The 57,671-nt window shown below is 60.3% G+C and carries 48 protein-coding genes, 3 tRNA genes and 1 riboswitch (2 of these 52 running past the window's edge); of the genes, 18 read left to right on the top strand and 33 right to left on the bottom strand.

Going from position 1 to position 57,671, the window contains the following annotated elements:
* Positions 1-269, top strand: the 3' portion of a protein-coding gene (locus ACKJSM_RS02335; RefSeq protein ID WP_339487429.1) for a SprT family zinc-dependent metalloprotease. Its footprint begins 226 nt before the window's first position; 269 of the gene's 495 nt are visible here — the last part of the coding sequence; the start codon falls outside the window, past its left edge; it ends in the stop codon at positions 267-269.
* A gap of 58 nt (positions 270-327) precedes the next feature.
* Here the strand turns inward: ACKJSM_RS02335 and ACKJSM_RS02330 are convergent, their stop codons facing one another.
* The gene (locus tag ACKJSM_RS02330) at positions 328-1,509 is read right to left on the bottom strand and encodes a CaiB/BaiF CoA transferase family protein (protein WP_410236530.1); all 1,182 of its coding nucleotides are present in this window, start codon (positions 1,507-1,509) and stop codon (positions 328-330) included.
* Between the two features lie 145 nt (positions 1,510-1,654).
* Complete coding sequence (locus tag ACKJSM_RS02325) at positions 1,655-2,989, bottom strand: dicarboxylate/amino acid:cation symporter (RefSeq protein WP_236177901.1); 1,335 nt, start codon at positions 2,987-2,989, stop codon at positions 1,655-1,657.
* 353 nt (positions 2,990-3,342) lie between these two features.
* Between ACKJSM_RS02325 and ACKJSM_RS02320 the strand changes: the two genes are divergently transcribed.
* Together ACKJSM_RS02320 and ACKJSM_RS02315 are read left to right on the top strand one after the other, a co-directional pair.
* Entirely contained in the window at positions 3,343-4,341 is a 999-nt protein-coding gene (locus tag ACKJSM_RS02320; protein ID WP_236177900.1) for an AraC family transcriptional regulator, read from the top strand.
* A 159-nt stretch (positions 4,342-4,500) separates the two neighbouring features.
* Positions 4,501-5,562 carry a S8 family peptidase gene (locus ACKJSM_RS02315; RefSeq protein WP_410236529.1) on the top strand — a complete coding sequence of 354 codons (1,062 nt, stop codon included), beginning with the start codon at positions 4,501-4,503 and terminating at the stop codon, positions 5,560-5,562.
* A 105-nt stretch (positions 5,563-5,667) separates the two neighbouring features.
* Here ACKJSM_RS02315 and ACKJSM_RS02310 read toward each other — a convergent pair whose 3' ends face one another.
* From ACKJSM_RS02310 to ACKJSM_RS02300, 3 genes are all read right to left on the bottom strand, one after another.
* Positions 5,668-7,014 carry an ATP-binding protein gene (locus ACKJSM_RS02310; protein WP_410236528.1) on the bottom strand — a complete coding sequence of 449 codons (1,347 nt, stop codon included), beginning with the start codon at positions 7,012-7,014 and terminating at the stop codon, positions 5,668-5,670.
* The gene (locus ACKJSM_RS02305) at positions 7,011-7,688 is read right to left on the bottom strand and encodes a response regulator transcription factor (RefSeq protein WP_236177897.1); all 678 of its coding nucleotides are present in this window, start codon (positions 7,686-7,688) and stop codon (positions 7,011-7,013) included. Before ACKJSM_RS02305 ends, ACKJSM_RS02310 begins: the two co-directional genes overlap by 4 nt.
* Before the next feature lie 103 nt (positions 7,689-7,791).
* A complete protein-coding gene (locus ACKJSM_RS02300; protein WP_115078893.1) occupies positions 7,792-8,397 on the bottom strand; it encodes a hypothetical protein in 606 nt (201 codons plus the stop codon).
* 140 nt (positions 8,398-8,537) lie between these two features.
* On the opposite strand from ACKJSM_RS02300, the gene ACKJSM_RS02295 reads away from it, so the two are divergent.
* Together ACKJSM_RS02295 and ACKJSM_RS02290 are read left to right on the top strand one after the other, a co-directional pair.
* Positions 8,538-9,329 carry a dienelactone hydrolase family protein gene (locus ACKJSM_RS02295; protein ID WP_236177896.1) on the top strand — a complete coding sequence of 264 codons (792 nt, stop codon included), beginning with the start codon at positions 8,538-8,540 and terminating at the stop codon, positions 9,327-9,329.
* Between the two features lie 140 nt (positions 9,330-9,469).
* Positions 9,470-10,195, top strand: coding sequence for a 4'-phosphopantetheinyl transferase (locus ACKJSM_RS02290; protein WP_339487440.1), 726 nt, complete (start codon positions 9,470-9,472; stop codon positions 10,193-10,195).
* A 6-nt stretch (positions 10,196-10,201) separates the two neighbouring features.
* Here ACKJSM_RS02290 and ACKJSM_RS02285 read toward each other — a convergent pair whose 3' ends face one another.
* Positions 10,202-11,812 (bottom strand): ATP-binding protein, encoded by a 1,611-nt coding sequence (locus tag ACKJSM_RS02285; protein ID WP_410236527.1) that lies wholly within the window; start codon positions 11,810-11,812, stop codon positions 10,202-10,204.
* The gene (locus tag ACKJSM_RS02280) at positions 11,809-12,531 is read right to left on the bottom strand and encodes a response regulator (RefSeq protein ID WP_410236526.1); all 723 of its coding nucleotides are present in this window, start codon (positions 12,529-12,531) and stop codon (positions 11,809-11,811) included. Before ACKJSM_RS02280 ends, ACKJSM_RS02285 begins: the two co-directional genes overlap by 4 nt.
* Positions 12,532-13,266: 735 nt before the next feature.
* Between ACKJSM_RS02280 and ACKJSM_RS02275 the strand changes: the two genes are divergently transcribed.
* Entirely contained in the window at positions 13,267-16,161 is a 2,895-nt protein-coding gene (locus tag ACKJSM_RS02275) for a ribonucleoside-diphosphate reductase subunit alpha (protein WP_011335505.1), read from the top strand.
* A 525-nt stretch (positions 16,162-16,686) separates the two neighbouring features.
* On the opposite strand, the gene flgE is transcribed toward ACKJSM_RS02275, so the two are convergent.
* From flgE to ACKJSM_RS02245, 6 genes are all read right to left on the bottom strand, one after another.
* Positions 16,687-18,000 (bottom strand): flagellar hook protein FlgE, encoded by a 1,314-nt coding sequence (gene flgE, locus ACKJSM_RS02270; RefSeq protein ID WP_039772113.1) that lies wholly within the window; start codon positions 17,998-18,000, stop codon positions 16,687-16,689.
* Positions 18,001-18,030: 30 nt separating this feature from the next.
* The gene (gene flgD, locus ACKJSM_RS02265) at positions 18,031-18,759 is read right to left on the bottom strand and encodes a flagellar hook assembly protein FlgD (RefSeq protein WP_410236525.1); all 729 of its coding nucleotides are present in this window, start codon (positions 18,757-18,759) and stop codon (positions 18,031-18,033) included.
* Between the two features lie 15 nt (positions 18,760-18,774).
* Entirely contained in the window at positions 18,775-19,218 is a 444-nt protein-coding gene (gene flgC / locus ACKJSM_RS02260) for a flagellar basal body rod protein FlgC (protein ID WP_054593596.1), read from the bottom strand.
* Between the two features lie 3 nt (positions 19,219-19,221).
* On the bottom strand, positions 19,222-19,629 hold the full coding sequence (flgB, locus tag ACKJSM_RS02255; protein WP_007960328.1) for a flagellar basal body rod protein FlgB: 408 nt from the start codon (positions 19,627-19,629) through the stop codon (positions 19,222-19,224).
* Between the two features lie 239 nt (positions 19,630-19,868).
* Positions 19,869-20,696: a protein-glutamate O-methyltransferase CheR gene (gene cheR, locus ACKJSM_RS02250; protein ID WP_007960327.1), complete on the bottom strand. Its 828-nt coding sequence runs from the start codon at positions 20,694-20,696 to the stop codon at positions 19,869-19,871.
* A 47-nt stretch (positions 20,697-20,743) separates the two neighbouring features.
* The gene (locus tag ACKJSM_RS02245; protein ID WP_007960326.1) at positions 20,744-21,676 is read right to left on the bottom strand and encodes a chemotaxis protein CheV; all 933 of its coding nucleotides are present in this window, start codon (positions 21,674-21,676) and stop codon (positions 20,744-20,746) included.
* Positions 21,677-21,758: 82 nt separating this feature from the next.
* Here ACKJSM_RS02245 and flgA point away from each other — a divergent pair, with 82 nt between their 5' ends.
* From flgA to ACKJSM_RS02225, 4 genes are all read left to right on the top strand, one after another.
* Positions 21,759-22,520, top strand: coding sequence for a flagellar basal body P-ring formation chaperone FlgA (gene flgA, locus ACKJSM_RS02240; protein ID WP_236177891.1), 762 nt, complete (start codon positions 21,759-21,761; stop codon positions 22,518-22,520).
* A 206-nt stretch (positions 22,521-22,726) separates the two neighbouring features.
* The gene (flgM, locus tag ACKJSM_RS02235; RefSeq protein ID WP_339487455.1) at positions 22,727-23,053 is read left to right on the top strand and encodes a flagellar biosynthesis anti-sigma factor FlgM; all 327 of its coding nucleotides are present in this window, start codon (positions 22,727-22,729) and stop codon (positions 23,051-23,053) included.
* 48 nt (positions 23,054-23,101) lie between these two features.
* Positions 23,102-23,569, top strand: a complete 468-nt coding sequence (locus ACKJSM_RS02230; RefSeq protein WP_236177889.1) for a flagella synthesis protein FlgN — start codon at positions 23,102-23,104, stop codon at positions 23,567-23,569.
* Positions 23,570-23,664: 95 nt separating this feature from the next.
* Complete coding sequence (locus ACKJSM_RS02225; RefSeq protein ID WP_236177888.1) at positions 23,665-24,411, top strand: flagellar brake protein; 747 nt, start codon at positions 23,665-23,667, stop codon at positions 24,409-24,411.
* Between the two features lie 60 nt (positions 24,412-24,471).
* Here the strand turns inward: ACKJSM_RS02225 and ACKJSM_RS02220 are convergent, their stop codons facing one another.
* The 4 genes from ACKJSM_RS02220 to ACKJSM_RS02205 all read right to left on the bottom strand — a co-directional run bounded on the left by ACKJSM_RS02220 (position 24,472) and on the right by ACKJSM_RS02205 (position 29,659).
* Positions 24,472-25,836 (bottom strand): MFS transporter, encoded by a 1,365-nt coding sequence (locus tag ACKJSM_RS02220; protein WP_410236524.1) that lies wholly within the window; start codon positions 25,834-25,836, stop codon positions 24,472-24,474.
* Positions 25,837-25,904: 68 nt separating this feature from the next.
* Entirely contained in the window at positions 25,905-27,146 is a 1,242-nt protein-coding gene (locus ACKJSM_RS02215; RefSeq protein ID WP_236178105.1) for a glutamine synthetase family protein, read from the bottom strand.
* A 219-nt stretch (positions 27,147-27,365) separates the two neighbouring features.
* Positions 27,366-28,058: a sensor histidine kinase gene (locus ACKJSM_RS02210; RefSeq protein ID WP_236177886.1), complete on the bottom strand. Its 693-nt coding sequence runs from the start codon at positions 28,056-28,058 to the stop codon at positions 27,366-27,368.
* A complete protein-coding gene (locus tag ACKJSM_RS02205) occupies positions 28,055-29,659 on the bottom strand; it encodes a tetratricopeptide repeat-containing response regulator (RefSeq protein ID WP_085745116.1) in 1,605 nt (534 codons plus the stop codon). The genes ACKJSM_RS02210 and ACKJSM_RS02205 overlap by 4 nt, the downstream gene beginning before the upstream one ends.
* Before the next feature lie 215 nt (positions 29,660-29,874).
* Between ACKJSM_RS02205 and ACKJSM_RS02200 the strand changes: the two genes are divergently transcribed.
* Positions 29,875-31,245 (top strand): lysozyme inhibitor LprI family protein, encoded by a 1,371-nt coding sequence (locus ACKJSM_RS02200; protein ID WP_410236523.1) that lies wholly within the window; start codon positions 29,875-29,877, stop codon positions 31,243-31,245.
* A gap of 62 nt (positions 31,246-31,307) precedes the next feature.
* Here ACKJSM_RS02200 and ACKJSM_RS02195 read toward each other — a convergent pair.
* A tRNA-Arg gene (locus ACKJSM_RS02195) sits at positions 31,308-31,384 on the bottom strand.
* Between the two features lie 285 nt (positions 31,385-31,669).
* On the opposite strand from ACKJSM_RS02195, the gene ACKJSM_RS02190 reads away from it, so the two are divergent.
* Together ACKJSM_RS02190 and ACKJSM_RS02185 are read left to right on the top strand one after the other, a co-directional pair.
* Positions 31,670-31,897 carry a hypothetical protein gene (locus ACKJSM_RS02190; RefSeq protein WP_410236522.1) on the top strand — a complete coding sequence of 76 codons (228 nt, stop codon included), beginning with the start codon at positions 31,670-31,672 and terminating at the stop codon, positions 31,895-31,897.
* Between the two features lie 20 nt (positions 31,898-31,917).
* Positions 31,918-32,097 carry a PA3371 family protein gene (locus ACKJSM_RS02185; RefSeq protein WP_339487460.1) on the top strand — a complete coding sequence of 60 codons (180 nt, stop codon included), beginning with the start codon at positions 31,918-31,920 and terminating at the stop codon, positions 32,095-32,097.
* Here the strand turns inward: ACKJSM_RS02185 and phnN are convergent.
* Complete coding sequence (gene phnN, locus ACKJSM_RS02180) at positions 32,072-32,641, bottom strand: phosphonate metabolism protein/1,5-bisphosphokinase (PRPP-forming) PhnN (protein ID WP_339487462.1); 570 nt, start codon at positions 32,639-32,641, stop codon at positions 32,072-32,074. The genes ACKJSM_RS02185 and phnN overlap by 26 nt on opposite strands.
* A gap of 389 nt (positions 32,642-33,030) precedes the next feature.
* Between phnN and ACKJSM_RS02175 the strand changes: the two genes are divergently transcribed.
* Entirely contained in the window at positions 33,031-33,357 is a 327-nt protein-coding gene (locus tag ACKJSM_RS02175; protein WP_003178899.1) for an Arc family DNA-binding protein, read from the top strand.
* Between the two features lie 113 nt (positions 33,358-33,470).
* Here ACKJSM_RS02175 and mgtE read toward each other — a convergent pair whose 3' ends face one another.
* On the bottom strand, positions 33,471-34,913 hold the full coding sequence (gene mgtE, locus ACKJSM_RS02170; protein WP_134023773.1) for a magnesium transporter: 1,443 nt from the start codon (positions 34,911-34,913) through the stop codon (positions 33,471-33,473).
* A gap of 320 nt (positions 34,914-35,233) precedes the next feature.
* On the opposite strand from mgtE, the gene ACKJSM_RS02165 reads away from it, so the two are divergent.
* Positions 35,234-35,752, top strand: a complete 519-nt coding sequence (locus ACKJSM_RS02165; RefSeq protein ID WP_410236521.1) for a cell envelope protein SmpA — start codon at positions 35,234-35,236, stop codon at positions 35,750-35,752.
* Positions 35,753-35,771: 19 nt separating this feature from the next.
* On the opposite strand, the gene ACKJSM_RS02160 is transcribed toward ACKJSM_RS02165, so the two are convergent.
* The 6 genes from ACKJSM_RS02160 to ltaE form a co-directional block, all read right to left on the bottom strand.
* Positions 35,772-35,848: transfer RNA gene (locus tag ACKJSM_RS02160), tRNA-Arg, on the bottom strand.
* 107 nt (positions 35,849-35,955) lie between these two features.
* Positions 35,956-36,046 (bottom strand) — tRNA-Ser (locus tag ACKJSM_RS02155).
* Positions 36,047-36,108: 62 nt separating this feature from the next.
* Entirely contained in the window at positions 36,109-36,297 is a 189-nt protein-coding gene (gene csrA, locus ACKJSM_RS02150) for a carbon storage regulator CsrA (protein ID WP_002554426.1), read from the bottom strand.
* A gap of 186 nt (positions 36,298-36,483) precedes the next feature.
* The gene (locus ACKJSM_RS02145; protein WP_007951048.1) at positions 36,484-37,725 is read right to left on the bottom strand and encodes an aspartate kinase; all 1,242 of its coding nucleotides are present in this window, start codon (positions 37,723-37,725) and stop codon (positions 36,484-36,486) included.
* Between the two features lie 90 nt (positions 37,726-37,815).
* Positions 37,816-40,440, bottom strand: coding sequence for an alanine--tRNA ligase (gene alaS, locus ACKJSM_RS02140; RefSeq protein ID WP_339488991.1), 2,625 nt, complete (start codon positions 40,438-40,440; stop codon positions 37,816-37,818).
* 144 nt (positions 40,441-40,584) lie between these two features.
* Entirely contained in the window at positions 40,585-41,589 is a 1,005-nt protein-coding gene (gene ltaE, locus ACKJSM_RS02135) for a low-specificity L-threonine aldolase (protein ID WP_410236520.1), read from the bottom strand.
* Between ltaE and ACKJSM_RS02130 the strand changes: the two genes are divergently transcribed.
* Positions 41,588-41,827 (top strand): hypothetical protein, encoded by a 240-nt coding sequence (locus tag ACKJSM_RS02130; RefSeq protein WP_410236519.1) that lies wholly within the window; start codon positions 41,588-41,590, stop codon positions 41,825-41,827. The two genes, ltaE and ACKJSM_RS02130, sit on opposite strands and share 2 nt — an antisense overlap.
* Positions 41,787-41,958, top strand: a riboswitch (FMN riboswitch). It overlaps the preceding gene by 41 nt.
* A gap of 102 nt (positions 41,959-42,060) precedes the next feature.
* Positions 42,061-42,570, top strand: a complete 510-nt coding sequence (locus tag ACKJSM_RS02125; RefSeq protein WP_011335530.1) for a 6,7-dimethyl-8-ribityllumazine synthase — start codon at positions 42,061-42,063, stop codon at positions 42,568-42,570.
* Positions 42,571-42,615: 45 nt separating this feature from the next.
* Here ACKJSM_RS02125 and astE read toward each other — a convergent pair whose 3' ends face one another.
* From astE to ACKJSM_RS02090, 7 genes are all read right to left on the bottom strand, one after another.
* A complete protein-coding gene (gene astE, locus ACKJSM_RS02120; RefSeq protein ID WP_410236518.1) occupies positions 42,616-43,626 on the bottom strand; it encodes a succinylglutamate desuccinylase in 1,011 nt (336 codons plus the stop codon).
* 12 nt (positions 43,627-43,638) lie between these two features.
* A complete protein-coding gene (locus ACKJSM_RS02115) occupies positions 43,639-43,929 on the bottom strand; it encodes a hypothetical protein (RefSeq protein ID WP_011335531.1) in 291 nt (96 codons plus the stop codon).
* Positions 43,930-43,988: 59 nt separating this feature from the next.
* Positions 43,989-45,335 carry an N-succinylarginine dihydrolase gene (gene astB / locus ACKJSM_RS02110; RefSeq protein ID WP_064598800.1) on the bottom strand — a complete coding sequence of 449 codons (1,347 nt, stop codon included), beginning with the start codon at positions 45,333-45,335 and terminating at the stop codon, positions 43,989-43,991.
* A gap of 139 nt (positions 45,336-45,474) precedes the next feature.
* Positions 45,475-46,944, bottom strand: coding sequence for a succinylglutamate-semialdehyde dehydrogenase (gene astD, locus ACKJSM_RS02105; protein WP_236178103.1), 1,470 nt, complete (start codon positions 46,942-46,944; stop codon positions 45,475-45,477).
* Entirely contained in the window at positions 46,941-47,966 is a 1,026-nt protein-coding gene (gene astA / locus ACKJSM_RS02100) for an arginine N-succinyltransferase (protein ID WP_027612638.1), read from the bottom strand. The genes astD and astA overlap by 4 nt, the downstream gene beginning before the upstream one ends.
* 51 nt (positions 47,967-48,017) lie before the next feature.
* The gene (gene aruF, locus ACKJSM_RS02095) at positions 48,018-49,037 is read right to left on the bottom strand and encodes an arginine/ornithine succinyltransferase subunit alpha (protein WP_064598807.1); all 1,020 of its coding nucleotides are present in this window, start codon (positions 49,035-49,037) and stop codon (positions 48,018-48,020) included.
* A 131-nt stretch (positions 49,038-49,168) separates the two neighbouring features.
* On the bottom strand, positions 49,169-50,389 hold the full coding sequence (locus tag ACKJSM_RS02090; protein ID WP_410236517.1) for an aspartate aminotransferase family protein: 1,221 nt from the start codon (positions 50,387-50,389) through the stop codon (positions 49,169-49,171).
* A 558-nt stretch (positions 50,390-50,947) separates the two neighbouring features.
* Between ACKJSM_RS02090 and ACKJSM_RS02085 the strand changes: the two genes are divergently transcribed.
* Positions 50,948-57,671, top strand: partial view of a dermonecrotic toxin domain-containing protein gene (locus tag ACKJSM_RS02085; RefSeq protein ID WP_410236516.1) — the 5' portion only. The gene runs 722 nt beyond the window's last position; only the first 6,724 of its 7,446 coding nucleotides appear in the window; its start codon is at positions 50,948-50,950; its stop codon lies beyond the right edge, outside the window.

Here is a 57,671-nt window from a genome sequence, read left to right as displayed (position 1 = left end):
CCCATCAACTGTTCGGCGACCGCATCCAGCCCCACGGCGAGGAGTGGCAACTGATCATGCGTGGCGTCTACGAATTGCCGCCGGATCGCTGCCACACCTATGAAGTCAAACGTCGCAGCGTGACCCGCTACATCTATAAATGCCCGTGTGCGGATAGCGATTTTCCGTTTTCGGCGCAGCGCCATAGCCTGGTACGGCAAGGTCGGCGCTATTTGTGCCGCCGCTGTCGCAATACGCTGGTGTTCAGTGGCGAGATGCGGGTCGAGTAATTCCCCATCTCGTTCCCACGCTCTGCGTGGGAACGATCTTCTAACTGGGAACTGCGAGCTACGCGATGACTTTCGCGGCACGTAATTCGGCAATCCGCTCAGGGCTCAACCCCAACTCCGCCAACACCTGATCCGTATGCTGCCCCAGCGCCGCGCCAACATGCCGCGGCGCCGGCAATGCCTCGGAGAACTTCAGCGGGCACGCCATCTGCGCCTGCGCCGAGCCATCTCCACGCGGCACCGGCGTCACCAGTTCCCGCGCCTGCAATTGCGGATGCTGCACCGCCTCGCTCAGGTTCAACACCGGTTCGACACAGGCGTCGATCCCGGCGAACAACTCGCACAGTTCAGCAAAGTCATGCTTCTCGAACTCGACTTTCAAGGCTTCCTTGAGCGCCCGTTGCTGTTCGGGTCTGGGTGACAAGCCCTGCGCCGCCAGTTCCGGCCTTCCCAGCGCCGTACACAGTGGCTGCATGAAGGCCGGTTCCAGACTGCCCACCGACATCCAGCGTCCGTCGCGGGAGCGGTAGTAATCGTAGAAACTGCCGCCATTGAGCATCTGATCTTCCCAACCCGGCTCCTCGCCGCAGGCCAGATACCCGGCACCGGCCATGGCGTTCAGGCTGAACGCGCAGTCGGTCATGCTCACGTCCAGGTGTGTGCCCTGCCCGGTTTGCTGGCGGGAAATCACCGCTGCCAACAGGCCGATCACCCCGTGCAGCGAGCCGCCAGCAATGTCCGCCACCTGCATGCCCAGTGGCAACGGCCCATTGTCGGCGCGCCCGGTATAACTGGAGAGCCCGGCCAGCGCCAGATAGTTGATGTCGTGGCCGGCGCGGTCCTTGTAGGGCCCGGTCTGGCCGTAACCGGTGATCGACACATAAATCAGCTTCGGATTGATCGCCTTCAGCACCTCGTAACCCAGCCCCAGCCGCTCCATCACCCCGGGACGAAACTGCTCCAGCACGATGTCGTAGTCCGCCAGCAGCTGTTTGACCAGCTCCAGCGCCTCGGGCTGCTTGAGGTCCAGCGCCAGGCTGCGCTTGTTGCGGTTGAGATAAGCGTGACTGGCCGAGCCCCCGTGATCGTGAGGCGGCAACACCCGCACCAGGTCGAGGCGGGTCGGCGATTCGATGCGCAGCACTTCGGCGCCCATGTCCGCCAGCAACAGCGAGGCGAACGGCCCCGGCAGCAGGGTCGAGAAATCCAGAATTTTCAGTGAGGCCAGCGGTGCAGACATGGGCAATCTCCATCAACGATGCCTGCAGCCTAGGCAGCCATCGGCGATGGGGCAATTACCGGATGCATCAGTTGCGCTGACCGTTGCGCTCAAACAGCAGGCAAGAAAAAACCCGCCGAAGCGGGTTTTTCCATTCAAGCGATGCTTACTTCACACTGCTCGGGGTCGGGCCTTCGGCCACGCCCAGGTCGTCTTCTTCACGCTCGTCGGAGATACCGCGACCGCCCGAGGCCAGCTCGGATTGCAGCACGTCGGTGTCCAGCTCCTTGACCCACTTGGCCACGACGATGGTCGCTACAGCGTTGCCGACCAGGTTGGTCAGGGCACGGGCTTCGGACATGAAGCGGTCGATACCCAGGATCAGCGCCAGACCGGCCACCGGCAGGTGACCTACCGCCGACAGAGTGGCCGCCAGTACGATGAAGCCCGAACCGGTCACACCGGCTGCGCCTTTGGAGGACAGCAGCAGCACCAGCAGCAGGGTGATCTGATGGGTGATGTCCATGTGGGTGTCGGTCGCCTGAGCGATGAACACGGCCGCCATGGTCAGGTAGATCGAGGTACCGTCGAGGTTGAACGAGTAGCCGGTCGGGATGACCAGACCCACCACCGATTTCTTCGCGCCCAGACGCTCCATCTTGATCAGCATGCGTGGCAGCGCCGATTCGGAGGAGGACGTACCCAGTACGATCAACAGTTCTTCACGGATGTAGCGCACCAGCTTCAGCACGCTGAAACCATGAGCCCGGCAGATCGAGCCCAGAACCACCAGCACGAACAGGATGCAGGTGATGTAGAAGCAGATCATCAACTGGCCCAACTGCACCAGCGAGCCGACACCGTAGGCACCGATGGTGAAGGCCATGGCACCCAGCGCACCCAGCGGCGCCAGCTTCATGATCATGTTGATGATGTTGAACATGACGTGGGCGAAACGATCGATCAGGTCCAGCAGCGGACGACCGTACGAACCCAGGCGATGCAGCGCATAGCCGAAGATCACCGAGAACATCAACACTTGCAGGATGTCACCGGTGGCAAACGCGCCGACGATGGTGTTCGGGATCACGTTGAGGAGGAAGCCAACGATGCTCTGGTCTTTACTGGCCGTCACATAGGTGGCGATTTTCGAGGCGTCCAGGGTGGTCACGTCGATGTGCATGCCGGCGCCCGGTTGCACAACGTTGACCACGACCAGACCGATCAGCAGGGCAATGGTGGAAACGATTTCGAAGTACAGCAGCGCGTAGCCGCCGGTCTTGCCCACGGACTTCATGTTCTGCATGCCGGCGATGCCGCTGACAACGGTACAGAAGATGATCGGCGCAATGACCATTTTGATCAGTTTGATGAACCCGTCACCCAGTGGCTTGAGCGCCACACCGGTCTGTGGGTAGAAGTGACCGAGCAGGATGCCGATGGCGATGGCAACGATCACCTGGAAATACAGGGATTTGTACAGTGGCTGACGAGTCGTCATTGCAAAGTTCCTCAAGAGTCCCGCGTGGCAACATCCATCTGTTGAACGCGACACTTGAATTGCGAACCCTCCTGCACTGGAGGGATTTGTTGTGTCGAACGGCGCTTTTCCGGACCGGCTCGGCGCACGCTTCTGTCGCTCTTATCGCAAACGTCGTGCCACTTTGGTGCAAATCGCTGTAAGCCTTTTGATATCAGGGGATGCGTTTTTTTCTGTGTCACTGTTCGGTGACTCAAGTGTGGCGGATTTCCGCCAACTCCCGCGACCTCGTCCTACAATTTGGCGGAAATCCGCCTTGTTACCGGTCAGAGGCAGCCGCTACCATCGGTCGCCAGAGGAAGGATCTGCCGCCCATGCGCGAACGCACCATCGCCAGTCACTTTGCCCGCGCCGCCCTGGGTGGCGCACGGCGCTCGGGTTACGACTATTCGGACCTGCTGCAGCAACTGGGCATCAGCCCCGAACTGCTCGACGAGCCGCGCGCGCGGATCCCCCCGGAGCAATTCACCCAACTGATCCAGAACCTGTGGCTGGCGCTGGACGACGAATACCTGGGCTTCGGCAACGCGCCGAGCAAACCCGGCAGCTTCGCCATGATGTGCCATGCGATCATTCATTGCCGCAGCCTGGAGAAGGCTCTGCAACGCGGCTTGCTGTTTTACAGCCTATTCCCCGAAGCCCCGCGCCTGACCCTGACCCATGAAGACGAATGGGTGCGCCTGAGCCTCGACGATGCGCAATTGTGGGATCCGGATCACTTTCTCAGCGAAAGCCTGCTGGTGATCTGGCATCGCCTCGGCAGTTGGCTGATCGGCCAGCGGATCCGTCTTGAACAGGCCAGTTTCAGCTACCCGAAACCGGCGCACGGGGCGGAATACGATCTGCTGTTTTCCTGCCCGCTGGCATTTTCGGCAACGCACAGCAGCCTGCTGTTTCACAGCCGTTACCTGCACATGCCGCTGTTGCAGGACGAACGCACCCTCAAACATTTCCTCGAACGCTCCCCCGCCGACCTGCTATCCCGCCCGGACGACGGCAACAGCCTGAGCAGCCGGCTGCGGCGCTTGCTCAGCCAAGACAGCGCGCGCTGGCCGGACCTGGAAGCCGTGGCCGCGCACCTGCACATCAGCCCGCAAACCCTGCGCCGGCATTTGCGCGAGGAAGGCACCAGTTTTCAGGAATTGAAGGATCAGTTGCGACGGGACATTGCGATCTATCACCTGGGGCGGGCCGATCTGTCGTTGCAACAGATCGCCGAACAGCTCGGGTTTTCCGAGCCGTCGGCGTTTCACCGGGCGTTCAAGAAGTGGACGGGGCTGACGCCAGGGGCTTATCGGGCGCAAGAACTCTGAAAAAGGTCATTCGCCATAGAAGGAAACAAACTGGGCACTTTGCCTCCCTGCTGAACCTTCCTTTCTGCTGATAGGGTTCCCCTTCAAGACAATCACCCTCCGCAACCTTTGCATCTGGCAGGAAGCCTGATGCGCACGGAGCTTCATGAAGGAACGACCATGCTTCAATCACCCCTTGCAACCCTCACCACACTTGCCTTGCCATTCCTGTTAACGGGGTGCCTGGTAAATCCAGTACAGCCTTCCATTGATCCAACGCCGTACGAGACGCCTGAATATCGGGCTCAGAAAGCTCTGGCAATCGTCAATGCGTCGGCTCTCTATGCTCGTGGCGGCACCGGTCAGGATGTGGCTGTAGCCATTGTCGACTCGGGTTTAAACGACAATCTGCCGGAGTTTCAGGGCAGGCTGAGGGATCCGGGATTCGATTATGTCGAAAACCGGGTCGGCACCCTCGACCGAATTGGTCACGGCACCCAGATGGCCGGCATTCTGGCGGCCAACAAGGACGACAAAGGCATGCACGGTATTGCCTTCGGCGCTCAGTTGATCCCCTATCGCTTCGGTGACGACAACGAACCATTTTTCTTTGATAGCGAGATAGCCCAATCCTGGCAAGCTGGTTTCGACAAGGGCGCGCGAATCTTCAACAACTCCTGGGCCAACGCCATCCCGGCGACCGAGATCAATGAGGCGCGCTACAACCAGGTCATGCCGGAATCATTGGCCACAGCGCGGAATATGGTTCAGGAAGGGGCAGTCTTCGTGTTCCCGACCGGAAACGAGTTGAAACGGGAACCCTTGGCCGAGCCTGGTTTGCCGCTCGCCCTGCCTGAACTTGAAAAAGGCTGGATCGCGGTGGTTGCCCTCAAGAGCGACGGCAGCACCATCAATGCAAAATCCAACTACTGCGGCGTGGCGGCAGCCTGGTGCATCGCTGTACCGGGCGGTGACTCAGGTTCCGACCAAGGCCTGTTGACCACCAACAAGAATGGTCAATACACCGAGACCGCTGGCACGTCGCCCGCTGCCGCGCTGGTTAGCGGAGCGCTCGCAGCCCTGCAAAGCCGCTATCCGGAACTCACGCCGCAACAAGTCCGCGAACGCCTGCTGAGCACCGCGAACCGGACAGGCATCTATGCAAACAGTGAAGCGTACGGTCGGGGCCTGCTGGATCTTGAAGCAGCTTCTCGCCCGGCCCCGCAGCCCATGGTTGATTGACGGGGCCGAGGCCGGCGAACATGACGGGCTGACACAATAGCAGTGAAAGCAATGCGGCTGATGTCATCGCCGATTTGCTGCCAGCAGGGGCCGAAAGGTCAACGTTTACATTGTCGGGAAATGAATCCTGAACGCCGCTCCGCCCATCGGTGAATCCCCCAGCGTCAGTTTCGCGCTGTAGCTCTCGATGATGTCCTTGACCACCGCCAGCCCGATCCCCTGCCCTGGATGCTGGCGATCCAGGCGTTCGCCGCGTTCGAGAATCCGTGCGCGCTGATCCGGTGGTACGCCGGGGCCGTCGTCTTCGATGCACAGGTCGATTCCGCAATGGCTTTCGCGCACGCTGATGCGCACTTCGCCCAGGCACAGGCGATAGGCGTTTTCCAGCAGGTTGCCCATCATCTCCAGCAAGGCGCCCTGCTCGATCGGCACGTAACAGTGCTCCGGCAGATCGAAGGCGACGCGCACATGTTTGTCGCGGTAGACCTTGTCCAGCGTGTCGCACAGGCTTTGCAGCACCGGGCGCAGGCGCACCTGATGGCGCACCAGACCACTTTTGCGAAGGCTGGCGCGTTGCAACTGGTAGCCGATCTGCTGGCTCATGCGTTCGATCTGGGTTTGCAGCACCCAGGCCTGATCGCGGTCTTCGGGACGCTGGGCCATGTCTTCGCTGACGCCTTGCAATACCGCCAGCGGGGTTTTCAGGCTGTGAGCCAGATCGTCGAGGGAGTCGCGGTAACGGCTGCGCTGCTGACGTTCGCTGTGCAGCAGGCGGTTGAGCGAACCGGTCAGGCGCAGCAGTTCACGCGGGTGTTGTTCGCTGAGGCTTTCGAGGGTTCCGCCTTCGATTTCGTCGAGTTCCTGACTGAGCCGGCGCAAGGCTTTCAAGCCCCAGGTCAGGCCGATCCACAGCAGCGCCAGCAGCACCAGCAGCGCCGCACCGAAACCGAGGTAGAGGTTTTCCCGCAGGCCTTCGAGGGTGGTTTCGTACTCGCGCACCGGTTGCAGGGCCACGATACTGAAGGCTGCGCTCTTGCCGCCGAGCAGTTTGACTTCAACGTCGTAGACGAAGAATTCCTGACCGTTGGCCTCGCGGATTCGCGCGAACTCGTTGCCGAGGCCGTCGTAGCGCGGTGTGTAGTTGATCTTCTCTTCCTGGGTGCCCTTCGAACGCCAGACCAGATGCCCTTCGCGGTCGTAGATGTAGCCAAGCAAGCGATTGTCGGTGAGGTTGAAGCGCTCGTCGGGCAACTGTGCCGGCATCATCAGGTGGTTGTTTTCAACCCGCGCGGCGGAGATCAGCGTAGTGACGTCGGACGCCAGCCGCTGCTCGATCGAGTCCTGCAGCGCCAGGCTGAACGCGCCCTGCATCGCCGGGAGCAACGCGAGCATGAACAACACCGCCAGGGTGGTGGCGGCGAGCATCAGCCGGACGCGAAGGGAGCGGATCAAGTGCAGCGCTCATTGAACAGGTAACCGAGGCCGCGCACGGTGTCGATCGGTTTGAACCCGGCCGGGCCTTCGAGCTTGCGGCGCAGACGGCCGACCAGCACTTCAATCACGTTCGGATCGCGCTCGTCGTCATCCGGGTACAACTGTTCCATCAGCCGATCCTTGGGCACCACTTGCTGGTGATGACGCATGAGGTATTCGAGGATCCGGTATTCGTAGGCGGTCAGCGCCAGCGGTTGCTCATCGAGGCTCGCCTGCTTGCGATTCAGGTCCAGCAGCAACGGGCCGGCAACGATGGTCGACTGGGTGAAACCGCTGGAGCGACGCAGCAAGGCATTGAGCCGCGCTTCGAGTTCTTCGAACTGGAACGGCTTGACCAGATAATCGTCAGCCCCGGCAGCCAGGCCTTCGACCTTGTCCTGCCAGTTGCCGCGCGCGGTGAGGATCAGGATCGGAAACGTCTTGCCGCCCGAGCGCAGTTGGCGAATCAGGTCGAGGCCACTCATGCCCGGCAGGCCGAGGTCGATCACCGCCAGGTCAAAGTTGAATTGCCCGGTCTGGTACAACGCCTCTTCGGCGTTGGCCACGGATTCGACCACGTGACCGCTCTCCGTCAGGCGGGTTTGCAGGTGATGGCGCAACAGCGCTTCATCTTCGACGACCAACAGTTTCATGACGCTCTCCCGGGTAAATCGACAACTCCAAAGGCTTTCGCCTCACATGGCTGCGCCGGGTCGCCCTCGAAGGACGACCCGGCGCGGGCCTGACGCCAATCGCTTAGAAAGCGTAGTTGGCCGACAGGTAAGTCTGGGCGCTGCTGGTCAAATCCAGCGAGCCTTGCTTGCTGCCGCCACTCTCTTTCATCTCGGTACTGGCGTTGCTGCGCAGGTAACGGTAACCGAGTTCCACCGAGGTGTTCTGCGAGACTTGCTGCAACACACCGAACTGGCCGCCGACGGCGTAACCGATGTCGCTGTCGCGGCTGTAGCCCGGCGAGTCCTGGGTCAGCTTGGTCAGCCCTGCCGTGGCCCCGCCGAACAGCTTGGTGCTGCTACCCACCGGGTAGAACAGATCGTAGCTGCCCAGCAGGTTTTCCTGGCGCAGTTTAATGCCATTGTGCGAGCCGGACACATTGTCGTAGGTGGCGTAGTAGCGACCCTGGCTGTTTTGCTGACCCAGGCGCAGGCCGTAGGTGTTGTTGCCGTCGATGGCCGCGGTGGCGTCCGGGTGGCCGAGGTTGTCGTTCAGGGCGTTGGATTTCTTGATCTTGTCGCTGGTCTGGCCGAAGGTCAGGCCGGCAAAGTTGGTGGTGGTGTCGGCATGGGCAGCGATGCTTGCGCTCATGACAGTGAAAGCCAGCAGCAGTTTGTTCAAACGAGTCATTGAGTGTTCCTCAGTTGTGCTCTTCGGGTATGGCGCAAGGTTACTGCCCCTCCCCTGTACCGCCCCTGAACGCTCTCTGAACCTGGCCTGAATGAAATGAACTAGGCTGTTTTGACCCTTTATTGTCAGGAGACCCGATCATGCGCCTGCTTCTAACCCTCGCCCTCCTTGTTTTCAGCGGCCTCAGCCAGGCGGCGATCAAGACCGAGGAAATCCCCTACCAGAGCGCCGACGGCACAAAGCTGATCGGTTACTACGCCTACGACGACGCGATCAAGGGCCCGCGCCCTGGCGTGGTGGTGGTACATGAATGGTGGGGACTGAACGACTACGCCAAGCGCCGCGCCCGTGATCTCGCCGGGCTCGGTTACAGCGCGCTGGCCATCGACATGTACGGTGAAGGCAAGAACACCGAACACCCGAAAGACGCGATGGCGTTCATGCAAGCGGCCACGCAAAACACCGATGCGACCAGCAAGCGCTTTCAGGCCGGGCTGGATCTGCTGAAGAAACAGCCACAGACCGACAAGGATAAAATCGCCGCCATCGGTTACTGCTTCGGCGGTGCCGTGGTGCTGAACGCGGCGCGTCAAGGTGTGCCGCTGGCCGGTGTGGTGAGTTTCCACGGTGCGTTGGCCACCAAGACCCCGGCTGCGCCGGGCAGCGTGAAGGCGAAAATCCTCGTCGAACACGGTGCACTGGACAGCATGGTCACCCCGGACAACGTCACGGCGTTCAAGTCGGAAATGGACAAGGCCGGCGCCGACTATCAATTCGTCAGCCTCGACGGTGCCAAACACGGCTTCAGCAATCCCGACGCGGATCGTTTGAGCCACGGCGATCACGGCGGCCCGGATATCGGCTACAACAAGGCTGCCGATGAAAAATCCTGGGCGGACATGCAGGCGTTCTTCAAGAAAATCTTTGGCTGAACCCCTTTGCTGATCGTTCCCACGCTCTGCGTGGGAACGATCACAATTCGAGGCCGCAGCGTCGGAGCGATCACGGTTCGACGTGGGAACGATCATGTCGGCACTATCCAGCCTGAGGACAACTCGGCAAAATGCCGGACATGACTGCCAGCCCTCTCCTCCCCGCCTGCTGCACCCCGCTCGATGCCCATTGGCCGCTGCCGACGGTGTTGCCTGACACCGTGCTGCTGAGTACCCATTTCAACCCGTCGCAACTGCTCGGCGATGACTTCCGCCGTAGCGCCATCGAGCCGCCGCCGAGCATCCAGCGTTCGGTGGCCAAGCGGCAGGCGGAATTCCTCGCCGGGCGGATTTGCGCCCGGGCCGCGTTGCAGCAACTGGAAGGCTCAAGCACTGTTCCAGCGATCGGCGAAGACCGCGCGCCCATCTGGCCGGCGCACATCTGCGGCTCGATCACCCATAGCACCGGTCGCGCGGCGGCGATTGTCGCCAACAAACGGCACTGGCGCGGATTGGGCATGGACCTGGAAAACCTGCTCAACGCCGAACGCGCCGAGCGACTGGCCGGTGAGATCCTGACCCCACCGGAATTGCAGCGCATGGCCGCCGCTTCCCGGGATCAGATCGCGTTGTGGGTGACCCTGACCTTTTCGGTGAAAGAAAGCCTGTTCAAGGCGCTGTACCCGATCGTGCAGCAGCGCTTCTACTTCGAACACGCCGAGGTGCTGGAATGGAATGAACAGGGTCAGGTGCGGCTGCGGCTGTTGACGGATCTGTCCAGCGAATGGCGCAACGGTACGGAGCTCGATGCGCAATTTGGCGTGCAGGACGGGCAGTTGCTGAGTCTGGTCAGCATCGAGGCGTAAGCGGCTTCAGCGCCGCTCCTGATTCCTCGGCCAGCTCAGACTGAAACACGCCCCGCCCAGACTTTTGCTCTTGCCGATCAGCGCCCGACCGTCGTGCCAATGGATAATCCGCCGCACGATCGACAGGCCCAGCCCGTGCCCACCGGACGCCCGGGTGCGACTGTCGTCCAGGCGCAGGAACGGCGTGAAGATTTTCTCCCACGCGGTTTCCGGCACACCGGGACCGTCGTCCTCGACATCCACCCGGCAACGCATCTGCCCGACCTGATAGCTGACCGTGACCTTCGAGCGCGCGTGGCGCATGGCGTTGCTGACCAGATTCTGCAAGGCGCGGTGCAGGTAACGCGGCTCGGCCTCGACCCAGGCGTCATCGCAATCGGCCGCCGACAGGCACAGGCCGCGCTGCACCGTAATTTCGGCACGCAGGGGCGCCAGCTCCTGGATCACCTGATTGACCAGCGCATCCAGATCGATGCGCTGGAAGGTCAGCGCCGGCGAGCCCTGCTCCAGCCGGGCGTACGTGAGCATTTCGTCGACCAGTCTGTCGAGATCTTCGATGTCGTGGTCCATGCCCTCGCGGTATTTTTCCAGCGCCTGCGGGGTGGTGGCCGAGCCGATCATCTCCAGACCGAAACGCAGGCGCGCCACCGGCGTACGCAACTCATGGGACACCGCGCGCACCAGTTCTCGCTGAATGGCGAGCAACTGCTGCAAGTGCTCGGCCATGCCGTTGAACGCCGCTGCCAGTTTGCCCACCGAGTCGGCGCCACGGGCCGGAACACGGGTTTCCAGGCTGCCCTTGGCGATGCGCGTGGCGGCGGCTTCGAGCCCGCGCAAACGCCGTTCGAGCTGACGCACCAATAAATAGACGATCAGACCGATCAGGGTCAGCCCAAGGGCAGCGATCAAAACCAGCCATTGCGGCGGGTACGGGTTCATCTGATACAGCGGCCCGATTTCCAGTACCCACGGCGTGCCGACCATGCCCGCAAACACCCGGATCGAATCGCCGCCCTTGCCCAGCGCCATCACCGTATCGCCCTCGGACACCCGACGGCTCTGGTCTTCGTCCATGTCGGCATCGCTGACCGTGACCAGCCGCAAATCGAAACCGAAGCCTTTGTCTTCCTTCAATTGCGCCAGCCGTTTGGGTTGCTCGCCTACCGGCACCCGCACCAGCTCATCGGCCAACAGGTAAATGGTCGCCCGGGCCAGTTGCTCACTGATCTGCTGCACCTCGCCCACCAGCACCAACTGCTCCTTGTCGCTGACCAGTCGATAGACCTTGGCCGCGTGCGGGCCGGTCTGCTCGACCAGCGCCTGCCCGCGCTGCACCCGGGTGCGCTGGGTCAGGTCGAGATCGGTCTGGGCAAAGGTCTTCAGTGCCAGCGGAATCCCGAGCAGCCGCTCCCACACCAGCAAGGCGCGATGGCGCTCGGTCTCGTTCATCGGTTGCAGATTGTCGGCCATCAGCGAAAACGTTCCGTGGGCCAGGCGCTCGCGATATTGCTCGCTGCGCACCTGGTTGAGCAGGTGCAGCGCCAGCACGCCGAGCACCGCCACCAGAATCAGTGCCGCGCACATGCCGCCATAGATGCGCAGGAAGATCGAGTTCACAGCGGCAGTTCTACGCAGGCTTCCGGCACGAACAGATAACCTTTGCTGCGGATGGTCTTGATCAGGCGCGGGTGATCGGGGTCGTCGCCGATCTTCGGGCGGATGCGCGAGATGCGCACATCGATCGAGCGGTCCTGGCCGTCGTAGCCAATGCCGCGCAGTGCGGTGAAGATTTCTTCCCGGGACAGGATCCGTCCCGCGTTGGACACCAGCAGCCAGAGCAGATCGAATTCGGCACTGGTCAGCTCGATGCCACTGTCACTGAGCCAGGCTTCGCGCAAGGCGTTGTCCACCACCAGCGGGCCGAATTGCAGCCGACGCGGATTACCCGCCGGCGGCTCCGGTGTGTCACTGCGTCGCAGCAACGCTTGGATGCGCGCGAGCAACAGACGCGGGCGCACCGGTTTGCACACATAGTCGTCGGCGCCGAGGTCGAGGCCGAGGATCTGGTCGGCGTCATCGGTGCGCGCGGTGAGCATCAGGATCGGCCCGTCGTAGCGGTCGCGCACCTTGCGGCAGATGCTCAGGCCGTCTTCGCCGGGGAGCATCAGGTCGAGGATCACCAGATCCGGCTGTTCCTTGATGATCCGCGCCGCCGCCAGTGCACCGTTGCCTTCGATCTCCACGCGCAATCCGTTGGCTTGCAGGTATTCACGGGTCAGTTCGGCCAGACGCTGGTCGTCCTCGACTATCAATACCTGCCAGGCTTCTTGCTCCACGGGTGACCTCTGCTTGCCGATGCTGCATATAAAGGAAAGATCCTCCCGTCTTTTTGTCATCTTTAAGGAGGATAAGAATGCGTACACATGGGCCGATTGTATAAACGGCGTACAGCCAGAAGACAAGTCGGTAAATGCGTTCGGACACGGCGGATTTTTGTGATAGGGTTCGCGCCCTTAAAAATCCGCTGAAGCGTTTTTCCGAACTGAAAAACAGTGACAAACGGTCTAGCTCAGCAGGTTCGCGGCCTACACGTGAATTCGACATTTCGCACACAATTTACGCACAGGGTTATCCACAGGCTGTCCGTTGCAATCCTCCCCCAAAACGCATTATCTTGTAGCCCGCGCTTGAAAAAACCCTACATGTAGGGGTTGAGGCCAAAAAACCAAACACAAACCGGACAGTGAATTCAAGGCTTTTTATTGCCATTGTCGGGTTGAACCAAACGTATTTTCAGAAGACCAAACCGCGCCTGCGGATGGCTACCGTTTTTCAGCCGATCACGGCGTAAACGGTACGGGTGTTGCAGTCCGAAACTGCTCCCCGAAAGGAATGCGGTTTCACGCGTATCGCGCGAACCGAAGACTTCGGCATGGAAGCGGCGCCCACAAGGCCCCCTTCCTGAACTGTCCCGAAGTCGTTACCCGGCAACTGCCGGTTGTAGTGCTTCAGGACGGAACGGTGGGCACCGTGATGGTGCCCAAACAAACATAGAGAACGTGGAGACACCCATGCAAACCGACACAACTCGCGAGAACCCGCAGGGCACCTTGCCGCAGGCCGCCGATTCGAATTCGGATCTGGCTGCCACCGCGCCTGGCCAACTGCGTGTGATCAAGCGTAATGGCACTGTCGTTCCTTACACCGATGACAAGATCACCGTCGCTATCACCAAAGCGTTTCTCGCAGTTGAAGGCGGCACCGCTGCCGCTTCGTCGCGAATCCACGACACCGTTGCCCGTCTGACCGAACAGGTCACCGCGACCTTCAAGCGTCGCATGCCGTCGGGCGGCACCATCCACATCGAAGAAATCCAGGACCAGGTCGAACTGGCCCTGATGCGTGCCGGCGAGCAGAAAGTCGCCCGCGACTACGTGATCTACCGTGACGCCCGTTCCAAGGAACGCGCCACCCGCACCACCGCCGAAGCTCCGGTACAGGCGCACCCGTCGATCCGCATCACCCGCGCCGACGGCAGCCTCGCGCCGCTGGACATGGGCCGCCTGAACACCATCGTCACCGAAGCCTGCGAAGGTCTGGCCGAGGTCGACGGCGACCTGATCCAGCGCGAAACCCTGAAGAACCTGTACGACGGCGTGGCCCTGAACGACGTCAACACCGCGCTGGTGATGACCGCCCGCACCCTGGTCGAGCGCGAGCCGAACTACTCGTTCGTGACCGCCCGCCTGCTGATGGACACCCTGCGTGCCGAAGGCCTGGGCTTCCTGGGCGTGGCCGAGAGCGCCACTCACCACGAAATGGCCGACCTGTACGCCAAGGCCCTGCCGGCCTACGTTGCCAAAGGTATCGAGTTCGAACTGCTGAACCCTGTGCTGGCCTCCTTCGACCTGGAAAAACTGGGCAAGGCGATCAACCACGAGCGCGACCAGCAATTCACCTACCTGGGCCTGCAGACCCTGTACGACCGTTACTTCATCCACAAGGATGGCGTGCGTTTCGAACTGCCACAGATCTTCTTCATGCGCGTGGCCATGGGCCTGGCCATCGAAGAGAAGCAGAAAGAAGACCGTGCGATCGAGTTCTACAACCTGCTGTCCTCGTTCGACTACATGGCTTCGACCCCGACCCTGTTCAACGCCGGCACCCTGCGTCCACAGCTGTCGAGCTGCTACCTGACCACAGTGCCGGATGACCTGTCGGGCATCTACCACGCGATCCACGACAACGCCATGCTGTCGAAATTCGCCGGTGGCCTGGGTAACGACTGGACCCCGGTTCGTGCGCTGGGCTCGTACATCAAGGGCACCAACGGCAAGTCGCAGGGCGTGGTTCCGTTCCTGAAAGTGGTGAACGACACCGCCGTCGCCGTTAACCAGGGTGGCAAGCGCAAAGGCGCTGTCTGTGCCTACCTGGAAACCTGGCACATGGACATCGAGGAGTTCATCGAACTCCGTAAGAACACCGGTGATGACCGTCGTCGTACCCACGACATGAACACTGCCAACTGGATCCCTGACCTGTTCATGAAGCGCGTCTTCGATGACGGCAAGTGGACCCTGTTCTCGCCGTCCGAAGTACCGGACCTGCACGACCTGACCGGCAAGGCCTTCGAAGAGCGCTACGAATACTACGAAGCCCTGACCGAATACCCGGGCAAGATCAAGCTGTTCAAGACCATTCAGGCCAAAGACCTGTGGCGCAAGATGCTGTCGATGCTGTTCGAAACCGGCCACCCATGGCTGACGTTCAAGGACCCGTGCAACCTGCGCAGCCCGCAGCAGCACGTCGGCGTCGTTCACAGCTCGAACCTGTGCACCGAGATCACCCTGAACACCAACAAGGACGAGATCGCGGTCTGCAACCTGGGCTCGATCAACCTGCCGAACCACATCGTCGACGGCAAGCTGGACACCGCCAAGCTCAAGCGCACCATCGACGTCGCCGTGCGCATGCTCGACAACGTGATCGACATCAACTACTACTCGGTGCCGCAGGCGAAGAACTCCAACTTCCGCCACCGCCCGGTCGGTCTGGGCATCATGGGCTTCCAGGACGCGCTGTACCTGCAGCACATCCCGTACGGTTCCGACGCTGCCGTCGAGTTCGCCGACAAGTCGATGGAAGCGGTCAGCTACTACGCGATCCAGGCTTCCTGCGACCTGGCCGACGAGCGCGGCTCGTACGAGACGTTCCAGGGTTCGCTGTGGTCCAAAGGCGTACTGCCGCTGGATTCGCAACAGATCCTGATCGAAGCACGTGGCCAGAAGTACATCGACGTCGACCTGACCGAGTCCCTGGACTGGGCACCGGTTCGCGCCCGTGTACAGAAAGGCATCCGTAACTCGAACATCATGGCCATCGCACCGACCGCGACCATCGCCAACATCACCGGCGTCTCGCAGTCGATCGAACCGACCTACCAGAACCTGTACGTGAAATCGAACCTGTCGGGCGAATTCACCGTGATCAACCCTTACCTGGTTCGCGACCTGAAGGCTCGCGGCCTGTGGGACTCGGTCATGATCAACGACCTGAAGTACTACGACGGTTCGGTTCAGCAGATCGAGCGCATCCCGCAAGAACTCAAAGAGCTCTACGCGACCGCGTTCGAAGTGGACACCAAGTGGATCGTTGACGCCGCCAGCCGTCGTCAGAAGTGGATCGACCAGGCCCAGTCGCTGAACCTGTACATCGCCGGCGCTTCGGGCAAGAAGCTGGACGTGACCTACCGCATGGCCTGGTACCGTGGTCTGAAAACCACTTACTACCTCCGTGCCCTGGCCGCGACCAGCACCGAGAAGTCGACCATCAACACCGGCAAGCTGAACGCTGTATCCAGCGGCGGCAACCACGGCGACGACTCGGTCCTGGCAGCCCCTGCCGGCCCGGCTCCAGTACCGAAGGCTTGCGCCATCGACGAGCCGGATTGCGAAGCTTGCCAATAAGCTGAGCTGAATCAGGCGTTGCGAAACACCTGATCCGAGAAACCCCTGACAGACTTCTGGTTTGTCGGGGGTTTTCTTTTGCCCGCGAAAAAGCAAAAGCCCCCTAACCCTAGCCCTCCCGAAACGTCGGACCGCCCAGAGGGAGAGGGAACCGACCGAGTTGCTTTGAAAAGATACGCCGACGTGAAATACCGAGTTGAACTCAAGTCTTAAAAAGCAAACATCCCGCGCCTGCCTTTGCCTTTGCTTCCACCACTGAACACGATGAGCGTTAGCTCGAGTAAAGCTTTTGACGTGCCGGCCCCATCGGAACGAAGGAACACCGAGCCAAAGCGAGGTGCCGAACGCCGGGGTCCAGCCTTTTGGTTCCTTTTTGCCGGGCCGGCATTCCGGCGTCTGAAAAAGGGACTCGCCGTCAGGGCGAAACCGCCAGCGGCAGCACCCGGAGCAACGGATATATCCTCAATCCCAAGGCAAAAAAAGCCCCTCAAAAAGAGGGGCTCCTTAACCAGCCAAGACTCAGAATCAGGTCATCTGAATAATGGTCTGCATGATGGTGCTCTGGGTGGAGATGGTCTTGGCATTCGCCTGATAGTTACTCTGACCCTTGATCAGGTCCACCAGCTCATTGGTCAGGTTAACGTTGGACTCTTCCAGCGAGTTCGAAACAACCGAACCCAGCGTACCGGTTTCCGGTGCATCGTAGCCCGGGATACCCGAAGCGAAGGTTTCTTTCCAGCTGGTGCCACCGATCGGCTGCAAGCCCTGCTCGTTGGTGAAGCTGGCCAGCGCAACCTGGCCGATAGCCTTGCTCTGGTTGTTGCTGAAGTTGGCGAACAGCGTACCGGTACCGTCGATGGTCAGGTTGGTGATCTGGCCAGTGGCATAACCATCCTGCGTCGGGATCGAACGCGCGGTGTCGGCGTTGTATTGAGTGGTCTTGGCCATCGAAATGGTAATGCCGGCCGGGTTAGCCGAAGCACCGTTGGCCGTCCACACACCGTTGGTGACAGTGCCCGGTACCCAGCCAGTGAGCTTCAGGTCGCTGCTGATCACGGCAGGCGGAGTGCTGACCTGAGTCAGCTTGCCAGTGGAGTCAAAGGTCATGGTCGATGCGACAGGCGCAGTGACTTTCGGATCGCTGCCGGTAGCATCCGGGTTGCGACCGTCCACCAGGGTGTAGACCTTCCAGGTGTTGGCGCCGGTCTTCACCATGTACTGATCCATGACATGGGAGTTGCCCTGGCTGTCATAGATCGGCGTGCTGAACGACTTGGTGTAGGTCGCAAGGTTGGTCGGGTCGAACTTGCCGGCCGCTACTGTGTCGTCGATCACCGGAGCGGTCGAGTTCAGGTTGATGGTCGAGGTCACCAGCGAGGTGGACTTCGGCGCCAGGTTCGAGGTGTCGATCTTCAGATCGGTCAACACACCGTTGATGATCTTGCCGTTTGAATCCACACCGTAGCCTTGCAGACGCGAGGTGTAGTCGGTGTTGGTAATGAAGCCGTCCTTGTCGACCTTGAACGTACCGGCACGGGTGTAGGAGATCGAACCGTTGTTGCTCAGGGTGAAGAAGCCCGAACCGTTGATCCCCATGTCCAGCACGTTGCCGGTGTTGTTGATGTCGCCCTGGGTGAACTGCTGGGAAACGTTGGCCAGGCGCACACCGTTACCGATGACCTTGCTGCCGCTGCCCAGGCGAGTCGCCGAGTAGACGTCTTCGAATTCTGCACGGGAGGATTTGAAACCGGCGGTCGCGACGTTGGCGATGTTGTTGCCGGTCACATCCAGTTGCTTGTTGGCTGCATAGAGACCGCTAAGGCCGATATTGAAAGACATATTCCACTCCTTTGTGCCGGTTGGTCGGCTCTATATACCAATGGTTTGTACTTTGGACAGGGCGACGGTGCCCTTGCCGGACAGGTTGAGCATCAACTCGCCACCGGTCTGGCTGATCGTCACGCTGGTGACCGTGGCGGGCAGGTAGGTCGCCAGGTCGGTCGCGGTGCCGTTGATCGAGGCGTTGGCCTTGAAGGTGTAGGTACCGGTTTTCACCAGATTGCCGTCCTTGTCCTTGCCGTCCCAGGTGAAGCTCGCATTGCCGGCGGCGCGACTGCCCAGATCGATGGTACGAACGGTGGCACCACTGCTGTCGGTGATGGTGACGGTACCGCCGGCAATCGACGACGGGACGGTGACCGAACCGGTCATGCCTTTGCTCGGATCGTCCAGCTGAACCGTGTTGGTCTGCACAATCACATTGCGACCCACCAGCGACGACGCCTGCAACGCTTGCGACGAGTTGTAGTTGCCGGCCAGCGAACTGACGGTGCTGTTGAGGGTGGTGATCCCCTCGAGGCTGCTGAACTGCGCCAGCTGGGCAACGAATGCGCTGTTGTCCTGCGGGTCGAGCGGGTTCTGGTTTTTCAGCTGGGTCACCAGCAGTTGCAGGAACGCGTCCTTGCCCAGGGCCTGGCCGCCGGTCGAGCTGTTGGTGGCCGAAGCGATGCCGCCGGTGGTGGTGCTACTGGTCTTCTTCGAAGAGTTGGCCAGTATGTCGTTCATCGTCAGGCTGCTGGTGGTATCGGTAACACTCATGGCAGTCGCCCCTTATCACTGACCGAGGGTCAGTACCTTCTGCATCATGGTCTTGGCGGTGTTCATCATTTCAGCGTTGGTCTGGAACGAACGGCTCGCGGAAATCATGTCAGCCATTTCTTCCACCACGTTGACGTTCGGGTAGTAGACGTAGCCCTTGGCGTCGGCCGCCGGATGGTTCGGCTCGTAGCGCGCTTCGAGGTTGCTCTGGTCTTCGACCACACCGAGCACCTGCACGCCCTGACCGGCCGCGTCCTGGTTCTGGAACAGCGAATTGCTGCCGCCGCTCTGGCCGCCCTGAAACATGGTGGCAAACACCGGATGACGGGCACGATAGGTCTGGTCGATGCTCGACGAGACGGTCTCGGCGTTGGCGATGTTCGAGGCCACGGTGTTGAGACGGGTGGTCTGGGCGCTCATGCCGCTGCCGGCAATGTTGAAAACGCTGGACAGGGACATGGATTACTCTCCGCGCAGGGCTGACACCAGCCCTTTGAATTTGCTGTTGAGCAGGGTGAAGCTGGCCTGGAAGCCGACGGCGTTTTCCGCGTAGTTCGACTGTTCCAGCTGGGCGTCCACGGTGTTCTGGTCGATCGACGGCTGCATCGGCGTGCGATACATCAGCGACTCGTCGCCATTGCCCAGGCCTTCAGCTTCGATGTGACGGCTGTTGGTCATGTTCAGGGCGATGGTGCCGTTAGCGTTCTTCTGGCTCTGTGCTTCAAGCACTTTGGAGAACTCCAGATCCCGCGCCTTGTAGTTCGGGGTGTCGGCGTTGGCGATGTTGTTGGCCAGCACTTCGGCACGCTGGGCGCGGAAGCCCAGAGCCTTTTCGTGAATGCCGAGCGCTTTATCGAAGCTGATGCTCATGTCGGGAACCTTCAGGTGACCGGATTTTTCGTAACTGGGTTATAGCAAGCGTCGTGCCAGTTTGAGAAAGCCCCGGATTACGGGGCTTTGCGCGGAACCGGCAACGCGGCAATGCCAGAAAAGCGGCAACCGGTTTCCGCCGGATGCCGCTTTTCTGCCGCCACCTGCCACCGGCAAAACCTTCAGGCATAAAAAAACGGGAGCCCCTGAGGACTCCCGTTTCTTGTGTCGCCGGTGTTTCACTTCGCCTGGTAGATGATCCCCGGGCTGCACTGCACCATCTGGTAATGATCCGGCAAACCATTCAGCGCTTCGGAAGCGCCAAGGAACAGATAACCGCCGGGCTTCAGCGTGCTGTGAATGCGCAACAGGATGTCCTTCTTCACCTCGGCGGAGAAGTAGATCAGCACGTTGCGGCAGAACACGATGTCGAACTTGCCCAGGCTTGCATAACTGTCGAGCAGGTTGAACGAGCGGAACTCCACCCGGTTCTTGATCGGCGCCTTGATCACCCAGCGCCCCGGCCCTTTCGGGTCAAAGTAGCGCTGCAGACGATCGGCGGACAGACCGCGACCAATCGCCAGGCTGTCGTACTCGCCGGTCTTGCAGTTGGTCAGCATGCTGCCGGACAGATCGGTGGCGACGATCTGCACGCCCATCTTCAACTGACCGATGTTGGTCCGCTCGAACTCGTCGATCGACATCGACAGCGAATAGGGTTCCTGACCCGACGAGCAGGCTGCCGACCAGATCCGCAGACGCTGGTTGGGAGCAGCCTTGATCGCTTCGGGCAGCACCTTGTTCTTCAAGACTTCAAACGGATAGGTGTCGCGAAACCACAGGGTTTCGTTGGTCGTCATGGCATCGACCACCTGCTCGCGCAAACCGCTGCGCGGCTGGGTCTGGATGCGCTGAACCAGCTCACCCAGGGACTTGATGCCTTGCTGCTCCATCAGTTTGTTGAGACGGCTCGACACCAGATACTGCTTGTTTTCACCGAGCAAAATGCCACAGGCTTTTTCCAGGAAGACCCGGAACTGTTCGAAATCCAAATTACCCGTAGACAAATGATGCCGCCTCTTAAATCGTGTTGAACGCCAGGGGCAGAAGGCCCTTAGCTGATGTCTGCTGCTTTGATCCGGTCGACTACCCGGGATGCCAGGTCATCAGGACGGAACTTGGCCAGGAAGTCATCGGCACCGACTTTCTTGACCATCGCCTGATTGAACACACCCGACAACGAAGTATGCAGGATGATATGAAGCTTTTGCATGCGAGGGTCGCTGCGGATCTCGGCCGTCAGGGTGTACCCGTCCATCTCCGGCATTTCGATGTCGGAGATCATCATCAGGAACTCTTCTTCCGGCTTCTTGCCCTCGTCGACCAGCTTGCGCAGGTAATCCAGCGCCTGCTTGCCGTCGTTCAACGCCACCACTTCGACACCGACCGTCTGCAGGCAACGCGTCACCTGCTTGCGCGCCACCGACGAGTCATCGACCGTCAGCACCCGCAACGACAACGCCTTGCTCTGGGTCTCGACATCCACCACGCCGACCGAAATCGCTTCCGGGGTCGGCGCGACTTCCGCCAGCACCTTCTCGACGTCGATGATTTCGACTAACTGATTGTCGACCCGAGTCACAGCGGTCAGGTAATGATCGCGTCCGGTGCCCTTGGGCGGCGGATGAATCTCTTCCCAGTTCATGTTCACGATACGTTCCACCGAGCGCACCAGGAAACCCTGAGTCTTGGTGTTGTATTCCGTGATGATCACAAACGGACTGTTCTTGTCTTTCAAAGCACCGGAGCCGGTCGCCATCGCCAGATCAAGGATCGGAATGGTCGCCCCCCGGATATTCGCCACCCCGCACACGACAGGACTGGACTTGGGCATCAGCGTCAGTTGCGGGCACTGCAGCACTTCCCGAACCTTGAACACGTTGATCCCGTAGAGCTGCTGACCGTCGAGACGGAACAACAACAGCTCCAGGCGATTCTGCCCCACCAGTTGCGTGCGCTGGTTCACCGAATCCATTACACCAGCCATGCCCAGACTCCTACACCAACGCCAAGTGTTGTTGCGACGCACATTCATTGCTAAACGGCACGGCGCTTGCTTTTTAACTCGTATGAACGCTCAAACGACATTTTTCCGACGCCTGACATCTCCCCTCCGCAGAGGGCTTTGCGCGATGTCCGCCGTTTGCCTGTTTTTCGCTGGCAGCCCTGCCATTGCTGATGCGGTTACCTTGCCTGACATGCTTATCGGCGTCACTCAGGGCTTTCTTGAATTCACCGTAGAAGACTATCTGGCCACCAGTCAAACGGAAGGCCGATATGAAATCGAGGTCAACCAGCTCGATCCACGCATGCGCATGCCTATGTGCGACAAGGAATTGACAGCGACACTGGAGAGTCCGGCACGTCCTCTGGGCCGTGTCACGGTCAAGGTCCGCTGCGAAGGCGCCTCCCCCTGGACGGTGTTCGTGCCCGCTCAAGTCCGCCTGTTTCGCGAGATTGTCACCACCACGCGGCCACTCAAGCGCGCCGGCATTATCGAGCCCCAGGACGTGACCTTGCGCGAGCGCGACGTCAGCACGATCAACCAGGGTTTCCTGACGTCGGTGGATGAAGCCATCGGGCAGAAATTGACCCGACCAACGGTCGCCGATCAAGTCATTACCCTGGTGCATCTGGAACAGGCGGAAGTGGTTCGCAAGGGCGATCAAGTGGTGATCATCGCCCGCAGCGGCACCCTCGCCGTCCGGATGCCGGGCGAAGCCCTGTCCAACGGTGGCCTGAAAGAACAGATTCGGGTGAAAAACCTCAATTCCCAACGGGTTATCAAGGCGCAGGTGATCGCGCCCGGCCAGGTGGAAGTGGCCATGTAGCGGTAATGTGAGCGGCAGGATGAACGGATATTTGAAAAGCCCCTGAGTACTCAAGCAGAAAACTGGCGCTGACCAGAGCTGTTCCCTAAACTGTGCCGCAGCAGGATCTGCTACGGCGCATGCAAGCTCATTGCTAAATGAGCCTAAAGTTTTCCAGGGGATGGCCGAGAACATGGCAAGCGTCCAAATTCCCAGAGGTTTTTAACATGGTCATCGATTTCAGCCGTTTGAACAGCTCCTCGTCACTTACGGGCAGTACACGTACCAGCAACGCCAAGGAAACCGCCGAAACCGGCACCTCCGCGCCGCTGAATACCCCGGCCGAACAGGCCAGTACCGCAAAAAGCGGGGAATCGGTACACCTCAGCAATGAGGCTCAACAGTTGCAGAAGATCACTGACAAGCTGCGCGATCAGCCTGCCGTCGACAAGGCCCGTGTGGCCGAGTTGAAAGCAGCGATTGCCGATGGCAGCTACAAGGTCGACAGCAACCGTGTAGCCAGCAAACTGCTCAACTTCGAAGCCCAGCGCTAGGCCTCGGTCAGCGCCAGGCTTTTGGACGCTTAAAACCCAAGGCCAGCCATGCACGACACTAATTTATTGCAACTGATCATCGACGACTTTGCTCCAGCTCAACAATTGCTGGAGTTACTGCAAACCGAGTCCCTCGCCTTGCACGGTCGCGACATGCCTTTGCTGGAAGAGATTCTGGCGCGCAAGCAGGCATTGATCATTCTGCTCGAACAGCATGGCCGCAAACGCAGCGAAATCCTCGCCAGCCTCAATCTGTCGATCGATCGCGCCGGTCTGGAACAACTGGCCAGCCAGTCGAGCATCGGCGACCAGTTGCTGAGCCAGAGTGATGTCCTGACCGATCTGATCGCCCAGTGCCAGGCCGCCAATGCCAGAAATGGCCAGTCGATCGTCATGCAGCAGGCCGCCACGGCCAATCAGCTGAAAATCCTCACCGGCGGCGAGCCACCCGCGCTCTACGATGCCAGTGGCACCTTCTCCAAACTGCAGAAACCACGGGCGCTCAGCCAGGCGTGATGCTTTCTTCCATGCTTGCGCCCTATCAACGTGCGAAACATGCTGGCAAAATACTGGCCAGCCGTAGTCAAATTTTGTCTGGAGATTGATTTAACGTGTCCAACGTCCTCAGCGCGGATGATGCTCCGCAGCCCCCAAAGGTGCTCACTACACCTCTGGAAATCTCCAGCAACCTGCGCCAGCTGCAAGAAAGCCATGATCCACTGATCATCACCTTCCACGAGCGCAGCCAGCGCTTCCAGAGCTACTTGATCAAGGTTGACCGGGAAACCGCCACGATTGCCCTGGATGAAATGATCCCGCGCGATGGCGAACGTTTTCTGCTCGCCGGCGAGCCATTCAAGGTCGAAGGTTTTCATGACGGTGTGCGCATTGCCTGGGAATGTAACGGCACGCTTAAAATCGAAGAATCCAGTGGCGATCGCTTCTACACCGGCGACCTGCCCGCCGAAGTGGTTTATCACCAGCGCCGCAATGCTTTCCGCGCCGCCCTGAAGCTGACCGACCTGGTCAGCGTCGAACTGGGTGGCGAAAAACTCAAGTCGCCTATCGGCGGCAAACTGCTGGATATCTCGGCCACCGGCTGCAAACTGCGCTTCGAAGGCGACATCACCGACCGTCTGCAACTGGGTCAGGTCTACGATCGGCTGATCGCCGCGCCGCTGTTCGGCAACCAACCAGCCTCCGTCGAATTGCGCTACCTGCACTTCGAAGAAAAACTCAACATCACCTTCGCCGGCCTGCGCTTTCACAACATCAGCGGCCCGGCGGCGCGCAACGTCGAGCGTTTCGTTTATCAACTGCAACGCGAAGCGCGTCGGTTCGATAAAGACGACCTCTGATCGGCAGGCATGAAAAAACGGGCAGTCACTGCGGTGACTGCCCGTTTTTTTATGCCTGAATCAAGGTCTGGCGGGGCTGATGTCCGGCCCCTCACCTTCGATTGTCGAATCGGTTGGTGCGACAGGTTCTGGCTCGGGTTCAGGTTCAGGCTCCGGAGCGACCGTATTCTGCATCTGCTCCTGCACCACCTGCTCATCAACCCGCGGGTCAAGCGCCGCCACCAGCGGTGAACTGGACATGCTGTCCGGCATCGCCACGTGATGCAGCGGCGCATCGTCGACCTGGTGCAGATTGGTCACGGCTTTCGGCCGGATCCGCCACACCAGCACCAACGCGAAAAAGGTGAAGAACGCGTACAGGCTCTGCGGCCCGAACAGTTTCATCAGCACGCCGGCCGCCAGCGGCCCGACACTGGCGCCCACGCCGTAAGTCACCAGCAACATCGCCGTCAGCGACACCCGACGCTCGCCTTCGACGTGGTCATTGGAGAACGCTACCGCCAGCGGGTACAGGCAAAACTGCACCAGCGAGCAGAGGAAGCCGACCACGAACAGCACCTCCAGCGGCACTTGCGGCAGGATCGCCAGCGGTAATGCAGCGACCGCCAGGAACAGCGCAAAGCAACGGATCAGCAGCGCCCGGTCATAGCGGTCGGACAACCACCCCAGCGGCCACTGCACCACGAGCCCGGCAAAAATGCAGCTCCCCATGAACAGACCGACCTGTTCGGTGGACAGCCCCTGCTGCGAGGCATACAGCGGCGCCAGGCCGTAGAACGAACCGATGATCAGCCCTGCCCCGAGCACCGTGCTCAGCGACTGTGGCACGCGCTTGATAAAGAAGCGCGGCTCCATCGGCGCCGGATGCAGCGGCGCCGGGTGAATCCGTCGGGTCAGCGCCACCGGCACCAGACACAGAGCGAAGCACAGCGCGACCAGCATCAGCAGTTCCAGACCAAGACCCGGGTGCATGACCAGAATCAGCTGACCGAGCACCAGCCCCAGATACGACGCGATCATGTAGCCGCTGAACACCAGTCCCCGCTGATTGGCGTCGGCCTGCTCGTTCAGCCAGCTCTCGATGACCATGTACTGGCACATCATGCCGAGGCCGACGATGGTCCGCAGCACCAGCCAGGCCGGCAGCCAGTCCACCAAGCCATGACCGAGCACCGCCGCGCCGACGATCCCGGCACACGCCGAGTAGGCCCGGATATGCCCGACCCGGGCAATCAGGCGGTGACCGATCTTGCCGCCCAGCACCAGACCGAAGTAGTTGGCCGCCATCAACGCACCGACCCACAACCCGTCGACATCGTCGGCAGCCAGACGCAAAGCCAGATAAGTAGAAAGAAGGCCCGAGCCGATCAACATCATCAGCGAGGCGAAATACAGCGCTCGAAAGGATTTCCAGATTTGGCGCATCGGCGTTCCGAGCGGCTCCTTGCAGTAAGTATCGGGCTATCAAACGATAGCCCGACGGCGACATTTCGTCAGGCCTGGGCTGCTAGAACACGGCGTTCCCAGGGAGTGATTTCATCAAAGAAACTGGTCAACTCCATGGTCTTCGAAGCGATGTAACCTTCGATGAACTCCGTGCCGAACAGTTCCTTTGCAAGCTGGCTGCGTTTCAGACGTTCGAGCGCCGCGTGCAAGGTACACGGCAGCGAAAGATTGTCCGGCACTTGGAACTCGCCCTGAATTGCTTCGCTTGGTTCGAGTTCATGCTCGATGCCGTACAAGCCGGCGGCCAGGCTCGCGGCAATCGCCAGGTACGGGTTGGCATCGGCCCCCGGCAAGCGGTTCTCGACCCGACGCGCGACCGGCGAACTGGCCGGAATGCGCAGGCCGGCGGCGCGGTTGTCGTGGGACCAGCAGGCGTTGTTCGGCGATGCAAACGGATGGCACAGCCGCTGATACGAATTGACGTTCGGCGCAAACAGCGCGGTGAAATCAGCCATGCCCGCCTGCTGCCCGCCAATGAAGTGGCGGAACATCGCGGTCGGCTGACCGTCGGCGTCGCTGAACACATTCTTGCCGCTGCCGATTTCGACGATGCTCTGGTGAATGTGCATCGAACTGCCCGGCGTGTGCGCCAGCGGCTTGGCCATGCACACCACGGTCAGACCGTGCTTGAGCGCGACCTCCTTGAGCAGGTGCTTGAACAGGAAGGTCTGGTCGGCCAGCAACAGCGGATCACCGTGCAGCAGGTTGATCTCGAACTGGCTGACGCCCATTTCGTGCATGAAGGTGTCGCGCGGCAGACCAAGGGCCGCCATGCATTTATAGACTTCACTGAAGAACGGCCGCAGACCGTTGTTGGAGCTGACGCTGAACGCCGAATGACCGTCCTCGCGACGGCCGTCGAGACCGACTGGCGGCTGGAACGGCTGGGTCGGGTCGGTGTTCGGCGCGAACACAAAGAATTCAAGTTCGGTCGCCACCACCGGCGCCAGACCGAGGGCTGCGTAGCGGGCAATGACCTTCTTGAGCTGACCACGGGTCGACAGGTTGGAGCTTTCGCCGGTCAGTTCGTCGGCATCACAGATGGCCAGAGCGCGCGGTTCCTGGCTCCATGGCAAAGGATGGATCTGCGCAGGATCGGCCACCAGCGCCAGATCGCCGTCATCGCTGCCATAGAATTTCGCGGCGGGATAACCGCCCATGATGCATTGCAGCAGCACCCCCCGGGCCAGCTGCAAACGCCGCCCTTCGAGGAAGCCCTCGGCGGTCATTACCTTGCCCCGTGGCACGCCGTTCAAATCCGGCGTGACACATTCAATCTCATCAATGCCCGTCAATCGCTGCGCGAGTGAACGCTGGCCATCGGTTGTCATGACGCAATCCTTGTTATTGTGCGAGCCGCGAGCGGCGACCCGGACAAAATAGGCTTCGGCTGTTCGGAATATCAAGCAGCAGCCAACAAAAAGAATGCCGGTCGATGAATCCGTGATTCAGGGCAGGTAAATACTGAACACACCACCGCCCAACGGGCCGCCATTGCGGATTTCGGTACGTCCGCCTACACCGTTGCGCTGATGCAGCGCAGCGATGCGCCCGGCGAAGTACAGACCAAGGCCAGTGCTGCCACTGCTGTGGTTGATGCCCTGCACATAATCGGACTGGCGCTCAAGCATTTGGGCCGGGTAACCGTCGCCGTCGTCATTGATGCTCAGCACCAATTGCCCGGCTTCGTCGCTGACGGTGATCAGCAGCGATTCACGGGCGTAGCGGATCGCGTTGTTGATGCAGTTGCCCAGCACCGAGGCGATCAGCTCACGATCGAAGAAGCCCAGCGGACTGAGCGGATCGACTTCGTAAGTGGCGATGATGCCACGGCTGGCGAACACGTCCTGATGCGCCGCCAGTTGCGCCTCGATGAAGTCATCCAGCTCGTGATAGGCCGGCTGCAACGGCATCTGATTGACCCCGAGCTTGTACAGCCCGAGCAACTGCACCAGCATGCCGTTGAGATGGGCGAACTCGAAGTCGATCACGCCCTGCTCCGGCCCCTGGCGCTGCGCTTCGGGCAAGCGCGCCAGCCATTGGCTGTGGGCCTGCATCAGCATCGCCAGAGAGTTCTTCATGTCGTGCACGGTGGAGGCGATCACCGTGGAAAAATCCAGTGCCTGCTCGTCTTGGTTCATTCGCCAAACGCCTTGCTTTTCAGCTTCTGATAACGCGGATAACGCGCGTCGGTATCGGGCATCATGCCCACCAGTTTCAGGCAGGCCCGGCATTCTTCCAGCTCCGCCGACGGCACATTGGTGTCGGTGCCGTGCAGCAGCGACTGGGCCATGTTCAGCGCAATACTGATGTTCTTTGGTTGCATCTTCAGCGCCTTGCGGAACACCTCGCGGGCCTCCACCAGGTTGCCGGTCTTGTACACGCGCACGCCCTGCCGGTTGAGGTCGGCGGCGGCGTTACTGGAGCTGAGAATAGTCGGGTCATCGGTGAGCTTGGCGATGTCTTTCATCACCGTCGGGTCATCGCCGTAGATTTCCGCACAGCTCTTGAGCATCGACGTGCCCGCCTCGGCCTGGCCGAGCATCTGCAATTGCTTGGCGACCAGCAACGCGGCCTCGGGGCTCATGAACTGCTCCATGCCGTCCAGGCGCATCAGCGCTTGTTCGGTGAGCTTTTCGGCGGTCTCGGCATCGTTGAGCAACAGACTTGTAGCCTTCATCAGACGCGCGCGAATCTGCAGGCCCGGATCGGTCGGGTTTTCCTTCGCCACCGCACTCAGTGTGGTGTTGATCTCCAGCCGCGTACGGGTATCGAGCCCGCGCTCGCTGCCCTTGCTGATCAGCGCGTGGGCTAGGCCCAGATTGCTTTCCGGATCCTTGAACCGCGATTGCGCGCCCTGATTCACCGCCTGGCGATAAGCCCGGGAAGCAGTGTCGAAATCTTCGTTGGCCATCGCCAGCTTGCCCAGCAACGCCTGACGGCGCACGGCCAGCGGCGACAGGCGAATCGCTTCCTCCAGCACCTGCTGCGCGCCTTTGGTGTCGCCTTCGGCGACCAGCACATCAGCCATGCCGTCATACAGCGCCGGCATCATCGGGAAGACTTTCAGGGCTTTTTCGTACACGCCCTTGGCCTGACTGACCTGACCGCGCTTGAACAGCAACTTGCCCAAGCCGGCAAACGCCCACGGCAACGGCCGGTCGGCGATGATGCTGTCGTAAAGGCGCTCGAGCGCTTCGTTCTGGTTCATGTCGCGCAACGCATCGGCGCGATAGCGCAGGCACAGCGGCGAATAACGGATGTCCTGCTTGCACAGGGCGATGCAGGCGTTGAGCACTTCCACCGGCTTGCCGCGGTCGAGGGCTTGCAGAATCGGCTTGAGCAGGGTCTTGCGCTGCTCCAGACGCTCCAGGCGCTGAGCCAGGCCAGAGCGGTTAAACGGCTTGGTCAGGTACGCGTCCGGCTCGTGCTCCAGGGCACTGAGTACCATCGCCTGACTGGTTTCGGCCGTGACCATCACGAACACCGCTTCGTGGCTGATCAGCTTCTCCATCATCAGGTCTTCCAGCACCTGCTGACCGTTCTTCTTGCCGTCACCGAGGTGGAAGTCCTGGAGGATGAAATCGTAAGACTTCTGCGCACACATTTTCAGCGCCTGCTCACCGGTGTCGGCGGTGTCCACATCCTTGACGCCCAACTCGCGCAACATCGAACGCACGGAACTGCGGAAATCCGAGAAATCATCGACGATCAGAAAACTCTTTTGGTGATACGACAGCATCGAGGATTTCCAGGCAATTGAAGAAGATGGACCATTTCCAGGCGCGCAGATGATAGCCGCCGGCCAAATGCTATCAAGCGATTTCGCGCGACTCTGTAGTCACCGAACGGGTTATCGGCCGGATCAGCGGTTCTCTTGAAGCCGGGGTTCAAGATTCGTTGCGCAGGGATTAACCTGCGCGGCGGTTCTCACCTTCCAACGGCAAAGGATTCATCGTGTACATCAAGGGACGCTACATCGTGTCGGCCTGTGCGCTGCTGTTTTTTCAGCAGGCACTGGCGAGCGCAATGGACTGCACAAAGGCGGCGAGTGCTGTGGAGAAGGCGATTTGCGCGGACAAGCCGCTATATGAGCTGGATGCGCAGATGGGGGCGGCTTACCGGAAATTGATGAAGGCTGCACCGGTGCAGGCCGAAGTGAAAAAGGCCCAGCGCCAGTGGCTGAAGGAGCGTGATCAGTGTGTCGAGGACGTCACCTGCCTGAAGCAGCGTTATCAGGATCGTTTGCAGGTCTTGCACGCAGAGTGGATCGAGGCTGTCGCTTACAAACCGGACGACATTGATAAGCAGGTCATGAAGGATTTGCAGCAGCGGGTTCGGGAGATGAGCAAGGAGAATCCAGAGTTTGCGCTGGAGCGGGCACTGGATTCACTGACCGTCGACGAGACTGGCACCTCATTTTCAGCCGAGCTGGATGGAGATGAACAACCACTCTTCCCTACGACCATTCCCAAAGATGTCACTCAAGACGAGTGGAAAGCACTGCTGGCCTCCGGTATCAAGGGAGCCGCAGAGTCGGGTCAAACCTCGTACACCCTGATGGATCTGGATGGTGACGGCCAACGCGACCTCATCGTGGAAACCTACGCTGGCGGCACCGGGATGTTTCATTACACGGAAACCTGGCGTCGGGCCGACGGCAGATTTATCAGGAGAACGGCTGAGATTGCCCCTCAGACCAGTAACGACAGCGTCCTTTTCTATACCAATGACCGCGGTGCCAATCAGGCCGTGTACCTGATCGGCACTCGCGGAAAAATCTACTTCGCCTACCGAAACGGCAGCTACGGCGAAGATCAGGTCTACCTGCTCAATCCCCTGAAAATCAACCGGCAGGTGCCGACGGTCAGCGTGCACTATGGCTACCAATTGACCGTTCCACACACTCAGTACATCGAGGACAGCGATAAAGCCTACGAACTGGAACCGCCCCTGCAGAAAACACTCGTCAAAGCTGTGACCGGTTTGAACGCAAATGCGGGGATGACGGGACAGCAGAGAAAGCCACTCTGCCCCATCCCCCAATCTGCCAAGGACATCGAGGAGTACTACGGCTACGGTGCGAGCTACTACGCGATCGAACCTGTCGCCGATTTCCCCGTGATCATTGGTGATGATTGTTATATCGCCAGACTGATCAACTGGTTCGGTAGCTACGATAAAACGAATGGGCTCTTCGCCAAACTGACAATGCGCAAGCCAGAGGCCGAGGACCAGGAGCGCGGATATTCGGTCAACGGGCGTCGGCATATTACCCAGGTCAGCACGTCAATTGGCAAAGCCGAAGGTGGCGCCGAGACGCTCTAGACCGTTATCAAACGCAGCAAAAAGCCCCGCCAGATCAATCTGCGCGGGGCTTTTTCAATAGATGGTGTCCCAGGGCAGGTTCGAACTGCCAACCTTCCCCTTAGGAGGGGGATGCTCTATCCAATTGAGCTACTGGGACACAGGACTGTCGGTGCGACAGACGGCGTGCATGTTAACGGCAGGGCCCTGTTTTGTCATGTCGTCCGCAGGGCTTTTTAAGTGTAGGCAGGCGCCCTGCAAGAGTGCCGGACGTTTTACCGTGCAATTTGCACCATCGCGAAAAAGCCATCATTGCAGAATGCAATGCCCCCTCTTCGAAAAGCCATTCTAAATGCTTGTTTTTAAAGGACTTAACAGCGGTTAGACTATTGGCACGACGGCTGCTTTATCGGTTCTTATACAAGAACAATCGGAGACTCGTCTCATGAACAGCGCCCTCGTGTTCGCAAACGCAATCGCACTGGCCGCCCTGGTGGGCTTTCACTTCGTCCCCGAGGACAACGAGAGAGTGGCCGCGCGCATGCCGCATTACCTGCAAGTGCAGAAGGCGCCGCAATGGGCGGTGTTGAGCGACCAGAGCTTCGCCCCGCAAGCGGTCAGCGAGCCTGAACAAGCGTTGCCGGCGAATTCGACTGAACGTCTGGTTTTTTGAAATATCTTCAGGAGTACAGCATGTCCAAGTCAGCTGCAGGATTTCTGATCCTCGCCTTATTGAGTGGCCTCGGGCATTTCTCGCTGTTCGAGGAAACCGAAATATCCCTGCCCCTGATCGGGTGCGGCGTGTTTTCGGTGATGTTCGTGTTGGCGCTGGTGGCGGGGCGCAAGATCAAGTTTGATCCGGTATTGCGCTGAACCTGACCAGCTCCAGCAGATGATTGACCGCATCCGCGAGGTCACCCGAATTATCGATCAGATGCACAGGGCTGTCAGTTGAACGCCTGTCCTTGAAGAGCGCGTTGCGGGCCAGCCTCGCATCGACCTGCTCACGCGTCTCCCGGCCACGCCGGAGCAGGCGCTCACGCAAGACGTTATCTCGCACCGTCAGCAACACCGGCACCAGGGTCGGGTAGCTTTCCAGCGCTTGCCTCAGGTTCGCCCGAGAGCCGTTCACCAGGACGTGTCTACCGGCTTTCAACCATTGATCCATTTCCACCGGAATCCCGTAGGCGAGACCGTTGGCCTCCCACGCCAGCGAAAACTCTCCTGCGCGCTGACGCTGCTCGAACTCCTGCGGCGTCACACCGATCGCATCCTCGCCCACGGATTCGGCCGAACGGGTAATGACCCGGCGCATGACTTCGCAGTTCAGCGCCCGCAAGGGTTCACGCGCAGCCTCGATGAGGCTGTCCTTGCCGGAGCCAGAAGGTCCCATGAGGTAAATCAGCCTGCCATCCATCCTGAAAACGCCCTCCGGCAGGCATTTGCCCCTAGTAAATCGGCCATTTGCCACTATCCTGTACAAGGTAAGGAACAACGATTCAACCCGCATAGCATGCACGTTCAGGAGTCTTCGGGCATCAGTCGACGTGCTTCAGGACGCGGTCAGCGATACGGGCCGATGCTTTCTTTTCAAACCAGTCCGCATTTCTGATAATTGGTGCTGGCATTACGCCTTTACCCGGATCAATATTTGTCACAGAATTGACGCCAATGATCTGGCAATTTTGAGGCATGATGCGCGCCTCTTAACAATTCAGGTTGAACCATTTGGCGCGGATGCTTGTCCTAGAACACATCCTGCGGCCAATCCCGAGAACCGCTCCCCTGAACTAACCGGTTAAATATATGCGCCCATTGAAACAGGCAATTTATTCCAGCCGTACGGCTGACAAGTTCGTCGTACGTCTGCCAGACGGAATGCGTGAACGCATTGCCGAGGTGGCTCGCAATCATCATCGCAGCATGAACTCCGAGATCATTGCGCGCCTTGAGCAGAGTCTTATTCAGGAAGGTGCACTGGGCGAAGAGCTGAGCATGCGCCTGGACAGCCCCGAGCTGTCGCTGCACGAACGCGAACTGCTGCAACGCTTCCGCCAGCTCTCCCATCGCCAACAGAACGCGCTGGTTTCTCTGATCGCCCACGACGCCGAAATGGCCGCAGACGCATCCTGAGCCAAACCGAACACCTCAAGCCAGCATGAATGCTGGCTTTTTTTTGCCCGCAATTCGGGTTTGCCAAGGATGAAAACAGCCCGCCAATCGGCGGGCTGTTTCAATGCTGTCGGTCAGAGCAGGAAGATCGTCGCCAACCCCAGGAAGATAAAGAAGCCACCACTGTCGGTCATGGCTGTAATCATCACGCTGGCGCCCATCGCCGGGTCGCGCCCCATCTTCGCCAGGGTCATCGGGATCAACACTCCCATCAACGCTGCCAGCAGCAGGTTCAACGTCATGGCGGCGGTCATGACCACGCCCAGCGACCAGCTGCCATAGAGCAAGTAAGCGACCACCCCGATCACCCCGCCCCAGACCAGGCCATTGATCAACGCGACGGCCAGCTCTTTGCGCATCAAGCGCGAGGTATTGCCGGTGCTGACCTGGTCGAGCGCCATGGCGCGAACGATCATGGTGATCGTCTGATTGCCGGAGTTGCCACCGATGCCCGCCACGATCGGCATCAGCGCCGCCAGGGCCACCAGCTTCTCGATCGAACCTTCGAACAGGCCGATCACCCGCGATGCGACGAACGCCGTGATCAGATTGATCGCCAGCCACGCCCAGCGGTTGCGCAGGGATTTCCAGACCGAAGCGAAAATGTCTTCCTCTTCACGCAGACCCGCCATGTTGAGGACTTCGCTTTCGCTCTCCTCACGAATCAGGTCGACCATTTCGTCGATGGTCAGACGGCCGATCAGCTTGCCGTTCTTGTCGACCACCGGGGCAGAGATCAAGTCGTAACGTTCGAAGGCCTGAGCGGCGTCGTAGGCGTCTTCGTCCGGGTGAAAACTCACCGGGTCACTGGCCATGACTTCGGAAACCTGCTTCTCCGGATCATTGACCAACAAACGCTTGATCGGCAGCACGCCCTTGAGCACGCCGTCGTAGTCGACCACGAACAGTTTATCGGTATGGCCCGGCAGCTCTTTGAGACGGCGCAGGTAACGCAGAACCACTTCAAGACTGACATCCTCACGGATGGTCACCATCTCGAAGTCCATCAGCGCACCGACCTGCTCCTCGTCATAGGAGAGCGCTGATCGCACACGCTCGCGTTGCTGCTGATCCAGGGTCTCCATCAGCTCATGGACGACGTCTCGCGGCAGCTCGGAGGCCAGGTCAGCAAGTTCGTCGGCATCCATGTCCTTGGCCGCAGCCAGGAGCTCGTGATCGTCCATGTCGGCGATCAGCGTTTCACGGACGGAATCGGATACTTCGAGAAGAATGTCGCCGTCGCGATCAGCCTTGACCAGTTGCCAGAGCGTCAGACGATCATCCAGCGGCAGGGCTTCAAGAATATAGGCGACGTCGGCGGAGTGCAGATCATCGAGCTTGCGCTGCAACTCGACGAGATTTTGCCGGTGGACCAGGCTCTCGACCCGGTCATGATGCGGGCCTTCCTGGCGATGAGTCAGGTCTTCGACAACCCGCTGGCGCTGCAGCAACTCGACGACCTGAGCCAGGCGATCCTGCAGGCTTTCCTGTGTTTTCTTTACTTCGATTTCGGACATAGGCGAACTCCACTCCCAGCAGCGGGGCACGCCGGAAGGATCAATCAGTCAATTCATGATTGGTGAAACGGGTTACTGAATAACTACTGGGTAAGTCCATGGAGGTTTTCCATAAGCCCCGGCGGGGCTGACGGGCGCAATGATACACCGCCTGACGGTTTTAAACGTTAAAAAATCGTGGCTGAAACAAGCGCTTGCGAGACAAAGCTGAGCGCCGTCCTGATCCTTCACACTGCGACGACTCATCCTGAAAAGAAAACACACCGACGGTGAAAAAACTGCCGACTACGCTTCAGGATGACCGTCACGGAGGACGCCGAATGCCATCGAACACATCCCGATTCATGCTGACCACCCTGCTCTGCCTGCCCACCATCGTGGGTGCAACGACACTTCATCGCTGCGAAGCTTCTGATGGCAGCGTCACGTTCACGACCCTGAGCTGCGCGAACGATGAACACCTTTCATTGCAGGAAGTACGCCCCTATTTACCCGGCTCGACCGTCGCACTGATACCCGAAGCCCGGCACGAAGAAATATCCGGTATGAATATCAGAAAGCGAGAAATGGCTGTGGTCGGGCGCACCCAGGACAAATGCGGAAACTTGATCGACGCACGACAGAAGCGCGAGGCAATCATCAATCAGCGAATCATCGCCGGCATGAGCCAACAAGATGTTGAAAGCGCTTTGGGCAAACCCGACAAGGTGAGCATCCGCAATTCGGCAACCAGTTATCGTTACGACCTCAAGCGAGGGCGCAGTGCTCAAATCGATTTTGATGAGAAAGGATGCGTGACAGGAAAAGCCAAATCCCGGACAGCAAAAAGCCCGCGTTAAACGCGGGCTTTTCGGTATATGGTGCACTCGACAGGATTCGAACCTGTGACCGCTCGGTTCGTAGCCGAGTACTCTATCCAGCTGAGCTACGAGTGCATTTGTTGCGCCGCATTATAGCCCGTCTAATCTCTATTCCAACCACTTTTTCTAATAAATTCAACAACTTATAGAAAAAGCCAGATTACAACGCACTAAGCAAATAATGGCGGAGAACGGGGGATTCGAACCCCCGACACCCTTTTGAGGTGTACTCCCTTAGCAGGGGAGCGCCTTCGGCCACTCGGCCAGCTCTCCGCAACACGGGGCGTATATTAACCACCTTCTTCCCCGTTTGCAAACATAAAAATCGATAAAAATTAATGGCTTGGTTCTTCGTCCTTCTCTTTCTTTATACGCAGATAGATTTCTTCACGGTGCACGGCCACCTCTTTCGGGGCGTTGACGCCGATACGCACTTGATTTCCTTTGACGCCGAGCACGGTCACAGTGATTTCGCCATCACCGATAATCAGGCTTTCTGCGCACCGACGAGTCAGAATCAGCATACCTTTCTCCTCACGCGAATCATTTCAGGGACAACAGTCTGCAAAAAAAAGGCACCCGACCTACAACCGGAGCGATCGTAGCCCTACATGCCTGAGTATTGACCAGCGCGAGCAAAAGAACAGTTCAGGGGCTCGCGCCATTCAAAAATAAAGGGCGCGGTCAGACCGCGCCCTTCAGACAACGCATCACTCGCCCTGACGGGCCGGAGCGTCGAGTTCGAAAGCCGTGTGCAGGGCGCGCACGGCCAGTTCCAGGTACTTCTCTTCGATCACCACGGAAACCTTGATTTCCGAGGTCGAGATCATCTGGATGTTGATGCTTTCCTTTGCCAGGGATTCGAACATACGGCTGGCCACGCCTGCGTGGGAACGCATGCCGACGCCGACGATCGAGACCTTGGCGATCTTGGTGTCGCCCACCACTTCACGGGCACCGATCTCGCGAGCGGTGTTTTCCAGCACGGTTTGCGCGGACTGGTAGTCGTTGCGGTGCACGGTGAAGGTGAAGTCGGTGGTGTTATCGTGCGCGACGTTCTGCACGATCATGTCGACTTCGATGTTCGCGGCACTGATCGGGCCAAGAATCTTGAACGCCACGCCCGGGGTGTCTGGCACGCCACGGATGGTCAGCTTGGCTTCATCGCGGTTGAAAGCGATGCCGGAAATGATCGGCTGTTCCATGGTTTCCTCTTCATCAATAGTAATGAGGGTGCCCGGACCCTCCTTGAAGCTGTGCAGTACGCGCAGCGGAACGTTGTACTTGCCGGCAAATTCTACCGCGCGGATCTGCAGCACCTTGGAACCGAGGCTGGCCATTTCCAGCATCTCTTCGAAGGTGATCTTGTCCAGACGCTGAGCGACCGATACCACACGCGGGTCAGTGGTGTAGACACCATCGACGTCGGTGTAGATCTGGCACTCATCAGCCTTCAGCGCAGCGGCCAGCGCCACGCCGGTGGTGTCGGAGCCGCCACGACCCAGGGTCGTGATGTTGCCGTGCTCGTCGACACCCTGGAAACCGGCGACCACAACCACGCGACCGGCTTTCAGGTCACCGCGAATCTTCTGGTCATCAATCTGCAAGATACGCGCTTTATTGTGCGCGCTGTCCGTCAGGATCCGCACCTGATTGCCGGTGTACGACACCGCCGGCACACCGCGCTTGATCAGCGCCATGGCCAACAGGGCGATCGTCACCTGCTCACCGGTGGAAACAATCACGTCCAGTTCACGGGGAACCGGTTGATCTTCGCCACTGATTTGCTTGGCCAGATCGATCAGACGGTTGGTCTCGCCGCTCATTGCAGACAGCACAACCACCAGGTCATCGCCAGCATCGCGGAATTTCTTAACCTTGTCGGCGACCTGCTCGATTCTCTCGACAGTGCCGACCGAGGTGCCTCCAAATTTCTGTACGATCAAAGCCATTTCAAAGCCGCCTCTGCCCATGAAGGGCGCCCAATAATCACTCGAACAGCCGCCGGGCCCGCCACTAGACTGCAGGCCCGACGGGCCGTCTTATAAACCCTGCTCGACGAATGGAACGGTCAGCGCCAGTGCGCCATCCAGTGCGCCGGCGTCGACACCGCCGCCCTGCGCCATGTCCGGACGACCACCGCCCTTCCCGCCCACTGCCGCAGCAGCCTGTTTCATCAAATCACCGGCTTTGAGTTGGCCAGTCAGGTCCTTGGTCACGCCTGCGACCAGTACGACCTTTTCCTCATGGACACTGCCGAGCAGGATCACTGCGCGGCCGAGTTTGTTTTTCAGCTGATCGACCAGCGCCAGCAGCGCCTTGCCGTCCTGACCATCCAGACGCACGGCCAGCACCTTCACGCCTTTGACGTCCACGGCCGAGGCCGACAGATCGTCGCCCGCAGCGGCGGCAGCCTTGGCCTGCAACTGCTCGAGTTGCTTTTCAAGCGCACGGTTGCGTTCCAGCACCGCCGACAGCTTGTCGATCAGGTTGTCGCGGCTGCCCTTGACCAGGCTCGCCGCTTCCTTGAGTTGTTCTTCAGCAGCGTTCAAGTAAGCCAGCGCCGCAGCGCCGGTAACTGCTTCGATACGACGCACACCCGATGCCACACCGCCTTCGCTGATGATTTTCAACAGGCCGATGTCGCCGGTACGGTTGGCGTGGATACCGCCGCACAGCTCGACGGAGAAATCGCCGCCCATGCTCAGCACGCGCACGTTGTCGCCGTACTTCTCGCCGAACAGCGCCATCGCGCCTTTCTGCTTGGCGGTTTCGATGTCGGTTTCTTCGGTTTCAACTGCGGAGTTCTTACGGATCTCGGCGTTGACGATGTCTTCCAGCGCTTTCAGTTGCTCCGGCTTGATCGCTTCAAAGTGGCTGAAGTCGAAACGCAGGCGCTGACTGTCGACCAGTGAGCCCTTCTGCTGAACGTGATCGCCCAGCACTTTGCGCAGTGCAGCGTGCAGCAAGTGAGTGGCCGAGTGGTTCAGCGAGGTGGCGTGACGCACGTCGGCTTCGACGTGGGTTTCCACCGGTGCGCCAACGATCAGGCTGCCCGACGCCAGGACACCGTGGTGCAGGAACGCGCCGCCGGTCTTGGTGGTGTCGCGCACGTCGAAACGGCTGTCGCCGGCCTGCAGGTAACCGCAATCGCCGACCTGGCCGCCGGATTCGGCGTAGAACGGCGTCTGGTTCAGTACCACAACGCCTTCCTGCCCTTCGCTCAAGACATCCACGGACTGGCCATCTTTATAGAGCGCAACGACTTTCGCCGAGCCGCTGGTGGCGTGATAACCGGTGAATTCGGTGTCGACGTCAACCTTGACCAGGCTGTTGTAGTCCAGGCCGAACGAGCTGGCGGAACGTGCTCGGACGCGCTGGGCTTCCATTTCACGCTCGAAACCGGCTTCGTCGATGGTCAGGCTGCGCTCGCGGGCAATGTCTGCGGTCAGGTCCATCGGGAAACCGTAGGTATCGTAGAGTTTGAACACTACGTCGCCCGGCACCACGTCGCCTTTGAGTTCCGCCAGATCCTGCTCGAGGATTTTCAGGCCCTGCTCCAGGGTCTTGGCGAATTGCTCTTCTTCGGCTTTCAGTACGCGCTCGATGTGTGCCTGCTGGGATTTCAGCTCCGGGAAGGCTTCGCCCATCTCGGCCACGAGTGCGGCAACGATCTGGTAGAAGAAGCTGCCCTTGGCGCCCAGCTTGTTGCCGTGACGGCAGGCGCGACGGATGATCCGGCGCAGTACATAACCGCGACCTTCGTTGGACGGCAGCACGCCGTCGGCAATCAGGAAGCCGCAGGAACGGATGTGGTCAGCCACGACTTTCAGGGAAGCCTGATTGTCGTTGCTGCAGCCGATGGCCTTGGCCGATGCGGCCAGCAGGCTCTGGAACAGGTCGATTTCATAGTTCGAGTGAACGTGCTGCAGCACGGCACTGATCCGCTCAAGCCCCATGCCGGTGTCCACCGACGGGGCTGGCAGCGGGTGCAACACGCCATCGGCGGTGCGGTTGAACTGCATGAATACGTTGTTCCAGATTTCGATGTAACGGTCGCCGTCTTCTTCCGGCGAACCCGGTGGGCCGCCCCAGATATCGGCACCGTGATCGTAGAAAATCTCGGTGCAAGGACCGCACGGGCCGGTATCGCCCATGGTCCAGAAGTTGTCGGAGGCGTAAGGCGCACCCTTGTTGTCGCCGATGCGCACCATGCGCTCGGCCGGCACACCGACTTCCTTGGTCCAGATGTCGTAGGCCTCGTCATCACTGGCGTAGACGGTGACCCACAGTTTTTCCTTCGGCAGGTTCAGCCACTTTTCGGAGGTCAGGAAGTTCCAGGCGTAGGTGATGGCATCACGCTTGAAGTAATCGCCGAAGCTGAAGTTACCCAGCATTTCAAAAAAGGTGTGGTGACGGGCGGTGTAACCGACGTTTTCCAGGTCGTTGTGCTTGCCGCCGGCGCGCACGCATTTCTGGCTGGAGACGGCGCGGGTGTACGCGCGCTTTTCCTGGCCCAGGAAGCAGTCCTTGAACTGGTTCATCCCCGCGTTGGTGAACAGCAGGGTTGGGTCGTTGCCCGGAATCAAAGAGCTGGAGGCTACACGGGTGTGGCCTTGCTCTTCGAAGAAGCGAAGGAAGGCTTCACGGATTTCTGCGCTTTTCATTAGGTTCTTCCACGGAGGCTGCGGCCAAAGGCCTACGAAACGTCAACAGACGAAACGACGGCAAAGGGCCGCATTATATCGGCCCTGCGCGCGGGGTACAGCGTGTTTATACGATAGAAACGGTCAATTGGGACGCTAACGCTGTCACTTGCGCGAAAACTCGACGAATGTCGCGATCACTTGCTCGATTTGCGAGCGATTGACGTCCATGTGCGTGACCATGCGCAGACGGGCGGCAGCGCTCAACTTGATTCCACGCTCGGCGGCAAATGCCTTGATCGCCTGAGCACGATCACCCATCTGCACGTAAACCATGTTGGTCTGCACCGGCTCTACACTGAACCCGGCCTCGCGCAGGCCCTCGGCCAGCAACTGCGCGTTGGCATGGTCATCCGCCAGACGTTCGACGTTGTGATCCAGCGCATACAGTCCGGCCGCCGCCAGCAATCCAGCCTGACGCATGCCGCCACCGACCATTTTGCGCAGACGCCGGGCCTTTGCAATCAACGCTGACGAACCGCACAGCACCGACCCGACCGGCGCGCCGAGGCCTTTGGACAGGCACACCGAGACCGAATCGAAATATTGGGTGATTTCCCGGGCATCGACCCCGAGCCTGACCGCCGCGTTGTACAGCCGCGCGCCGTCCAGATGCAGCTGGAGGCCATTGTTCTGAGTGAACTGGCGGGCCCGGGCCAGATAGTCCAGCGGCAGCACTTTGCCCTGCATGGTGTTTTCCAGCGCCAGCAGACGGGTGCGGGCAAAGTGGAAATCGTCTGGTTTGATCGCCGCCGCCACCTGATCCAGGTCCAGCGAGCCGTCGGCCTGCACTTCCAGCGGTTGCGGCTGGATCGAACCGAGCACCGCTGCGCCACCACCCTCGTACTTATAGGTGTGCGCCTGTTGACCGACGATGTATTCGTCACCGCGCTCGCAGTGCGCCATCAAGCCCAGCAGGTTGCTCATGGTGCCGGTCGGGACGAACAGCGCGGCGGCAAAACCCAGCCGTTTTGCCAGTTCGGTTTCCAGACGATTGACCGTCGGATCTTCGCCATACACGTCATCACCGGTGTCGGCGCGAGTCATCGCGTCGAGCATGGCGGGAGTCGGTTGGGTAACGGTGTCGCTGCGAAGATCGATAACGCTCATGAACCTGGCCTCTGGTCAGCAGGGGAAATCCCTTTTCGAAGACGAATTACTGCGGGCATGGCGCGGATTAATCAACCCTTGCGCAAGGAAAAGTCGTTTTCGTGCTTCGAAAAATCCGATGACAATCATCACAAAGGCGCAATGCACGGTCTGGAAATCTGTGTTAAAAACCCTGCGCCGCCCGATAAAGGGCGGCGAAACGTTCTCAGGGCGGGGTGCAATTCCCCACCGGCGGTAATTGCGCGCAATGCGCATAGCCCGCGAGCGCTTGGTGACGGACACGGCAACAACCGTGAACGACGGCAAGGTCAGCAGACCCGGTGTGATTCCGGGGCCGACGGTCACAGTCCGGATGAAGAGAGAACGGGATTGACGCCAAAGGGCCGTCCGCCGTGTTCGCGCGAGCGTGCGTACCCTTGAATCCCTTTCGATTCATAACGCCCTGTTTTTCACACAAACAGGAGTCAGAACATGCAACCCACCGCTATCGACAGCAAAAGCAAACACACTCACGGCGAGCGCGTCGCGTTCATCCAGGCCTGCTGGCACAAGGAAATCGTCGACCAGAGCCGTAAAGGCTTCCTCGCCGAAATGATCGCCCAGGGTTATCAGGAATCGGACATCGATTTCTTCGAAGTCGGCGGCGCCTTTGAAATGCCTCTGCACGCCAAGCTACTGGCCAAGACCGGGCGTTATGCCGGCATCGTTGCCGCTGCGCTGGTGGTGGACGGCGGGATCTACCGTCACGAGTTCGTCGCCCAGTCAGTGGTCAGCGGCCTGATGCAGGTTCAGCTGGAAACCGAAGTGCCGGTGTTCTCGGTGTCGCTGACCCCGCACCACTTCCATGCCGGCGAAGAGCACCAGAAGTTCTTCTTCGAGCATTTCGTGCACAAGGGTCAGGAGGCGGCGAAGACCTGCGCCGATACGTTGCAGAAAGTGCGAGCGTTGCGCCGCACCGAGCCACGTGCTGTAGCGGTCTGATGCAATAACGATCTCCCCCGCGCGCTGCGTGGGGGAGATTCAGTTTCAGGCGAGATTTTCGTCAGTGGTCGGCACGATCAAAATGCCTGCCCGCAGGCCATTCTTGACCTTGGGGTTGGGGAAAATGATCCGCGCGCCCTGCTCTTCGATGATCCAGCGGGTATTGGCCAGGTCTTCGGCCAACACATAACCCACATCCAGCTCGGAAAAGTTTTCGATGTCCGCCGGCAGATTCAGGCGGAACGCATCGCTGTGCTTGATGATTTCCCGGGCGACGCTGAACAGTTGCAGACCGTCCAGGCCCTGCCCGGCCATCTCCGGCTCGGTGCCTTCGATGATCTGCTTCAGGCGGGTTTCCAGCAGCGACACATTGACCCCGGCGTTCTGGCCGAACGGCCGCGCCTTGCCCAGTTCCAGGGTAAAGGACTCGGCACCCAGCTTGTCATAGGTGTAGGCGCTGAACACGATCGACGGTTTGTTCTGCAACAGCACCGCTTCCATGCCCGCGGCGCGCAGACGTGCCAGCTCAAGACGGGAATGCTGGCGACCTTCCTTCCACGGATACAGGGCGAACTGCTCGATCTTCGAACCGCGAATCGCCGTGTGCAGGTCGTAGTGCAGGCGCTGACGATCAGGCAGGCTGAAGAAACTCGCCGCCAGGCGTTCCAGCTCGCAGGCGCGCAGGGCTTCGGAACCGCTGCTTTGTTCGTGACGGCCGTTGAACAGCCGATTGACGTCCTGCTCGACGAAACGCTCGCCCTTGCGAATCGCTTCCGGGTTGCCGAACAGGAACAAAATGCGTGCGCGCGGCTTCAGGTCGCCGCGGGCGATGCCATGCAGCAGCCGGTCGAGCAATTCGATCGGTGCCGTTTCGTTGCCGTGGATGCCTGCCGACAGCAGCAGGTCCAGGCCATTGTCACGCGCTTCGGGTGGCCGGACTTCCAGCGCACCCTCGCTCAACCAGCGCATGCGCACGCCTTCGACAGTCAGTTGAGTCTTCTCCGCCGGTTCGCGGCCGGCGAGGGTCAGTTCAAGCAGTTTGCCGAGGGCGAGCATAGAGCGGTTTCCTTAGTGGTCGTGGTTGCAATCCGGGCCGTGCACGTGGCCGTCATCGTCGCCAAGGTCAGCCGGTTCCATCTCCAGTTGCAGACTTACCAGATTAGTCGCCAATGGGCGCAACAGCAGGTTGGCGTACTCTTCGTCGCCCTCTTCGACGTCCACGCCGATCAACAGTTGGCCGCGGCCGTCCTGCTGGATCCACAGCTCTTTACCTTGCCACATGACCGCGACGCGGGTGCAGGAAGTTTGCAGTTGCGTGCCGTCAGTGTCTTCAAGGATCAGCTGCAGGGAATCGCTCATGTTTTACGCTCTCTTGGGGAGATGGAACCGCGCGCCGCGATGAGGCGGCGCAACGGTCATCAATTGATCTGGAATGGATAAACCGCGCCCAGTTTAAGGATTTGCGTCAGTTCATCCAGTGCCGTCCGGCATTCAAGCAGCAACTGCGGATCCGCCAGATCGCTTTCGGTCAGGCGGTCGCGGTAGTGCTTTTCAACCCATGCGGTCAACGAACCGTACAACGGGGCGGTCATGATAACCCCTGGGTTGACGGCCGCCAGCTCGGTTTCGTTGAGCGCGACGCGCAGTCGCAGGCACGCCGGGCCACCGCCGTTCTGCATGCTTTGCTTGAGGTCGAAGACTTTCACTTCGCGGATCAGGCCGCCGGAACTGGTCAGGCCTTGCAGGTAATTCCACACGCGCTCGTTGCCACGGCACTCTTCCGGCACGATCAGCAGCATCGAACCGTCAGGGCGCGACAGCAGCTGGCTGTTGAACAGGTAAGAACGCACCGCGTCGTCGACGGTGACTGCCGAACGCGGCACGCAGACCGACTGGAACTTGCCCCCGACCTTGGCCAGTTTGGCTTGCAGTTCGGCCAGCATCTGATCGGTGTCGAGGAACGCGTCCTCGTGATAGAACAGCACCTCGCCGTTGCCCACCGCGATCACGTCGTTGTGGAACACGCCCTGATCGATCACGGCAGGATTCTGCTGCGCATAGACCACGCCGTCGTCACGCAGGCCGTGCAGACGAGCGACCGCTTGCGACGCTTCGAGAGTCTGGCGCGCCGGGTATTTCTGCGGCGCCGGGTAACGGGTGTCGAACGCACTGCGACCGAACACAAAGAACTCGACGCCGGCCTCGCCGTACTCACGGCAGAAACGTGTGTGGTTGGCCGCACCTTCGTCGCCGAACTGCGCCACCGCCGGCAATGCGGCGTGGTGAGCGAAGTGTTGCTGGTTGGCGAACATCGCGCCCAGTACACGGCTGGTGGTCGGGTGCTCGATGCTGCGGTGGTATTTGCAGTTCAGGTTGGCGGCGGTGAAATGCACGCGACCGTCAGCGGTATCGGCGCTCGGGCTGACCGTAGCGGCGTTGGCCACCCACATGCTTGACGCCGAGCAACTGGCGACCAGCAGCGGCATCGCTTCTTTGGCGGCGCGCTCGATCACCTGGGCGTCGGTGCCGCTGAAACCCAGACGGCGCAAGGCTGCCACGTCCGGACGCTCCTGCGGTGCGAGCACGCCCTGCTGAAAGCCCATTTCCATCAGCGCTTTCATTTTCGCCAGGCCTTGCAGCGCCGCTTCCTTCGGGTTCGAGGATTGCTGGCTGTTGCTCTGGGACGCAACGTTGCCGTAGGACAGACCACCGTAGTTATGGGTCGGCCCCACTAGACCGTCAAAATTGACTTCATAGGATTTCATCAGCGAGGCTCCACGAGAATCTGTTGTTATAGGCATCGGGTAACAATTCAATAAGACCGAGTCGCGGCCTTCGCGAGCAAGCTCGCTCCCACAGGGATCTCATCGCCCTTGCGGGGGCGAGCTTGCTTGCGAATGGGCATCACGCCATCTTCACGCCAGGCGTCAGGGCCGCCGGCAACACCAGGCTCGGGGTTTCCAGCGAGGCCACCGGGTACGCGCAGTAATCCGCCGCGTAGTAGGCGCTGGCGCGGTGGTTGCCCGAAGCGCCGACACCGCCGAACGGTGCGCTGCTCGCAGCACCGGTCAGCTGCTTGTTCCAGTTGACGATCCCGGCACGGCTTTCCAGCCAGAACTGCTGGTAGCGCTCTTCGGAATCCGACAGCAAGCCAGCGGCCAGGCCAAACGCGGTGTCGTTGGCTTCGGCAATCGCCGCCGCGAAATCGGCGTAGCGGATCACCTGCAGCAGCGGACCGAACAGTTCTTCGTCGGAGCGATCGGCAACCGCCGTCACATCAACGATGCCCGGGGTCAGCAGCGCCGACTGCGGCTGCGGCTGAGTCATCGCCAGCAGCGACACTGCGCCGTTGGCCAGCAGATGCGCCTGGGCATCCATCAACGCTTTCGCCGCGCCAAGGGAAACCACCGAGCCCATGAACGGTGCCGGCTGCTGATCGAACGCGCCGACCTCGAGGGTCGAGCTGACTTCTACCAGACGCTTGAGCAGGCTGTCGCCCCACGCGCCTTGCGGCACCAGCAGACGCCGGGCGCAGGTGCAACGCTGACCGGCAGAAATGAACGCCGACTGAATGATCGTGTACACCGCCGCGTCGAGGTCAGCGACCTGATCGACCACCAGCGGGTTGTTGCCGCCCATTTCCAGCGCAAGAATCTTGTCCGGACGACCGGCGAACTGCTGGTGCAGGTGATTGCCGGTACGGCTGGAACCAGTGAAGAACAGACCGTCGATACCCGGGTTCGCCGCCAGGGCAATCCCGGTTTCCCGGGCGCCTTGCAGCAGGTTCAGCACGCCGGCCGGCAGACCGGCTTCGATCCAGCACTTGACCGTCAGCTCGGCGACTTTCGGGGTCAGCTCGCTTGGCTTGAACAGCACGCTATTGCCGGCCAGCAGCGCCGGCACGATGTGGCCGTTCGGCAAATGGCCAGGGAAGTTGTAAGGGCCGAACACGGCGACCACACCGTGCGGCTTGTGGCGCAACACGGCGGTGGCGTCGCCCAGCGGGCCGCTCTTTTCGCCGGTACGTTCGCGGTAGCTCTGCACCGAGATCGCGATCTTGTTGACCATGCTGGTGACTTCAGTTGCGGCTTCCCACAGCGGTTTACCGGTTTCCTCACCGATGGTGCGGGCCAGTTCGTCGGCATGGTTTTTCAGCGCAGCGGCGAACGCTTCGAGCACGCTGATGCGCTCTTCCAGCGTGCGACGGGCCCAGCCCGGGAACGCCTGACGCGCAGCCTGCACGGCCGACTCGACCTGAGCGGCGGTGGCGCCCTCCCCCGACCACAGCACTTGCTGGGTCACCGGATTCAGCGATTGAAAGGCCTCGCCCTGACCGGCCAGCCACTCACCTGCGATGTATAGCGAATTCATTATTTCGACTCCCGGGCAGCAGACAACGCCACGGCGCGCACCTGATCGCCAGCGTTGAGTTGAAGACGTTTGGCGGTCAGCGGATCGACCACCAGGGTGCCGGCAGCCAGACGGGCCGGCGCCGCCGTGATGCGGCAATCTTCGCGTTTGCGGTTATGGATGATGAACGGCGTGGCGTCGTCGCCCGGCGTGCCGATGGCCAGCACCAGCGCCTCGCTGTCACGCACCGCGCGGATCTTGCTGGTCTCGCACTCGATGGCGGGACCTGCGTCAAAGATGTCGACGTAACCCTGATAGCTGAAGCCTTCGCTCTTGAGCATCGCCAGCGCAGGCTCAGTGTCCGGGTGCACCTGGCCGATGACGTTGCGCGCGTCCGGCGACAGGAAGCAGGTGTACAGCGGGAATTTCGGCATCAGTTCAGCGATGAATGCCTTGTTGCCGACGCCGGTCAGGTAATCGGCCTGGCTGAATTCCATCTTGAAGAAGTGCCGGCCCAGGCTTTCCCAGAACGGTGAACGACCGGCTTCATCGGATACGCCGCGCATCTCGGCAATGATCTTGTTGCCGAACAACTCCGGGAATTCGGCGATGAACAGCATCCGCGCCTTGGACAGCATGCGGCCGTTGAGGCCGGTGCGGTAATCGGCGTGCAGGAACAGCGAGCACAGCTCGGAGTTGCCGGTCAGGTCGTTGGCCAGGAACAGCGTCGGGATCTCGCGATAGATGTTCAGTTCCTGCGAGGCGCTGACGGTCAGGCCGACGCGGAAGTTGTACCACGGCTCACGCAGACCGACGGCGCCGGCGATGGCGGAAATCCCCACCACGCGACCGTTGTCGTCTTCGAGCACGAACAGGTAGTCCGCGTCGCCACGGCCGGCTTCACCGCGAAAGGTCTTCTCGGCCCAGCCGACCCGGTGGGTCAGGCGCTCTTCGTTGGCCGGCAAGGTGGTCAGGCCGGTGCCGGTGCTGCGGGCCAGGTCGATCAGAGCGGACAAATCGCTGCTGCGTACGGGACGAACAATCATGCTATCTCCTCAAACGGGCCGCCGTGGCCACCCGTAAAACTCGCTAAGGCGTTAAACCGCCACCAGGCGTACGCTGGCACCTTCACCGACGCCCAGGGCTTCGGCCGCTTCCAGATCCAGGGTCACCGGTTTGCCCGGCGCGTAATCCAGCTCAAGCAACACCGCGCGGTAATCCTGCAACTGGGCATTGGCCACCAGATACTGGCGACCGGCACCTTTGACCGGCTCGCCGAGCTTCACCGGCACCACGCGGCTCTGGGCGATCGAACGGATCCCCGAAACACGCGCATGCAGGGTCGGGCCACCGTCGAAGATGTCGATGTAGTGATCGGTCTCGAAGCCTTCGCGCATCAGGATGTCGAAGGTGATCTGCGCACGCGGGTGCACCTGGCCCATTGCTTCCTGGGCGGAGTCCGGCAGCAACGGCACGTAGATCGGGTAATGCGGCATCAACTCGGCGAGGAACGTCCGGCTTTTCAGGCCACACAGACGCTCGGCCTCGGCGTAGTTCAGGTCGAAGAAGTTGCGACCGATGGCATCCCAGAACGGCGAGTCGCCGTTCTCATCGCTGTAACCGACGATCTCGGTCACCACCGAATCGGCGAACCGCTCCGGGTGGCTGGCGACGAACAGCAGACGGCCACGGGAGTTGAGTTCGGCCCAAGGCGAACCCACCAGCTCGCGCTGCACGTAAAAACTGGTCAGCAAGCTGTTGCCGGTCAGGTCGTGGCATTGCGAGAGCACGTGGATCTTGTTGTGGATCTTCAGCTCGCGGGAGGCATGCACGAAGGTCTCGTTGCGAAAGCTGTAGAACGGCTCGGAATAACCGGCCGAAGCGACGATCGCCGAACAGCCCACCAGCTTGCCGGTGGCGGTGTCTTCGAGGACGAAGAAGTAACTCTCTTCACCGTTGAAGCTCACTTCGGCGGCAAACGAGGCTTCGCTCGCAGCGATCTTGTCGCTCAGGCGTTCAACGTCATCCGGCAAGGAAGTGACACCAATCGGGCTGTCCGCAGCCAGACGCTGTACCTCGCCCAGATCAGCCATTTGCGCGGGGCGCATCACCAGCATGGTGTCACTCCTTTCTCTACTTCAGGTCGGCGAAAGCGCCGACTCGGGAAAAAAATGCCGGGCAGGCCCGGCACAGGAAAAGGGTCCCGGCGCCTGTCGGTGACGACAGGCGCCGGGCGGTCTTGCATGAATCAGGCTTGCGTCAGTTTCGCCGCAGCACGTTCGAAGCGATCCAGACCGGCGTCGATATCCGCGTCTTCAACCACCAGGCTCGGAGCGAAACGGATCACGTCCGGGCCGGCCTGCAGAATCATCAGGCCTTCTTGTTCAGCGGCGTTGAAGATGTCCTTGGCCTTGCCTTTCCAGGCGTCGCTCAGCACGCAACCGATGAGCAGACCAAGACCGCGCACCTGGGTGAACAGGCCGTACTTCTCGCCGATCTGCTGCAGACGGGTCTTGAACTTGTCGTGCTTGGCGTTGACGCCGTTCAGCACCTCAGGGGTGTTGATTACGTCGATCACCGCCTCGGCCACGGCGCACGCCAGCGGGTTGCCGCCGTAGGTGGTGCCGTGAGTGCCGACGACCAGATGCTTGGCCAGCGCTTCGGTGGTCAGCATAGCCGCGATCGGGAAACCGCCGCCCAGGCTCTTGGCGCTGGTCAGAATGTCCGGAACCACGCCGAAATGCTGATAGGCGAACAGGTTGCCGGTGCGGCCCATGCCAGTCTGCACTTCGTCGAACACCAGCAGCGCGTTGTGCGCGTCGCACAGTTCACGGGCGCCTTGCAGGTAAGCCAGCTCGGCCGGCAACACGCCGCCTTCGCCCTGGATCGGTTCCAGAACGACCGCGCAGGTCTTGTCGGAAACAGCGGCTTTCAACGCTGCCAGATCGTTGTACGGCACGTGAGTGATGCCGGTGATTTTCGGGCCGAAACCGTCGGAGTACTTCGACTGGCCACCGACGTTCACGGTGAACAGGGTACGGCCGTGGAAGCTGTTGAGCGCGGCGATGATTTCGTACTTCTCGCTGCCGAAACGGTCGAACGCGACACGACGGGCCAGCTTGAAGGCGGCCTCGTTGGCTTCGGCGCCGGAGTTGCAGAAGAACACGCGCTCGGCAAAGGTGGCGTCGATCAGCTTGTGCGCCAGACGCAGGGCCGGCTCGTTGGTGAACACGTTGGACACGTGCCACAGCTTGTTCGCTTGCTCGGTCAAGGCACCGACCAGCGCCGGGTGCGCATGGCCCAGTACGTTGACGGCGATGCCGCCGGCGAAGTCGATCAGCTCGCGGCCGGCCTGATCCCAGACGCGGGACCCGGCGCCACGCACCGGAATGAAAGCGGCAGGCGCGTAGTTGGGAACCATAACCTGGTCGAAATCGGCGCGTTGTACCGCAGCGTGCTCAACGGACATCGGAGTCTCCTGATGAGGGCCACCCGCCTGAAACTGGCGAGCGATGGGGGGATTGTAAGGACAGTTTTGTGCCCGGCCTTGCCGCCAAGCGACAACTTCTTATAGCGCAAACCCCGGATTTTCCCGGGTTTACGGCAATGCGACATATAGCGTCGCAAAGGCGCAGTTTAAACCGTCGCCGACAATTGCAGCAGGCCCGAGAACATATCAATTGCAGGCCACGGCAATGTCATATCTATATACCGCACCCCGCTTGCGCCATTTTGATCTGCTTGGCTCATTTCCAGACGCCAAGGCGCAACCCCCATGCACTCACCGACCGAACCGCAACCGGCTGCCATTGCCGGCAATCCTCCCTCACACTATCAGCCGCTGGTAGACGCGATCCCCGAATGGCTGGGCCAGGCCTCTTGCGCCCGGCGCGCGGCATTGAAGAACAACCGGCGCCCCTTCACCGACAACATCAGGAAAGCCCCCCGGGCACAGCACGATCAATTGCGCGCCGCGATTGCCGGGCACATGCAGGTACAAAACAGCGTCGATCAGCGGCTTGCACAGGTGCAGGACGTCAGCGCTTTTGCCGAGCCCCTGCTCAAGGCGGCACTCCAGTCACGATTCGGTCTGGAACTGGATGTGAAGGAAACCTTCCTGCGCCTCTATCTGCCGGCCACCACCCCCATTTTCGGCATCAGGACAGGCGTGCGCAGCTGGACGGTTTCCCTGCTGGACGCGGCATTGCACAACTTTCAGAAGGACGAGGCCCGGGAGGACGCCTACGATCGCGACTCCTGCTTCATCACCCGACCGTCAGAAACCGGTCGGTTCGACACCTTGCCGCAGATCCGCGCAAAGATCAGCATTCCGGCCTTCGTCAGCCTTTGTCGGGAACTGGATATCGGCGCTGGCTACAAGGCCTACCTTGAAGACTGCCTGGGCATCTCCAACCCGGTCGTTGCCACCATCCTGCCCGACAGGCTCAAGGAGAGTCAGAAAACCGCCCTGAAAGCAGACCTGCAACTGGCACGACTCAATGGCGACGTTGGCGAGCACTGGCTGCGGCTGATCAACGGAATGCTCGACGGCCTGCAGGGCATGCGCATCAACGGTCACGCCTTGCGCTGCCAGGATTTGACGATGATGTCGGCCCCTCTCACCGGCATCGTGGTTTTCGCTGCGGATCTGGAACAGGCACGGGTCGCGCTCGGAGTGGTGGCCTACATACCGGGCGACCCGGAACACCCGATCAAGGAGTACGCCTCGAGTGCCGACATGGAAAAGGAACTGGCCCGCCAGTTGCGTTCGCCGCAGTACCAGCGCTTCTTTATCCAATTCGTCGCCCACGAACAAAGAGGACATTTCCTTGCCGATCTGAACCGACGCCTGAGCCAGGTGAAATGGCATGAACCGCAGTCAGGCAGCCAACTGCCCCCCTGGCGAGAAACACCGATCGAAAAGCCCAAGCTGCAACTGGCTGCGTCGCCCATCACCGGCGATCTCTGGGAACACCTCTACCAGCGCAAACTGAACAAAATACTCAACGACGCCGCCACCCTTGCCGTCCCGACCGCCGACGCCGACCGAAAAGCGCGCTGGGCGCTCTGGGATTCGCTCGTCGACATAGCCTCCTCGATCCTCCAGATCGCCTCGTTTGTCGTGCTGCCTTTCGTGCCGTTCCTGGGCGAAATGATGATGGCTTACATGGCCTGGCAATTTCTCGACGAGGTCTTCGAAGGCATTGTCGACTGGGCCGAAGGTGCGGTAACCGAGGCCGGCGAACAATTGTTCAGCGCCCTCGAATCACTAGTTCAACTGGGAGCCTTCGGTATCGGCGGTGGCATCGCCATGGCGGAGTTGCCCAAGGTATTGCCGCCGAGCGTCGTCTCCTTTATCGACCGATTCCGGCCCGTCGAGCTGCGCAACGGCAAGACCCTGTACTGGAAACCCGAGCTCAAACCTTACGAGAGCCCGATCACGCCGCCAGAAGGCGCCGTGCCGGACACGCAGGGATTGCACAGGCAACAGGGCAAAAAACTGATGCCTATCGATCAGAAACATTACGCGGTCAGCGATCACCCCCATCCTGACAAGCTGCACATCGAGCACCCGACCCGGACGGACGCTTACCGTCCTGTCGCATTTCATAATGGCGAAGGCGCCTTCCATACCGAACTCGATCGACCGCTGGAATGGGATAAAACGGTTGCATTGCAGCGCCTGGGGCCGAGCATCGAGCCATTCTCGCCCGCCCGTCGCGAACGGATCCTCAAGGTCAGCGGCTGCCACGAAGATGCCTTGCGCAGAATGCATGTCGAGCGCGAGCGCGTACCGCCGCTACTGGCCGACACGATTCAGCGCTTTCGGATCGATCAGGAGTTGCAGGTGTTCATCAGCCGCATGGCCAGCGACCAGGCCGAGGATTACCTTCATGCCGATCCGCTGATGCAACTGCAGCTGCTCAATGAGCAAAAACTGTTGCCGGGCACCCGACGCCTGCGCCTGATTGACGGGCAAGGAGAAGTCCTCTGGCAATCCTCTGCCGATGCCTCACTGCCGATGGTCGACCTGCATCAGGATCGACTGGCCGACGGCGACCTGCTCAAGACCTTGCTGCAATCGCTCGACGAACAGGACATCAACACACTGCTGGCGGAAGAGTTCGGCCAAATGATTGCCCTGAACGTTCGCACAAGCCGACTCAGAAGCCGGATTGTGCAGATCGCGACATCACGCCGTACGGCATTGTTCGAGGCACGCTATCAGGCGCTTCAGCACCGCGAAGAGCCGCTGGCGAAAAAGGCTGCCGGGCACGAACCGCACCTGCCTGCCAGGATCACCGAAGAACTGCTGCACACCGCTACCGGCGCCGAACTGCTGGCAATCGAAGCCGGAGAGTGGCCGCAGCGCCAGCAGGATCTCGCCGTCCAGGCGACCCACGAATTGCGCCTGGCCCGTGCCTATGAGGGACTGGAGCTGGACTCGGTACGCAACCCGGATACCGACATGCTGGCGCTGCACAGCCTGAAAAAATTGCCGGGATGGACGAAGGACGTGCGGCTCGAAGTCCGTAACGGATCACCCGAGGGAGCCTTGCTGGACAGCACCGGACCGCAATCAGCCACCCTGCGCAAGGTGCTGGTTCGCAAGACCGATGGTCACTGGCAACCGTTCGACCATCAAGGACTGGAACTGCACGCCCCCACCGATTTCTACACGTGCGTGCTGCAGGCATTGCCGGATCCTCAACGGCAGGCCCTGAACCTGAACATCGGAGAAGGCACGAAACTCAGGCAAGCCATTCGTGACAACCCCATGGATCGAGACGAACTGCGCCTGGCGATTTCCGACGGGGCCGTACCGCCGGTAGTCGTCGATACCCTGCGGCTGCTCGGCACACAAGGCTATGCCCGAGAAAATCCGCAAAGTCCGCGCACCCTGGAAAACCGCATCAGGCAGGTCTATCCCGGCATGGCGAACGACGATATGCCGGCCATGATGGCCCGCCTTCAAAGCCACCCTGATGGCGCTCTCGCAGAACTGTCGCGCCTTCAGCTCGAGTACGCGCAACTGGACAGCGACCTCAATCGCTGGACGATCGATGTTCCGCAAATCGATCCGGCCTCACGCCTGGCCCTTTCAGCGATCCAGAAGACCGCCATCCGACGCGACCGCCAACAGTTCGCCCATGCCTTGCGTAGCTGCTGGCGCAGGGAAACGCCGGAGCCCGGCGGTTTCCGATTGCAGTTTTCAGAACCCCTGGTGGGCGAGCTCCCGGTCTTGAGCACGAACTTCGATCATGTCACCAACCTGGAGCTGAAGGGCTCCGACAGCAGCGGCGGGCTCGATCGATTCCTGCAAGGTTTCCCACACCTGCGGCGACTGGCATTGAATCACTTCGACCTGGATGACCTGCCACATCCCATCACCACCATGACTTCGTTGCGGCAACTGAGGTTGCGCCATTGCGGCGTCAGCCTCACCCCGCAAAACCAGTTGCTGCTGTCATCGCTCAATGAACTGACCGTGCTTGACCTGCAGGGCAACCCCCTCGGCATCACGATGGACGTCAATGCCCTGCCGGCACTGCATCACCTCAACCTGACCGATACCGGAATTTCCGAGTGGCCCCACGGCCTGCTGGCTCACCCACGAATCAAAAGTGTCTGGCTTGCCAACAACCGGCTTACCGAGCTTCCGGATATCTTGTTCGATTTTTCCCAAGGCACTACCGCTGGATACGACTTTTCCGGCAACCCGTTCTCCAGCGTCACCCGTGAACGGATAAAGGCCTACTTCAATCGGACAGGCAACGACATGGGCGTGCGTGCCGCGCAATCGGACATCGACCGGACCAAGGCTCTGTTCACCGATCTCAATGATCGTCAGGCCAGTGAACTGATCTACCGATTGCCGGGGTCACTCGTTCAAGGGCAGATCCAGCTGACTCGCTGGGAAACCGAGATTGCGCAAATGACCGCCGACCTGGCCGCCTGGGTCCGGGACATTCCCGACCGCAACCCGCTTACGGGCGAGCCGTTCAGCTTCGACGAGCGACTCGCCGAACACTCGGCGCGAGACGTGTTCGCCGGGCTGCTGGAACGACTCTGGCGTCATCGTTCGCCGGCACATTCACTGATGAGGGCGGAGGTCTTCACGGCCCAACCGACATTCAGGGGCGAGATGCCCGTACTCGCGGCCGATTTCAGTCACATCAATACACTGTCCATGACCGGCAACAAGGGGATCAGCGCCACCGCCGCCTTTTTGCGCGCCTTCCCGCGCCTGAACAGCCTGATTCTGCAGGCGTTCATACTCGAAGACGCGCCCCAGACCCTTGCGCAACTCAATGCCCTTACAACGCTGACGCTGAACAACTGCGACCTGAGATTCACCGCCGAAATCCAGGCGGCACTGGCAGCCATGCCCGGACTGGAAGTGCTGGAGCTGCCGGGCAATCCGCTTGGCAGCGCACCCGATCTGAGTGAACTGGGCGAACTGACTTACCTTGACCTGTCCAATACCGGCATCGTGGACGTGCCGAGCGGCATGGAGAGTCATCCGAAACTGAAAACCGCTGTCGTCAGCGAAAACCATATAAGAGAAATCCCCGACGCCTTCTTCTCGCTCCCGGCCCGCGTCAGCGAAGGATTCGATTTTTCCGCCAATCCACTGACCGACCAGACGCGGGAAAGAATCAAGACCTATTCCCGCGAGCACGGCCCGGACTTTGGAGTCCTTGCCGACCCGACGGACATTGGCATCACCAGGTCGTTGTTTCCAGACCTCGACGAAGAAGAAGCCAGCGAGGTGTTCTATGGCTTGCCAGGCGACATCGAGCATGGCCGCTCTCAACTCAGGCACTGGCAGGCGGAGATCGAACAACTCTCATCGGACCTCGCGCACTGGATCAATGCGACGCCGACCTCGCACCCGATTACCGGCGAACAGATGAGTCCGGCACAAATGGTCGTGGAACATACACACAGAACGACGTTCGCCCGGCAACTGGAGCAATTCTGGCGTGCGAGAACGCCAGATACACCCAGGCTAAGAAGCGACACGCTTATTCTGGACCTGGCGCTCATCGGTGACCTGCCTGCCTTGTCGGCAGACTTCAGTCACGTTTCCGACCTCTCGTTCAGAGGTAACAATGCACTGAACAACACGGACACCTTCCTCGTCTCGTTCACCGGACTGCGGCATCTGGAACTGCATGATTTCTCCTTCACGCAACTTCCCCCTGCCTGCGAACGAATGCCGTCGCTGCAGCGCCTGATCATCGAAAACTGTGCGCTGACATTGACCCCGCAGACACAGGCCAGACTCACGTCCCTCAAGCGACTGCAGTACCTGAATCTGAGCCGCAACCCGTTGGGTGCTGCGCCATCACTGTCGGGCATGACAGCACTCGTTCATTTGCGAATGGTCAACACGGGGGTCACCCGCCTGCCGGACGGCATGTTCGATCACCCACGACTGACTGCCGTGAATCTGGACAACAACCTGATCAGCGAACTGCCCGATGCCGTGTTCAACATCCCGTCGCCACACCCCGCGCAACTGAGCTTTACCGGCAATCCGCTGAGCGTGGCCTGTCTTGAACGCGTCAAGGTCTACTTCCAACAGAAACGGCAGAATTTTGGAATCTTGATGCCTCAGGAAGACCTGGACCGGACCCTGTCGCTCTTCCCGACCCTTGATCGCGAGGATGCCAATCGTGTGCTGTATCTGTTGCCGGGGACGATTGAGGACGGCCGGATGCAGATTGCAAACTGGGAAACGCAGTGGCAGCAACTTGAAGCGGATCTCACGTCCTGGGTGACCGATGTACCCGAGCGCTTCCCGGCTACCGGTGAGTTGCTGAGTGAAGATCTGCGCCTGGCCGAGCAGGCCGATCGCGAGATATTCCGCCGCGAACTTGAAGCATTCTGGCGTGAACGGCTGGAAGAACAACCTGAAACCAGGTCACAGATGCTGAACCTGAATATCGCGTTTGTCGGCGATCTGCCGCCGCTGCGCACAGATTTCAGCCATGTTCTGAGCCTGTCACTCAATGGCAATACACAACTGCGGATCAACGACCGCTTTCTCCAGTGTTTCAGCGGGCTCAAGACCTTGGAGTTGCGCGACATGGCCTTGGGGCAGCTTCCGCGAGCGATCACCGGGATGCCTGAGCTTGAAGAGCTGGTGTTAAGCAATTGCGCCCTGACACTGGACGACGACGGCCAGACGGCCCTCTCTGCAATGACCCGCCTGACCAGCCTGGACCTCTACCGCAATCCGCTGGGCCAGTCGCCCGATTTGCGCGGCATGACAGCACTCGAGTATCTGGACCTGGCGAGCACCGGTATCCACGAACTGCCCGAGGGCCTGTTGAATCTGCCGAACATCGAAACCGTGGTGCTCAACAACAATCGCATCACCGACATTCCGGCAGCCGTCTTCGAAATGCCAGCCTCCGTGGGCGCTGGCTATGACTTCGGAGACAATCCGCTGAGTGCCATCACTCGCGAACGCATCAAGGACTACTACCGTCGCACTGCCGAGGACCTGGGTGTGCTGGCCGAGCCGGCGGACATCGCCCGCGTCCAGACACTGTACCCGGCGCTGAACGATGAGCAGGCCAGTGCTTTCATCTATCGCCTGGACGGCACCCTGGCGGACGGCCGAATGGCGTTGACACGCCTGGAAGAAGAGCTCGAAACGCTGCGAGGAAATCTGGCCGCGTGGGAAGCCGACATCCCCGATCATCCGGTGAACGGGCTGCAAGAGGAACACGACAGGA

This window comes from Pseudomonas sp. PHC1, from assembly GCF_046487845.1.
In the GTDB taxonomy this organism is placed as follows: Bacteria; Pseudomonadota; Gammaproteobacteria; order Pseudomonadales; family Pseudomonadaceae; genus Aquipseudomonas; species Aquipseudomonas sputi.
This window is presented reverse-complemented; position numbering and strand designations above follow the sequence as displayed.

Excerpts from the sequence above, each read along its gene's own strand:
- ACKJSM_RS02330 (WP_410236530.1), bottom strand. The coding sequence starts at position 1,509 with ATGTCTGCACCGCTGGCCTCACTGAAAATTCTGGATTTCTCGACCCTG.
- ACKJSM_RS02325 (WP_236177901.1), bottom strand. The coding sequence starts at position 2,989 with ATGACGACTCGTCAGCCACTGTACAAATCCCTGTATTTCCAGGTGATC.
- ACKJSM_RS02320 (WP_236177900.1), top strand. The coding sequence starts at position 3,343 with ATGCGCGAACGCACCATCGCCAGTCACTTTGCCCGCGCCGCCCTGGGT.
- ACKJSM_RS02315 (WP_410236529.1), top strand. The coding sequence starts at position 4,501 with ATGCTTCAATCACCCCTTGCAACCCTCACCACACTTGCCTTGCCATTC.
- ACKJSM_RS02305 (WP_236177897.1), bottom strand. The coding sequence starts at position 7,688 with ATGAAACTGTTGGTCGTCGAAGATGAAGCGCTGTTGCGCCATCACCTG.
- ACKJSM_RS02300 (WP_115078893.1), bottom strand. The coding sequence starts at position 8,397 with ATGACTCGTTTGAACAAACTGCTGCTGGCTTTCACTGTCATGAGCGCA.
- ACKJSM_RS02295 (WP_236177896.1), top strand. The coding sequence starts at position 8,538 with ATGCGCCTGCTTCTAACCCTCGCCCTCCTTGTTTTCAGCGGCCTCAGC.
- ACKJSM_RS02290 (WP_339487440.1), top strand. The coding sequence starts at position 9,470 with ATGACTGCCAGCCCTCTCCTCCCCGCCTGCTGCACCCCGCTCGATGCC.
- ACKJSM_RS02275 (WP_011335505.1), top strand. The coding sequence starts at position 13,267 with ATGCAAACCGACACAACTCGCGAGAACCCGCAGGGCACCTTGCCGCAG.
- flgE (WP_039772113.1), bottom strand. The coding sequence starts at position 18,000 with ATGTCTTTCAATATCGGCCTTAGCGGTCTCTATGCAGCCAACAAGCAA.
- flgD (WP_410236525.1), bottom strand. The coding sequence starts at position 18,759 with ATGAGTGTTACCGATACCACCAGCAGCCTGACGATGAACGACATACTG.
- flgC (WP_054593596.1), bottom strand. The coding sequence starts at position 19,218 with ATGTCCCTGTCCAGCGTTTTCAACATTGCCGGCAGCGGCATGAGCGCC.
- flgB (WP_007960328.1), bottom strand. The coding sequence starts at position 19,629 with ATGAGCATCAGCTTCGATAAAGCGCTCGGCATTCACGAAAAGGCTCTG.
- ACKJSM_RS02245 (WP_007960326.1), bottom strand. The coding sequence starts at position 21,676 with ATGGCTGGTGTAATGGATTCGGTGAACCAGCGCACGCAACTGGTGGGG.
- flgA (WP_236177891.1), top strand. The coding sequence starts at position 21,759 with ATGAACGCTCAAACGACATTTTTCCGACGCCTGACATCTCCCCTCCGC.
- flgM (WP_339487455.1), top strand. The coding sequence starts at position 22,727 with ATGGTCATCGATTTCAGCCGTTTGAACAGCTCCTCGTCACTTACGGGC.
- ACKJSM_RS02230 (WP_236177889.1), top strand. The coding sequence starts at position 23,102 with ATGCACGACACTAATTTATTGCAACTGATCATCGACGACTTTGCTCCA.
- ACKJSM_RS02220 (WP_410236524.1), bottom strand. The coding sequence starts at position 25,836 with ATGCGCCAAATCTGGAAATCCTTTCGAGCGCTGTATTTCGCCTCGCTG.
- ACKJSM_RS02215 (WP_236178105.1), bottom strand. The coding sequence starts at position 27,146 with ATGACCGCCGAGGGCTTCCTCGAAGGGCGGCGTTTGCAGCTGGCCCGG.
- ACKJSM_RS02210 (WP_236177886.1), bottom strand. The coding sequence starts at position 28,058 with ATGAACCAAGACGAGCAGGCACTGGATTTTTCCACGGTGATCGCCTCC.
- ACKJSM_RS02205 (WP_085745116.1), bottom strand. The coding sequence starts at position 29,659 with ATGCTGTCGTATCACCAAAAGAGTTTTCTGATCGTCGATGATTTCTCG.
- ACKJSM_RS02190 (WP_410236522.1), top strand. The coding sequence starts at position 31,670 with ATGAACAGCGCCCTCGTGTTCGCAAACGCAATCGCACTGGCCGCCCTG.
- ACKJSM_RS02185 (WP_339487460.1), top strand. The coding sequence starts at position 31,918 with ATGTCCAAGTCAGCTGCAGGATTTCTGATCCTCGCCTTATTGAGTGGC.
- phnN (WP_339487462.1), bottom strand. The coding sequence starts at position 32,641 with ATGGATGGCAGGCTGATTTACCTCATGGGACCTTCTGGCTCCGGCAAG.
- ACKJSM_RS02175 (WP_003178899.1), top strand. The coding sequence starts at position 33,031 with ATGCGCCCATTGAAACAGGCAATTTATTCCAGCCGTACGGCTGACAAG.
- mgtE (WP_134023773.1), bottom strand. The coding sequence starts at position 34,913 with ATGTCCGAAATCGAAGTAAAGAAAACACAGGAAAGCCTGCAGGATCGC.
- ACKJSM_RS02165 (WP_410236521.1), top strand. The coding sequence starts at position 35,234 with ATGCCATCGAACACATCCCGATTCATGCTGACCACCCTGCTCTGCCTG.
- csrA (WP_002554426.1), bottom strand. The coding sequence starts at position 36,297 with ATGCTGATTCTGACTCGTCGGTGCGCAGAAAGCCTGATTATCGGTGAT.
- ACKJSM_RS02145 (WP_007951048.1), bottom strand. The coding sequence starts at position 37,725 with ATGGCTTTGATCGTACAGAAATTTGGAGGCACCTCGGTCGGCACTGTC.
- alaS (WP_339488991.1), bottom strand. The coding sequence starts at position 40,440 with ATGAAAAGCGCAGAAATCCGTGAAGCCTTCCTTCGCTTCTTCGAAGAG.
- ACKJSM_RS02130 (WP_410236519.1), top strand. The coding sequence starts at position 41,588 with ATGAACCTGGCCTCTGGTCAGCAGGGGAAATCCCTTTTCGAAGACGAA.
- ltaE (WP_410236520.1), bottom strand. The coding sequence starts at position 41,589 with ATGAGCGTTATCGATCTTCGCAGCGACACCGTTACCCAACCGACTCCC.
- ACKJSM_RS02125 (WP_011335530.1), top strand. The coding sequence starts at position 42,061 with ATGCAACCCACCGCTATCGACAGCAAAAGCAAACACACTCACGGCGAG.
- astE (WP_410236518.1), bottom strand. The coding sequence starts at position 43,626 with ATGCTCGCCCTCGGCAAACTGCTTGAACTGACCCTCGCCGGCCGCGAA.
- ACKJSM_RS02115 (WP_011335531.1), bottom strand. The coding sequence starts at position 43,929 with ATGAGCGATTCCCTGCAGCTGATCCTTGAAGACACTGACGGCACGCAA.
- astB (WP_064598800.1), bottom strand. The coding sequence starts at position 45,335 with ATGAAATCCTATGAAGTCAATTTTGACGGTCTAGTGGGGCCGACCCAT.
- astA (WP_027612638.1), bottom strand. The coding sequence starts at position 47,966 with ATGATTGTTCGTCCCGTACGCAGCAGCGATTTGTCCGCTCTGATCGAC.
- aruF (WP_064598807.1), bottom strand. The coding sequence starts at position 49,037 with ATGCTGGTGATGCGCCCCGCGCAAATGGCTGATCTGGGCGAGGTACAG.
- ACKJSM_RS02090 (WP_410236517.1), bottom strand. The coding sequence starts at position 50,389 with ATGTCCGTTGAGCACGCTGCGGTACAACGCGCCGATTTCGACCAGGTT.